The 52,585-nt window shown below is 61.8% G+C and carries 44 protein-coding genes (1 of these 44 running past the window's edge); 16 read left to right on the forward strand and 28 right to left on the reverse strand.

Annotated features, from left to right (window positions below):
- From JFX23_RS06115 to JFX23_RS06125, 3 genes are all read left to right on the forward strand, one after another.
- Window positions 1-220: the 3' end of a DUF4032 domain-containing protein gene (locus tag JFX23_RS06115; protein WP_198776166.1), read on the forward strand. 1,043 nt of this gene lie to the left of the window's left edge; the window shows 220 of its 1,263 coding nt (coding positions 1,044-1,263); the start codon falls outside the window, past its left edge; it ends in the stop codon at window positions 218-220.
- Window positions 221-255: 35 nt separating this feature from the next.
- Window positions 256-1,008, forward strand: a complete 753-nt coding sequence (locus JFX23_RS06120; RefSeq protein ID WP_198776167.1) for a glycerophosphodiester phosphodiesterase family protein — start codon at window positions 256-258, stop codon at window positions 1,006-1,008.
- Between the two features lie 498 nt (window positions 1,009-1,506).
- Window positions 1,507-3,345 (forward strand): phosphoenolpyruvate carboxykinase (GTP), encoded by a 1,839-nt coding sequence (locus JFX23_RS06125; RefSeq protein ID WP_198776168.1) that lies wholly within the window; start codon window positions 1,507-1,509, stop codon window positions 3,343-3,345.
- 307 nt (window positions 3,346-3,652) lie between these two features.
- Here the strand turns inward: JFX23_RS06125 and JFX23_RS06130 are convergent, their stop codons facing one another.
- The 9 genes from JFX23_RS06130 to JFX23_RS06170 form a co-directional block, all read right to left on the reverse strand.
- Entirely contained in the window at window positions 3,653-4,354 is a 702-nt protein-coding gene (locus JFX23_RS06130) for a metal-dependent transcriptional regulator (RefSeq protein WP_233050632.1), read from the reverse strand.
- Between the two features lie 146 nt (window positions 4,355-4,500).
- Window positions 4,501-5,526, reverse strand: coding sequence for a class 1b ribonucleoside-diphosphate reductase subunit beta (gene nrdF / locus JFX23_RS06135; protein WP_198776170.1), 1,026 nt, complete (start codon window positions 5,524-5,526; stop codon window positions 4,501-4,503).
- A 102-nt stretch (window positions 5,527-5,628) separates the two neighbouring features.
- Window positions 5,629-6,132, reverse strand: coding sequence for a class Ib ribonucleoside-diphosphate reductase assembly flavoprotein NrdI (nrdI, locus tag JFX23_RS06140; RefSeq protein ID WP_198776171.1), 504 nt, complete (start codon window positions 6,130-6,132; stop codon window positions 5,629-5,631).
- A 250-nt stretch (window positions 6,133-6,382) separates the two neighbouring features.
- The gene (locus JFX23_RS06145; protein ID WP_198776172.1) at window positions 6,383-7,564 is read right to left on the reverse strand and encodes a hypothetical protein; all 1,182 of its coding nucleotides are present in this window, start codon (window positions 7,562-7,564) and stop codon (window positions 6,383-6,385) included.
- 142 nt (window positions 7,565-7,706) lie between these two features.
- On the reverse strand, window positions 7,707-7,979 hold the full coding sequence (locus JFX23_RS06150; protein WP_198776173.1) for a type II toxin-antitoxin system RelE/ParE family toxin: 273 nt from the start codon (window positions 7,977-7,979) through the stop codon (window positions 7,707-7,709).
- Window positions 7,972-8,226 (reverse strand): type II toxin-antitoxin system RelB/DinJ family antitoxin, encoded by a 255-nt coding sequence (locus JFX23_RS06155; RefSeq protein WP_198776174.1) that lies wholly within the window; start codon window positions 8,224-8,226, stop codon window positions 7,972-7,974. The genes JFX23_RS06150 and JFX23_RS06155 overlap by 8 nt, the downstream gene beginning before the upstream one ends.
- A gap of 581 nt (window positions 8,227-8,807) precedes the next feature.
- Window positions 8,808-9,488: a hypothetical protein gene (locus JFX23_RS06160; RefSeq protein WP_198776175.1), complete on the reverse strand. Its 681-nt coding sequence runs from the start codon at window positions 9,486-9,488 to the stop codon at window positions 8,808-8,810.
- A 246-nt stretch (window positions 9,489-9,734) separates the two neighbouring features.
- Window positions 9,735-10,763 carry a class II fructose-bisphosphate aldolase gene (fbaA, locus tag JFX23_RS06165; protein WP_198776206.1) on the reverse strand — a complete coding sequence of 343 codons (1,029 nt, stop codon included), beginning with the start codon at window positions 10,761-10,763 and terminating at the stop codon, window positions 9,735-9,737.
- Between the two features lie 143 nt (window positions 10,764-10,906).
- Complete coding sequence (locus JFX23_RS06170) at window positions 10,907-11,557, reverse strand: TrmH family RNA methyltransferase (protein WP_233050645.1); 651 nt, start codon at window positions 11,555-11,557, stop codon at window positions 10,907-10,909.
- Between the two features lie 58 nt (window positions 11,558-11,615).
- Here JFX23_RS06170 and JFX23_RS06175 point away from each other — a divergent pair, with 58 nt between their 5' ends.
- The 5 genes from JFX23_RS06175 (at window position 11,616) to pyrE (ending at window position 14,460) form a co-directional block, all read left to right on the forward strand.
- Window positions 11,616-12,116, forward strand: a complete 501-nt coding sequence (locus JFX23_RS06175) for a PH domain-containing protein (protein ID WP_198776177.1) — start codon at window positions 11,616-11,618, stop codon at window positions 12,114-12,116.
- A 139-nt stretch (window positions 12,117-12,255) separates the two neighbouring features.
- On the forward strand, window positions 12,256-12,381 hold the full coding sequence (locus JFX23_RS09520) for a hypothetical protein (RefSeq protein ID WP_269815695.1): 126 nt from the start codon (window positions 12,256-12,258) through the stop codon (window positions 12,379-12,381).
- A gap of 18 nt (window positions 12,382-12,399) precedes the next feature.
- The gene (locus JFX23_RS06180) at window positions 12,400-12,570 is read left to right on the forward strand and encodes a hypothetical protein (protein ID WP_198776178.1); all 171 of its coding nucleotides are present in this window, start codon (window positions 12,400-12,402) and stop codon (window positions 12,568-12,570) included.
- 348 nt (window positions 12,571-12,918) lie between these two features.
- Complete coding sequence (locus JFX23_RS06185; RefSeq protein ID WP_198776179.1) at window positions 12,919-13,743, forward strand: HAD-IIA family hydrolase; 825 nt, start codon at window positions 12,919-12,921, stop codon at window positions 13,741-13,743.
- A gap of 147 nt (window positions 13,744-13,890) precedes the next feature.
- Entirely contained in the window at window positions 13,891-14,460 is a 570-nt protein-coding gene (gene pyrE / locus JFX23_RS06190) for an orotate phosphoribosyltransferase (protein WP_040313555.1), read from the forward strand.
- A 161-nt stretch (window positions 14,461-14,621) separates the two neighbouring features.
- On the opposite strand, the gene JFX23_RS06195 is transcribed toward pyrE, so the two are convergent.
- The 3 genes from JFX23_RS06195 to JFX23_RS06205 all read right to left on the reverse strand — a co-directional run bounded on the left by JFX23_RS06195 (window position 14,622) and on the right by JFX23_RS06205 (window position 18,387).
- Entirely contained in the window at window positions 14,622-15,680 is a 1,059-nt protein-coding gene (locus tag JFX23_RS06195; RefSeq protein WP_198776180.1) for an N-acetylmuramoyl-L-alanine amidase family protein, read from the reverse strand.
- A 660-nt stretch (window positions 15,681-16,340) separates the two neighbouring features.
- A complete protein-coding gene (locus JFX23_RS06200) occupies window positions 16,341-17,456 on the reverse strand; it encodes an N-acetylmuramoyl-L-alanine amidase family protein (protein ID WP_198776181.1) in 1,116 nt (371 codons plus the stop codon).
- Between the two features lie 169 nt (window positions 17,457-17,625).
- On the reverse strand, window positions 17,626-18,387 hold the full coding sequence (locus tag JFX23_RS06205; protein ID WP_198776182.1) for an SDR family NAD(P)-dependent oxidoreductase: 762 nt from the start codon (window positions 18,385-18,387) through the stop codon (window positions 17,626-17,628).
- A gap of 899 nt (window positions 18,388-19,286) precedes the next feature.
- Between JFX23_RS06205 and JFX23_RS06210 the strand changes: the two genes are divergently transcribed.
- Together JFX23_RS06210 and JFX23_RS06215 are read left to right on the forward strand one after the other, a co-directional pair.
- Window positions 19,287-21,416 carry a DUF2339 domain-containing protein gene (locus JFX23_RS06210; protein WP_198776183.1) on the forward strand — a complete coding sequence of 710 codons (2,130 nt, stop codon included), beginning with the start codon at window positions 19,287-19,289 and terminating at the stop codon, window positions 21,414-21,416.
- 492 nt (window positions 21,417-21,908) lie between these two features.
- Window positions 21,909-22,706: an exodeoxyribonuclease III gene (locus tag JFX23_RS06215; protein ID WP_198776184.1), complete on the forward strand. Its 798-nt coding sequence runs from the start codon at window positions 21,909-21,911 to the stop codon at window positions 22,704-22,706.
- 317 nt (window positions 22,707-23,023) lie between these two features.
- Here JFX23_RS06215 and JFX23_RS06220 read toward each other — a convergent pair whose 3' ends face one another.
- The 8 genes from JFX23_RS06220 to JFX23_RS06255 all read right to left on the reverse strand — a co-directional run bounded on the left by JFX23_RS06220 (window position 23,024) and on the right by JFX23_RS06255 (window position 33,492).
- A complete protein-coding gene (locus JFX23_RS06220; RefSeq protein WP_198776185.1) occupies window positions 23,024-23,839 on the reverse strand; it encodes a serine hydrolase domain-containing protein in 816 nt (271 codons plus the stop codon).
- Window positions 23,840-24,204: 365 nt separating this feature from the next.
- A complete protein-coding gene (clpB, locus tag JFX23_RS06225; RefSeq protein WP_233050633.1) occupies window positions 24,205-26,868 on the reverse strand; it encodes an ATP-dependent chaperone ClpB in 2,664 nt (887 codons plus the stop codon).
- Window positions 26,869-27,167: 299 nt separating this feature from the next.
- Window positions 27,168-27,701: a type III secretion system chaperone family protein gene (locus tag JFX23_RS06230; protein WP_198776187.1), complete on the reverse strand. Its 534-nt coding sequence runs from the start codon at window positions 27,699-27,701 to the stop codon at window positions 27,168-27,170.
- 224 nt (window positions 27,702-27,925) lie between these two features.
- Complete coding sequence (locus JFX23_RS06235) at window positions 27,926-28,393, reverse strand: type III secretion system chaperone family protein (protein WP_198776188.1); 468 nt, start codon at window positions 28,391-28,393, stop codon at window positions 27,926-27,928.
- 99 nt (window positions 28,394-28,492) lie between these two features.
- Window positions 28,493-29,356, reverse strand: coding sequence for a hypothetical protein (locus tag JFX23_RS06240; protein ID WP_198776189.1), 864 nt, complete (start codon window positions 29,354-29,356; stop codon window positions 28,493-28,495).
- Between the two features lie 486 nt (window positions 29,357-29,842).
- Entirely contained in the window at window positions 29,843-30,580 is a 738-nt protein-coding gene (locus JFX23_RS06245; RefSeq protein ID WP_198776190.1) for a type 1 glutamine amidotransferase, read from the reverse strand.
- Window positions 30,580-31,914: a Mur ligase family protein gene (locus tag JFX23_RS06250; protein WP_198776191.1), complete on the reverse strand. Its 1,335-nt coding sequence runs from the start codon at window positions 31,912-31,914 to the stop codon at window positions 30,580-30,582. Before JFX23_RS06250 ends, JFX23_RS06245 begins: the two co-directional genes overlap by 1 nt.
- A 357-nt stretch (window positions 31,915-32,271) precedes the next feature.
- Complete coding sequence (locus JFX23_RS06255) at window positions 32,272-33,492, reverse strand: MFS transporter (protein ID WP_198776192.1); 1,221 nt, start codon at window positions 33,490-33,492, stop codon at window positions 32,272-32,274.
- A gap of 317 nt (window positions 33,493-33,809) precedes the next feature.
- On the opposite strand from JFX23_RS06255, the gene JFX23_RS09525 reads away from it, so the two are divergent.
- Window positions 33,810-33,938 (forward strand): hypothetical protein, encoded by a 129-nt coding sequence (locus JFX23_RS09525; protein ID WP_269815696.1) that lies wholly within the window; start codon window positions 33,810-33,812, stop codon window positions 33,936-33,938.
- 530 nt (window positions 33,939-34,468) lie between these two features.
- Here the strand turns inward: JFX23_RS09525 and JFX23_RS06260 are convergent.
- The 4 genes from JFX23_RS06260 to dnaK all read right to left on the reverse strand — a co-directional run bounded on the left by JFX23_RS06260 (window position 34,469) and on the right by dnaK (window position 38,717).
- Window positions 34,469-35,014 carry a heat shock protein transcriptional repressor HspR gene (locus JFX23_RS06260; RefSeq protein WP_198776193.1) on the reverse strand — a complete coding sequence of 182 codons (546 nt, stop codon included), beginning with the start codon at window positions 35,012-35,014 and terminating at the stop codon, window positions 34,469-34,471.
- Between the two features lie 3 nt (window positions 35,015-35,017).
- Entirely contained in the window at window positions 35,018-36,052 is a 1,035-nt protein-coding gene (locus JFX23_RS06265) for a DnaJ C-terminal domain-containing protein (protein WP_198776194.1), read from the reverse strand.
- A gap of 71 nt (window positions 36,053-36,123) precedes the next feature.
- Window positions 36,124-36,870: a nucleotide exchange factor GrpE gene (locus JFX23_RS06270; protein ID WP_198776195.1), complete on the reverse strand. Its 747-nt coding sequence runs from the start codon at window positions 36,868-36,870 to the stop codon at window positions 36,124-36,126.
- Entirely contained in the window at window positions 36,867-38,717 is a 1,851-nt protein-coding gene (dnaK, locus tag JFX23_RS06275) for a molecular chaperone DnaK (protein ID WP_198776196.1), read from the reverse strand. Before dnaK ends, JFX23_RS06270 begins: the two co-directional genes overlap by 4 nt.
- A gap of 536 nt (window positions 38,718-39,253) precedes the next feature.
- On the opposite strand from dnaK, the gene JFX23_RS06280 reads away from it, so the two are divergent.
- Both JFX23_RS06280 and JFX23_RS06285 read left to right on the forward strand, forming a co-directional pair.
- Window positions 39,254-39,694, forward strand: a complete 441-nt coding sequence (locus tag JFX23_RS06280; protein WP_198776197.1) for an Abi family protein — start codon at window positions 39,254-39,256, stop codon at window positions 39,692-39,694.
- 111 nt (window positions 39,695-39,805) lie between these two features.
- Entirely contained in the window at window positions 39,806-40,975 is a 1,170-nt protein-coding gene (locus tag JFX23_RS06285; protein WP_198776198.1) for a class I SAM-dependent methyltransferase, read from the forward strand.
- Window positions 40,976-41,012: 37 nt separating this feature from the next.
- On the opposite strand, the gene JFX23_RS06290 is transcribed toward JFX23_RS06285, so the two are convergent.
- Complete coding sequence (locus JFX23_RS06290) at window positions 41,013-42,350, reverse strand: replication-associated recombination protein A (protein ID WP_198776199.1); 1,338 nt, start codon at window positions 42,348-42,350, stop codon at window positions 41,013-41,015.
- 280 nt (window positions 42,351-42,630) lie between these two features.
- Here JFX23_RS06290 and JFX23_RS06295 point away from each other — a divergent pair, with 280 nt between their 5' ends.
- Window positions 42,631-43,149 (forward strand): GtrA family protein, encoded by a 519-nt coding sequence (locus JFX23_RS06295; RefSeq protein ID WP_198776200.1) that lies wholly within the window; start codon window positions 42,631-42,633, stop codon window positions 43,147-43,149.
- Between the two features lie 36 nt (window positions 43,150-43,185).
- Here the strand turns inward: JFX23_RS06295 and pulA are convergent, their stop codons facing one another.
- The gene (pulA, locus tag JFX23_RS06300; protein WP_198776207.1) at window positions 43,186-47,157 is read right to left on the reverse strand and encodes a pullulanase-type alpha-1,6-glucosidase; all 3,972 of its coding nucleotides are present in this window, start codon (window positions 47,155-47,157) and stop codon (window positions 43,186-43,188) included.
- Between the two features lie 244 nt (window positions 47,158-47,401).
- Here pulA and JFX23_RS06305 point away from each other — a divergent pair, with 244 nt between their 5' ends.
- Entirely contained in the window at window positions 47,402-48,040 is a 639-nt protein-coding gene (locus JFX23_RS06305) for a DNA-3-methyladenine glycosylase (RefSeq protein ID WP_198776201.1), read from the forward strand.
- On the opposite strand, the gene JFX23_RS06310 is transcribed toward JFX23_RS06305, so the two are convergent.
- A complete protein-coding gene (locus JFX23_RS06310) occupies window positions 48,010-48,987 on the reverse strand; it encodes an FAD:protein FMN transferase (RefSeq protein ID WP_198776202.1) in 978 nt (325 codons plus the stop codon). The two genes, JFX23_RS06305 and JFX23_RS06310, sit on opposite strands and share 31 nt — an antisense overlap.
- Before the next feature lie 92 nt (window positions 48,988-49,079).
- A complete protein-coding gene (locus JFX23_RS06315) occupies window positions 49,080-49,382 on the reverse strand; it encodes a hypothetical protein (RefSeq protein ID WP_005962409.1) in 303 nt (100 codons plus the stop codon).
- Window positions 49,383-49,862: 480 nt separating this feature from the next.
- On the opposite strand from JFX23_RS06315, the gene JFX23_RS06320 reads away from it, so the two are divergent.
- On the forward strand, window positions 49,863-52,181 hold the full coding sequence (locus JFX23_RS06320; RefSeq protein ID WP_198776203.1) for an alpha-L-fucosidase: 2,319 nt from the start codon (window positions 49,863-49,865) through the stop codon (window positions 52,179-52,181).
- Window positions 52,182-52,585 lie beyond the last annotated feature (404 nt).

Consider the following 52,585-nt stretch of genomic DNA (forward strand, 5'->3'; position numbering starts at 1 on the left):
CGAGTTCGCGGGCAAGCTCGAACCGGCTCAGATCTACCACGAGTTCTTGGAGCACCGCTGGTATCTTGCCGAGAGCGCAGGCCATGACATTTCCCTGGATGAGGCGATCGCCTCGTACGTGGAGAATGTTCTTGCGGCGAAGCGCGATGAAGCTCTTTACATCATTTCGGAATCGGATGCTGAGAATCCCACCCCGGTCGCAAACCCCGATCTGTGGTGAGAGACTTTTCTTCAGTCGTCTGGAAGGAATGTGGAATGACCGCACTGCCCCGTGTGTTTGCGCACCGCGGTGCCAGCTCGCTCGCACCGGAGAACACGATTGCCGCTTTCTCGAAGGCGATGGAGGTCGGAGCCCGCTGGTTCGAGTTCGACGTCGACATCATTGCAGATGGGACCCTCATCGTCATTCATGACAATCGTTTGGATCGCACAACTAACGGCAAGGGCGGATATTACACGCACTCCTTCTCCGATATCCGCAGGCTTGACGCCGGTGCGTGGTTCTCCGACACCTACCGTTTCGAAAGGATTCCCGAGGCCGCGGACGCCATCTCCTTTGGCAACAAGCAACACATGGGAATGAACTTGGAGATCAAACCCTGCCAGGGCGGAACGCAATTGCGTGAGCGTCTCATCGAGGCCCTGGCGGTCGCGGTTGATTCTGTCCACGATAAGGATCGTTTCATCGTTTCCTCTTTCGACCACGAGCTTCTCGCAGCCTTCCATGAGGCTCGTCCGCAGATTTCGCTCGCTTGGCTCCTTGACTCCGAGAAGCAGTCAACTCTGGGCTGGCAAGAGGGCGCGTCGGCTCTCGGCTGCTCGGCGGTCCACCCCGATGCGAAGGGCCTGACGAAGGAGGAGGCCTGGAAGATCCGCGATTGCGGTTTCGATTGCAATGTGTGGACTGTGAACGACCTTGAGCAGGCGAAAGAACTCGCCTCCTGGGGCGTGACCGGTGTCTTCACCGACTACCCGCAGCTCTTCCCCGCTGAGGCGCTCGCCCTGTGAAGCCCACGCCCACTGGGCGGAGGCTTGAAGCAGACTAGGGGCTTGAAGCCGACTGGGACGCAACCCGGCGGAATTGGGCTGAGCCCACATCCTTTGAAGCCCAGACCCGCTGGAGCGCTCGTTGAGCTGCTCGCCTTGTGTTGCCGCATCGAGGGATGAAGAGTCCCGACTCGAATCGCTCGGGTCCATTTCATCATTAGCCCGTTCTCTTCTCTCGTTCTTTCTCTTTGAAGTCTTCCTCCCGCGCGCTCCTCTTTCCTTTCAGCGATGCACCCCGCACAACGAGCCCAGTGATTCTCTCCCTTAAGGTCTTTGCCCCGCGCCTTGTTTGTCTCCTCTAAGACCTTTGTTCCTTGCAGCGTCCTGCACCGTCTTTCTGCACGTATTCCTCCCACCCCTTCACGAAACTTTGCCCCTTCGTAATTGCAACTACGTCATGCCGTAGTTAGGCTTTCTTGTGAGACGCACGAGCAGCGTGCCGCTAACCAGGAAGGAACCATGAACCTCACAAGGATTCAGCGCCACCTCGACGAAAGCGGGGTCACCAACCCCGCCATCCGCTCATTCGTCGAAGAATGGGCGCAGCTCACCACGCCCGAAAGCATCGAGATCATCAGCGCCGAGGACGACGCCCGTCTCATCGCCGAAGCCCTCGACGCCGAGGAGATCTTCCCCGCGGGCCCCGGACGCTATTACACCCGCTCCCACCCCAAGGACACCGCCCGTTCAGAAGGACGTACCGTCGTCGCCACCGCCGACCCGGCGGACAAGGGCCTCTACAACAATTGGCGTCCCTCTAAGGAAGTGCTCGCCGCCCAACGCGAGCGCGTCGCGGGAGCCCTTGCCGGGAAGACCATGTACGTCATTCCTTATCTCATGGCCGTTCCGGGCTCTCCGCTTGCTCCTTTCGCAGCCGGAGTTCAACTGACCGACAATCGCGTCGTTGTCATGCAGATGATCCGCATGGCCCGCGTCGGACTGCACCTCTTCGACGATCTCGCCGATCCGTCTTTCTTCGTCCGCTCGGTCCACGTGACAGGAGACCTGGACGCCCTCGGCCAGGGAACAGATGAGGATCAGCGCCTCTTCGCAACAATCGCCGACCAGCGCCTCATCATCCACTACGGATCTTCATATGGGGGCAACGCCCTCCTCGGCAAGATCGCTCATAGCCTGCGCCAGTCCGCCTACGACGGATGGAAGTCCGGGAAGTTCCTCGCCGAGCAGTTCATGCTCCTCGGCATCGTCGATAAGCAGACGGGCCGCACTTATCATGTCTGCGGTGGATTCCCTTCGGCCTCCGGTAAGACGAACCTCGCGATGACCCTGCCGCCCGACGCCCTCGGTGAGCGCTACCGCGTGGAATTCTACGGCGACGACATCACCTGGCTTTGGGTCGGCGAGGACGGGCGCCTTTACGGGATGAACTCGGAGAACGGCGTTTTCGGGGTCGCGAAGGACACGAACGAGGCGACGAATCCCGCGGCCTTGTCGGCAATTCAGGACAACAGCGGCGTCCTGTTCACAAACGTCGCCTACAACGAGCGGACTCAGGAAGTGTGGTGGGAGGGGCGAACCCCAGAACCTCCGAGCGACCTCGAGGGCTGGCTCGATTGGACGGGCAAGGCGATCAGCGAGCGCAGTGAAGAGGACAAGGGGCTGGCGTGGGCACACCCGAACAGCCGCTTCGCGACCGCCCTCGACAATGTCACGACCGTAGCCCCGGACGCATCCTCCCCAATGGGCGTTCCGATCGACGCCGTCATCTTCGGCGGGCGCACTCGAGACCGAGAGCCCCTTATCCGCGCCATGAAAGATCTGGCGGAAGGGGTGTATGACGGCCTCACTCTCGGTGCAGAAGCAACTTTTGCCGCTGAAGGCGTTGAAGGACAGCTGCGTTACGACCCCATGTCGATGCGCCCCTTCATGTCCTATTCGGAAGGGGACTACGCCGCGCATTGGCTCAAGATCCTCGGCAATGTCACCCACGCTCCGATCTTCGCGCATGTCAACTGGTTCCAACGCGACCCTGAGGACGGACACTTCCTTTGGCCCGGATACCGCGATAACCTCCGCGCGCTCCTGTGGCTCATGGACTACCAGGAGGGGCGCGTCCAGGGAAGAAGAACACCCGTTGGCGTTGTTCCTAACGCTGATGAACTCAATCGGGAGGGGCTTGCCATTTCGGATGAGGACCTTGCTCGCCTGCTCACGATCGACGTTGAACGGTGGAGGCAGGAAATGGGCTTCAGGCGTGAGCATCTTGCTCAATTCACGAATCTGCCCGAAGAGATCGAGGCAGTTCATGAACGAATTGAAACTGAACTGAGGAACTGACCGGTCAGTCTCCACGGTATCCCGATCCAGCGGGTGGGCGGCTCAGCACGGACGGCCGTCCACCCGCTTCACCGTGTCATCGTTGTGATGTACTTCCGTTTTTCGTTTTGGAGTTGACGCTGCGAGCACCTGCTCTGCTTTCCTCGCCTCTGAGTTCATCTTGGCGCTCGCGCGATCCGTGACACCCCGTTTTTCAATCCGCATCGCAGCAGAATTGCCTTTCACGACTCGTGGCAGGCTCGTCTGAATCGCTTACAGCATTGCACATCCGCTCCGTTTCGCTTCTGTACCGCAGTCGGCGCCAGTTCTACGCCTTCTGGCTCTCAATAGTTCCAACCCAAATGGAGCGGGCGGCTGGCAATCCGAAAGACAACTCCTCGTCGGTTCCTTGAAGCTTGAGGGCAACAGCTTCCGAATAGGGCGATGCTTCACACAGGATCACCTCGGCTCCATATACGATCCCCTGCTCTGCGAGGAAGCGGACGAGCTCGGGATCGTCGTCGGCGATCCTTTCAATGCGCAGCACCTCGCCTTTCGAGGACGAGCGGGCGAACTCGGCAAGGGAGTGCGCACCGAGGGCGGGCAGGGAACCATCGGCGCGTGGAATCGGGTCGCCGTGCGGGTCCCGCTCGGGCTCGCCCAGGTGGGCATCAATCCGTTCAATGAGAAGGTCAGAAACGGCGTGCTCAAGGACCTCTGCTTCCTCGTGCACCTGATCTGCTCGATATCCCAGGGTCTCAACGAGGAAAGCTTCGATGAGGCGATGCCGACGCACCATTGCGATGGCAATGGCAAGCCCTTTATCCGTCAAGGCGACAGCGCCGTAGGGAGCATGGGCGAGGAAACCCTGGTCTGAGAGTTTACGGATCGCATCCGAGGCCGTCGATAGGCGCACCCCTACTTTGGCGGCGATGGTTGACGCTGTGACCGGTTCATCCGACCACTCCCCCAGCGTCCACACCGCCTTGAGGTAGTTCTGACTGCTCGCCGACAAGTGAGAGGAGACCATGCCCACAGGGTATCAACGCCCCCTTGTATATCCTGAGTCCGAGCACTGTTCACACAGCCTTTCAGCCTCCATGCTGTCGACTCTCTGCCCTTCTCGCCGACAGCGGGCATGAGACAGTCCTGGGAGGCCTCCACCTGTCCCGGGTTCTAGAACTCCCAGTCTTCGTCGCTCGTTTCCTCGGCTGTGCCGATGACATAGGAGGAGCCCGAGCCGGAGAAGAAGTCGTGGTTCTCGTCGGCACCGGGAGCTAAAGCGGCGAGGATCTCGGCTTTGACTTCCGTTTCCTCGGGAGCGAATCGTGCGGGGTATCCGAGGTTCATGAGCGCTTTGTTCGCGTTGTAGCGCACGAAGACGGCGACATCGTCCATCAGTCCGAGTGGATCGTAGAGCGCACCCGAATACTGCATTTCGAGCTCGTAGAGTTCCTCGAGGAGGGTGTAGGTGAAGTCGCGCATCTGTTTGTGTTTCTCTTCGGAACGCATCTCGAGGCCGCGCTGGTACTTGTAGCCCGAGTAGTAGCCGTGAACGGCTTTATCCCGCAGGATGAGGCGAATCATGTCGGCGGTGTTCATGAGTTTTGCCCGCACGGAGAAGTGGAGGGGGAGGTAGAAGCCCGCGTAGAGGAGCAGGGAGGACAAGAGGGTTGCGGAGACTTTGCGTTTGAGGGGGTCGTCTCCGTAATAGTGGCGCAGCACGGTTTTTGCTCTTCTTTGCAGCAGGTCGTTGTCGACTGCCCACTCGTAGGCGGCGTCAATTTCTTCACTGGAGCACAGGGTGGAGAAGATGGAGGAGTAGGAGCGTGCGTGGACGGCCTGCATGAAGGCGATGTTCGTGTAGACCGCTTCCTCATGTTCGGTTCGAGCGTCTTGGATCTGGCTGATTTCACCGACCGTCGCTTGAACGGTGTCGAGCATTGTCAGACCGGTGAAGACGCGCATAGTGAGGGTGCGTTCTTCCTGAGTCATCGCATGCCAGGAGGGAAGATCATTGGACAGTGGCACTTTCTCGGGGAGCCAGAAGTTGGATGTGAGCCGGTTCCACACCTCGTGGTCTTTCGGGTCATCGACACGATTCCAGTTGATGGGTCTGATGCGCGCCTCAGGGTCGCGTCGATAGCGGGGCGGCGTGATGGAGCGCTCGGTGATGGGAGTGCGGGGTGTTGATGTGGTCATGATGTCTTTCGTTACGTCGTTTTCGGGATCGTTCGTTCAGGGGCATTCATCGATGGGCATTCATCGACGAAGGTTCATTGGCGGAGGTACATTGGCGGGTGTTCATCTGCGGAGGTACATTGGCGGGGCGTTTGAGGTGTCATCGGCTTCGATTTCAGCCCAGAAGCGTTGGAGGCCAGCGTTCACGCGTTCAACATCGCGATCTGAACCGAGCAGTTCGAAACGATAGAGCTCTGGGACGTGGCATTTGGCGGCGATGATTGGCCCTGCGATGCAGTAGTGTTCTCCGAAATTGGTGTTGCCGCTTGTGATGACGCCGCGCAGTAGTGCACGGTTGTGGGGGTCGTTGAGGAAGATCGCCACTTGTTTGGGGATTGCTTGAGTTTTGTCCCCTCCCCCGTATGAGGGGACGATGAGGACATATGGACGGTTGACGCGCAGGCGTCCCTCGAGGCGCGGACGCAGGGGGATTCTCACTGCGGGGCGATCGAGCTTGTCAACGAAGCGTTTGGTGTTCTCTGAGACGGAGGAGAAGTAGACGAGGTCGGGGGATTCGTCGTAGCTGAGTTCGCGCACCGGGAGTTCAGCCCGCTTCGGTGATGTCATGAGGTTCTTTCGTCGTCCCAATCGGCGAGCGGTGAGTCCGGGTCGCCGCGCGGCGCTGAGATCGCACGCGCAGGCATCATTAAACCTCAATAAAGTTCGGCATGCCAAACTTTTTAGTTTGCCACCTCGAATCTTGGGGGCTTTGGGAAAGAAGAATGGAGGGATCCCCTACATAAGGGGACCCCTCCACTGAATCTCACAAAGCCTCGCGCTCCTCACAGCGCCTTACACTTCGACCTCTGTCGCTCTTTCACTCCTTGTCTTGGTGGCGACGACGCAGATAGCTCGACAGGGAGATCTCCGCGACCGAATCCACGAGCAGCAGAGCACCGATGAAGCCACCGCACTTGAGCCAGCGCGAGCGCGGCGCTTCACCACGAGCCGCCAGAGTGAGCAGAGCTGTTCCGACGATCGCCTCAGCGGAGGCGAGAGCGCGAACGAGCCCCGGCTTTTCCACAGCGACCGACTGGTAGGTGCTCCACAGGGGCTGTGCGCGCGATTCCGGGTCGCTCAACATGATGTCCACGCTCCGCCCGATCGCATTGGACACGCCTCGCGCAAAGTGGACTTTCGCGCCCTCGACCTCGGAAGCGGGAAGGGTCCCGAGGAGGAAATCAGCAAGCCCAGCGGGCAGACCCAGGGCCTTGACGACTCGCCGGACCGCGTCCTCGCCGAAAGACGTGGTGGATTCGATGAGGGCATCGAGGTCAGCGCCGGGCATGGCCTTCGCGATCGCTTCCAGGTCGGGGCGGTCGCTGACGAAGTCGAGGATCTCCTGGTCGAGTTCTCCAGAGGACTCGTGCGCACCCGCGATGAGGAGGGTCTTCATGCCCCAGTTGTGCGTGATGACGTGCTCGAGGTGATCATCGGTCACGAGGAAAACCTGGAACTCCTCGTCCTGGCGCGAAAGGGTGACCAGCGGAAGGTCACCGAAGTTCCACCCGGCCTTCTCCGGGGGGAGCTCGGCGAGCAGGGCGCGACGCCCTTCGGCAAGTTCGACACTGACGAGGTCGATGCCTTCCAGTGCGGCGAGAAGTGGGACCGAGGAAGCGGGGGTTCGCCCGATCTCAACGATCCTGGAGGAGGGCTCCTCCACATCAAGGTCGTCTTCATCCCAGTTGTCCGAAAGGGGGGATTCGCCCTCGGGGAGGTGATCGGCGGTCGCCGAGCCGATGCGCACCTCGCATTCGAAAAGGGCGGCGAGGGTTTCAGCGAGTTCTTCACTCGTCGGACCGGGCGCGACCTTCTTGTCTTTCACAAGTGCGACGTGCCCGTCGGTGAGCGCGACGTTCACGCCGAGAAGCTGCGGTGAGGAGGGGAACCACTCAAGTTGAGCGAGGACTCCCTGCTCGCGCAGTGCTGTCGCGACGAGGGCGGGGTCGATGTCCCGACCGATGATCATGCCTTCGATTCGAGTCCAGTCCTGTTCCATTCCGATTCACCCTTCTTCGTTGAGGTACTTCTAATCTCACCACGTTTGACGCCTTTTGTCCCTATGCCGATTTAAGCTTTGCGTCCGCTTTTGGTGAATCTTCCTTCCGTGGAGCTGAATGCGGATCGGGCGAGATCCAGGGCTACAGCAGTTCATCATGGCTTCCCGTGCGCGCGAGGACCAAAACGCCATCCTTGTTAAACGAGTAAAGGAGAAGCCAATCCGCTTGGATGTGCAACTCACGATAGGCGCTGAGGTTGCCGACGAGCTGGTGATCGCGGTGTTGCCGTAACCAATCGGTCTTGCGCTCTGCGACAGCGCGGATCGCGGTCTTGAGAGCACCCATGTCGTAATGCTTGCGTTTGAGGCGTTTGACGTCTCTGAGGAAGGCGGGCCGATAGAGGATCTCACGCATTGTCGATGATCGCGATCATTTCATCAAGGTCACCCACTGCGAGGGCAGGCTCGGCCTCGGCTTCACGCAACGCCCGCTCGTAGGGGAGAGCCCCTGGTTGGAAGGGGAGGCGCTGCTCGCGGACAACCTGTGTGAGAAACATGTTAATCGCCGTCGGCATGGGGATTCCCATGCGGTCCAGTGCCTCAGTTGCTTCTTGTTTCAGTTTTCGACTCGTTCGCACCTGAATACGAGTATCGAGCTTCATCAGATCTCCTTCGACACATAATGTGAGCCAATCGTACTCCATATGACACTATTGTCGCGATCGAACGTTACTGCACGCGCCTCTCGGATTCGAGTGGTATACCCTCAATATCCACTGTGCCTGACCATTCCTTACTCTTCCCTCACCACAACCCCCGGCACAGTCCCATGTCGTCAAGGGCGACGGCTGCTTCGAGGATTTCTGCGCACTCCGCACATGCTGCGCACACCGGGTAGCGTAGGTGTGTACGACATCGTCCCTTGAGTCGATGATCGAGTCGAGTTTGTGTCGTACGACAGTCGCCTTTCCCTCTCAGAAGAGCCACACGCAGTCTTCGTCTCCTCTGAGCAATCGTGGCGGATTCGAGGCGGAGTCTGTGTGTCAGCACCGTCATCACTGTTGAATCGACGCACCTACACGCCGTCGACCAACAAGGTTGCCGACCTCAACCAGCCCTGCCAGAACAAGTTGGCAAAGACAAGATCAAAGACCTTCCACCAAACCCGGGGATTAACCCCCTCGAGAAAGTGTCAAGTCCCGGAGTTATTCACATGCGTGAAGCAGGCATCCCCGCTCCCCTGTCACTCGAGTTCGGTGCCACCCCATTCGACGGCGGTGAATCCTTTTCGCAAAGGCGGAGCGGCGAACTCCTGCGGCATGGTCTTTGTCGAAGCATCTGCCTTGGAGAACACCATGAACACCCGGATGAAGGTATCAGGCACCTCCTCGCGCCCCTGCTCGTCGGTGAAGGAATAGCGCACCGCCGGAGCGTACTGATTCGTAGCGAAAGTGACCAGGGAATACGCGTTCTCCTGCATTCTCGGCGCCCAGAAGGTAATGAAATCCGCCGCCTCGCGATCACTCAGCCCCTGAGTAGCCAATGTGCGCTCCAAGAAAGACACGACTTCATCCCTCGCGACGACACTACCTTCCTTCTGCGACCAGGCGACCTTCACGCGCCCCTCCCAGAACAAGGAGGGGTATTCGCGCCCCCGCGCATCCCTGAGGGTGCCGTCGTGGTGAGCCGAAACCGACCACTCGCCCTGCGTCGCTCCGTCCTCTGCAAAAGGCGCTAGGACCGGGTACGAGGACGTCAACACGCCGTCAATGCTGATGCCCACCCGGAGCTGAAGATCATCCTGCGGATACAAGTAGAGCACCGGCTTATACGCGACCGGCTCCTCTTTCTCGGAAGCGCACGCCCCCAAGCCGAGGACACTCAAACCAAGAATGACGGCGATGAGAACGCGAAGACCTCTCATGAAACCCCCCGAAAACCCATCCGAAACGAATGATTGACGATTCGCCCGAAGCTTTGCGAAACACGAACCCCAAACCTTGGTGTCCCCTCGTTGGATCGCCACAAGAGCACGGGAGGAAAACGGGGTGGGGCCCGAAGGGAATCCCCCGGGCCCCACCCCATCAGATCCAGCTGACATCATCAGCCAAGACCTTCAGTCACGCGAGACTAATCAATGTCACGCGATACCGTTCAGCGGATCGACGACTCAGGCCATCTTCGTGCCGACCGAGCCGAGGCGCTGGCAGGCCTCGACAACGCGGGCAGCCATGCCGGCCTCGGCCGACTTGCCCCACGAGCGCGGGTCGTACATCTTCTTGTTGCCGACCTCGCCGTCAATCTTCAGCACACCGTCGTAGTTGCGGAACATGTGCTCCACGACGGGACGGGTGAAGGCGTACTGGGTGTCAGTGTCGACGTTCATCTTGATGACGCCGTTAGCGACCGCGAGGGCGATCTCATCGGCGGTGGAGCCGGAGCCGCCGTGCATGACCAGGTCGAAGGGACGGTTATCCTTCCAACCGATCTTCGCGGCGACCTCTTCCTGGATGGTGCCGAGGATCTCCGGGCGCAGCTTCACGTGGCCGGGCTTGTACACGCCGTGCACATTGCCGAAGGTGAGGGCGGTCAGGTAGCGGCCCTTCTCACCCATGCCGAGAGCCTCAACGGTCTTGAGGGCATCCTCGGTGGTGGTGTAGAGCTTCTCGTTGATCTCCCCGACAACACCATCTTCTTCGCCGCCGACGACACCGATCTCAACCTCGAGGATCGTGTTCGCCTTCACGGAGAGCTCAAGCATCTCCTTGGCGATTTCAAGGTTCTCATCGAGCGGCACGGCCGAACCGTCCCACATGTGGGACTGGAAGGTCGGGAGGCCACCCTTGGCGACCTGCTCGGCCTCGATCTCCATGAGGGGACGGATCCACGAGTCGATGTTCTGCTTGGCGCAGTGGTCCGTGTGCAGGGCGATGGTGACACCGTAGTTCTTCGCAACCTCAGTTGCGTAGGCGGCGAGAGCGAGGGAGCCGGTGACGCGGTTCTTGATCGTCGAGCCAGAGGCGTATTCGGCGCCGCCGACGGAGATCTGGATGATGCCATCGGACTCGGCCTCAGCGAAGCCCTGGATTGCTGCGGTAACGGTCTGCGAAGAGGTGATGTTGATCGCGGGGTAGGCGAACTTGCCTGCCTTCGCACGATTCAGCATTTCGGCGTAGACCTCAGGGGTTGCGATGGGCACAGGAGCCTCCTTATCAAATGACAGTTTCGTCACTGTCAATCCTCCCACATTCGACGAAGCTGGCGCGAGGAAGGAAGTCCCGACTACGTGCACATTTGACACTCGACCCCTGCAAGAGTGGCCAGCTCGGGAGCCCTACAGACTCACTCCTGTTCAGCGCTCAATGTCCGAGCGTGCTCCCACATGACGATCGCCGCCGCATGCCCCACATTCATCGAACGAGTCGAACCACGCTGCGAGATCTTCACCACACACTCACACAAGTCGATCATCTCCTCGCTGAGCCCATTCGACTCCTCCCCGAACACCAGGCACGCCCTACGCGGCAACTCAGTCGACTCCAAAGGAAGGGAACCTGGCACATTGTCCACACCCACGAGGACGAGGCCGCGACTCGTACACGAATCCGCGAGCGCCTGCGCACTATCCACATGGTCAACCTCGAGGTAGCGGTCCGTGACCATCGCTCCGCGACGATTCCAGCGGCGACGACCGACAATGTGCACGCGAGCGGCCCCCAGGGCGTTCGCGGTGCGCACAATCGACCCGATGTTGAAGTCATGCCCGAGGTTCTCGATCGCCACCTCGAAAGGCAAAGAACGTCGCTTGAGGTCCTCCCGGATCGCGTCCATCGTCCAGTAGCGGTAGCGGTCCTCCACGTTTCGCCGATCGCCGAGGGCGAGGAGCTCCGGGTCGTATCGAGGGTCCTCGGGCACTGGCCCCTCCCAGGGGCCCACTCCACAAGATGGCCCGCCCTCGTTCATGGGACCTAAGGGGATGGTCTCGTCACTCATATCGCTCACCGCGCCCACGATAGTGCCAATGGACGGGAGAAAATGACAGGATGGGGGCATGGCTCAGCTCCTGTCCAAGGACGAAATCATCGTCCGTCATATGCGAACCCACATTAAAGCGGTCCTCGGCAATATCATCGCCGAGATCCTCCTCCTGGCCGGTGGCATCCTCGCCACCGTCTACATGCCGCCAGAATGGGAGCCTTTCAGTCTCGCTTTCGTGTGGGCGATCGTCCTCGTCGCGACACTCCCCCTGTTCCTCGTGCCCGTTCTTCGTTGGGCGTCCTCCACTTACACGCTCACTTCGAAGCGTGTCATCACCCGCCATGGCATCCTCAACCGTCGTGGCCATGATCTTCCACTGTCGCGCATTTCTGATGTCGCCAGTGAGCGTGACCTCGTCGATCGGCTCTTCGGGTGCGGGACCCTCACCCTGCAAACCTCCTCCGACGACCCGCTGGTCCTGCATGACATTCCGAAGATCGACTATGTGCAGCTCGAGGTTTCTAACCTCTTGTTCAACGATGTGCAAGGCGCGGTGGATGCCGACCCCGAGTAGGCCTGACTGAAACACGAGTAGGACTAACTGAAGCACGTGAAGCAAAAGGCGGGCCCGCTGGTGTCTCAGTGTCACGAGCTCATCAGTTCTGCGTGAGAAGCTCATCAGTTCTGCCGAATGGGCGAGTCGCCTCGGAACCGTGAGTTCCTTCCTCATGGCGGGAACACAGATCGCTTCCAGCTCATCGCCTGGAGCGATGGGCCCCGGCCTTCTCGGCGCCGAGGCGGGAGGATTCATCGCAGGCGCACTCGAATCAGCGGGCTGATGTGGTTCTGGAGCCTCATTGCCGCTGGAAGCTACGGTGGCATTGAGTGTCGGCGGAGCACTGCCCGTCGGCGGAGCAGTAGTTGCGAGAGAAGGACATGAATCCCTGATTCCGCTACGAATGAGACGGAAGCTCATTGACGAGCCAACCCGTGACCTCGTTGATCTTCTGCGCCTAGAGAATCGTTGATAGCAAATCCCAGGCTCTGAATACCGGTCACCCGATCCTGCGCATTCATTCCTTCACAATCGGAGAAGAGCTGTGAGGATCAGGCGGACACCACGCTCGTGGACACGCGAAGAAGCAGGGCTCGCCCACGTCTTCGACTTGTGCCGAAATCCCAGATAACCATTCGCAGTGACAAGACCGACGAGTGTGACTTCACAGCCACGAGATTCACCACCGCGCCATGAGGTTCACTGACCCGTCCTCGTCCCCGACAATGCCCCGTCCTCGTCCCCGAAAAGACATGACGAATGCCCGTGTTTTCACCCACGAGCCGGTGACCGCGCATGCCCCGAGGCCTACGATGGAGATATGACGATAATGAACAACGCGCCCAAGCCCCTCGCTGAGATGCCTCCCGTGGCAGCCTGGCTGTCGGACATGGACGGCGTCCTCGTGAAGGAGAATCGCGCACTACCAGGAGCAAACGAGTTCCTTGACGCGCTTCGCCGCACGAACACTCCTTTCCTCGTTCTCACGAACAACTCTATCTTCACGAACCGGGACCTTTCCGCGCGCCTGGCGAACTCCGGCCTCGACGTTCCTGAAGAGAGCATCTGGACCTCCGCGAACGCAACCGCCGCTTTCCTCGCCCAACAGTCCCCCAGATCTACCGCCTACGTCATTGGCGAGGCCGGCCTGACCACCGCCCTTCACGGCGCGGGCTACGTCATGACCGAGCAGGACCCTGAATACGTTGTCCTCGGTGAGACCCGAACCTACGACTTCAACTCCCTGACCCGCGCGATCCGACTGATCGAAGGCGGAGCGAAGTTCATCGCGACGAACCCCGACGTGACCGGCCCTTCGGATGAGGGAACATTGCCTGCGACCGGTTCAATCGCGGCAATGATCACCGCGGCCACCGGCAAACGCCCCTACTTCGTCGGCAAACCGAACCCGGTGATGATCCGCGCCGGGCTCAACAAGATCGGCGCGCACTCCGAGCACACCGCAATGGTCGGTGACCGTATGGACACGGACATTCAGGCCGGAGTGGAAGCGGGCCTGCGCACCCACCTCGTCTTGTCCGGGTCCACGTCTCGCGAACAGATCAAGGACTACCCCTACCGCCCCTTCGGCGTCCACGAAGGGATCGGGGAGCTCGTTGAACTGGTCAAAGCGCACGTCGGCTGAGCGCACGTCGACTGAGCGCCCGCCTGCGCCGGGCGGGTCTGTGTTTGACTCGTTACGGAGTTCGGCTAGCGTGGATCCACCCTGCCTGGGTCGGGTGGATCTGCTCGTAGCCTCCACCCGGTGCATGCGCCCGCTAGGCTGGGAGCCATGACGAACGACTCTCATAAGGCACGCCTGTCCGCCCTCGTGAAGGACCTCGCGGTCATCCACGAAAAGGTCACCCTCGCCTCAGGACGCGAATCCGATTTCTACGTCGACATGCGCCGGGCGACCCTCCACCATGAGGCCGCTCCTCTCATCGGCCACGTCATGCTCGACCTTCTCGAAGAGGCAGGTTTCGCGCCCGGCGAAGACTACGTCGCCGTTGGTGGGCTCACAATGGGTGCAGACCCGGTTGCCGCAGCGATGCTGCACGCCGCCGCTTCACGCGGACTCAACCTCGATGCCTTCGTGGTGCGCAAGGCCGCGAAGGACCACGGGATGAAGCGCCGCATTGAAGGCCCGGACGTGAAAGGCAAGCGCGTCGTCGTCCTCGAAGACACCTCCACGACCGGCGGCTCCCCCCTTGAAGCCGCGAAAGCCCTCCAAGAAGCTGGGGCCGAGGTCGTTGCCGTCGCAGTCATCGTCGATCGTTCCACCGGAGCGAAAGAACGCATTGAAGCCGAGGGATTCCCCTACTTCCACGCGCTCGGCCTCGAGGATCTCGATCTGGCGTGAGACTGGTTTTCGACCTGGGGTGAGTCTGGCTCTCAAGTGTGAGTCCGGCTCCCAGGCGGAGGCAAGCCTGACTCTCAAGCCTGAGTCTGGCTCCAGGGGGATTTCTGAGCACAAAGGTCCTCGGCCCGCATAAAACGGGCCGAGGAGCTGCACTCAGACGCTTAGCCGACCCACTTGCCGTCGAGCATAAAAGTATGCGGCTGACCATCGATCACCTGTGTCGTACCCGCGAGCATCACACCCGATCCGGGCTGCAGGTAGTACCAGGAGTATCTCCACTGAATCCACCCGGTTCTCTTCACACCCGAGAGGTCATAGAAGCGCCATCCATCGGAGTGTTGAACCCATCCGGTCGCCATCTCACCAGTGGGCTGAAGGTAGTAGTCGGCCCCGTCAACCGTGATGGAGCCCGTCTGCATCACGCCGGTTTGCGGATCCAGGTAGTACCACATACCACGGTCTGAAACCCAACCGCGCACTCCGGCACCCGAAGCTGAATAGAAATGCCACCTATGAGCGTGGTGCACCCATCCGGTTGCCATCACACCATTGGGGTGAAGATAGTACTCTGCGCCGCCAGACATGATGGGTCCGGTGATCATTTCACCAGAGTCAGGATCCAAGTAGTACCAGATCCCCTCCTCGGTATGCCATCCTCCTAGGCGCTGCCCTGTCGCCGCTAGGCGGTACCAGCTCCCGTCCTCCTTGTACCAGCCTGTGCGGATGAAGCCAGAAGCGTCGAAGCAATACACATCGGCATCAATGGTGGCCCAGCGAGAGGTCAGGAATGTGCCATCCTGATTCCGGTACTTCCAACGCCCGTTGTCGACAACCCAGGTTCCATCCTCGACTTCCATCGGGTGTTGCGCGCTGCCCTGCTGCGGCCCAGCCTGCACTTCTTCTCCGACTACAGCATCATCAGCTACATCGTCATTAGCGGGGTTCGCGTTTTCCGGGCCGTTGACTGGAGCGAACGAGGATCTCGGCGCGTACTTGGCCTGGTGATCAGAAGACTGGGTAAGGTCCTCAGTCACTTCATCATCAGGATCCACAAGAGAGAACTTGCCTGAGGGTTCAAGGGAGCTTTGCGTCCATTCACCCTCTGGTGTTGAAGAATCCGCTGAAGGCGAGGCCATCGCCGTTCCAGCAAAAGAGGTCAGGGAGAATAGGGCAGTGCAGAGAACGGCGCCGGTAAAGGCGGAGTTCGGGAGGAGTTTCATCTACAGTCCTAGGGTCCTTATCGTTGGAGATGCGTGAATTACCTGCCCGACTGTACCAGTATTGAAAGATCTCACGCTGTGTAAGTGAGCCGAGCCTCACTGCCATTAATGGCACTCAATTAACAATGTCGACACTTCGATTTGAGACAGGTTCTCGTCCTCGCCGTTTCAGAAGGTTCCTCGAAGGCGACATTTATAAAGACTCGTGAGTGGCAGCACATAGGAGATTGAGGGCACTCTATACCACTTACACAAGCGACCCGCCACCGGCGATCATCCATTCCTTTAGGGGTTCACCCCTGACTCGTCGATACCCTAATACGCCACCCCAAGGACGAGCAGGTGATTCGGGATTGTGAAAATACGTGCCATTGGACGCAGAGTCACATCACCCAAATGTTGAGGATGACCATTGCAAAATTACACCACCCCAAGAAAGAAGCCCTCGCACAGAATTACTCCACCTCCGGGAAAGAGCCGACGTTAATCCTCACCCTGGAGCTACACGGGGATTGTTCATCGCGCGCGACACGCACCGTGACCACTATTCTTCTCCCGGCGACTGCGCCTCCTTGTATAAGGGTGGCGGCACCATAGCGAAGATATGGTGCCGCCAGCCAAAGGCTCTGACGAAAACGATGATCCGCGCTGCCGCAACCCCTAGTAGAGCCAGGCTCCTGAAGGGCTGAAGTAGTACCAGGTACCACCGATTTTCACCCAGCCGGTCGCCATCGCACCACCGGAATGGAAGTAGTACCAGGAACCGCCAAGCCACACCCACCCGGTCGCCATCGCACCACCGGAATGGAAGTAGTACCAGGAACCGCCAATCCACGCCCACCCGGTCGCCATCGCACCATTACCATGGAAGTAGTACCAGTTACCACCAATCCACGCCCACCCGGTGACCATCGCACCATTGGAGCCGAGGTAATACCACGTTCCGTCATACTCCTGGTGCCACCCGATGTGCATTCGAGTTGTTCCTTCTTGGAAGAAGTACCACTTGCCCCAGATGAGATGCCATCCTCTCGCGAGACTGGCATCGCCTGTCGTCCAGTACCAATATCCATCAACAAAGTGCCAGCCGGTGTAGGCGTTCCAGTTGTTATCGGTGAAGATCCAGTCGTGCACCGATTGGATCCATCGCCCTGTGCCATCCGCTGAGGGCACGCCGTTGGGATAGCTGTAATACGTATTGATGGCGTCCTGAGGAACGTTCACCGCAACAGTGGTCTCCGGATGCGGCTCCAAATCAATGATCTGCGCCTCTTGCCAGTAGAACATCGTTCCTGGGTAGTAGATCAGCGCTGAGCTCGTTGAAAACCAGTTGCCGTCGAGCGTGATGTCCTTTCTAAAGTCAATGGCCAAGCGGTATTGCCCCGAGGGGATTCCAGTCATTGTGACGTGCCCCGTAGACGGGTTGATCTTCTTCGAAGGGTGAGGAGCGCCCGGATACGAATGAACCGGGATGAGACTCGCATAGGCGTTTGCGAGCCACTGAGGATTCGTCCCCGCTGGGAGCTTCACCGTGACGCTCAACGTTCTAGTGGCCCTGCTGTCTTGCGCATCGGGCGATACGATCTCCTGCGGTGTCAGCGAAGGATCCTCAGATTGCACTGATTGCGCATCTAACTGATCCTCCCCGTCCACAGGCAGCATCTGCCCACCCGGCGTTGCGTTCGCCTGACTGGGAATAACCATGGCGACGACGACGAACAACAATATGGCGACTCGAAGGAGCGAGCGCCCAAACGAACGAGTAACAGCAGACATGACCACTCCTCACGCAAAAGCAGATCCCTTTATCACAGTACGCACTTACCAAGCAACTTACTAGATGCATCTCACATCCAGGAATGCGAAGAGTGTGTACCTTCGTGCTGTACACTCCGCGACGAACAGCTCGGAAGCGTCCAGTAGTACCTGTGAGGAGCGGAAACGGTTACATATGCGGGACGGTTCGCATGACGCGGCGCGTCGCCCAGCGCGGAGCGATTTTCATCGCTGCCATCGCAACCTTGAAAACCGGAGTCGGGGTGATGATGACCCTGGCACGGCGCACCGCGTCGAGAGCCTCTGCGCAGACCTGCTCGGGTGTTGCCATTGCCGATGCGGGCGCATGGGATACGTCGACGCCCGCGTTTTCAAAGAAAGCAGTCTTCACCGGTCCCGGACACACAACCGTGGCAGTGACGCCCGTACCTCGAAGCTCCTCCGACAAACCCTCAGTGAAAGCCACAACCCAGGCCTTGTGCGCCGAGTAGGTGCCCGCCCCCGTCCTCGATGCGACCGAAGCGACATTGAGGATCGCACCTCGTCCGCGAGCGCGCATCGCCCGAGCCGCATGGTGGCTGAGAATCATGACAGCGCGAACCATCACATCTAATCCGCCCAGCTCAGCAGCAAGATCATTGTCCGGGAAGGGCTTGCCGAGTCCGAAACCCGCGTTGTTCACGAGCAATCCGACCGGGGCTGTTTCTTGGTCGATGCGCGCCGCAACACGCTCGCAGTCTTCAAGCTTCGACAGGTCAGCGACGATCACTTCGGCTTTGACGTTCGCGATCTGGCGGAGACTATCAGCGAGCGCGTTGAGCAGCTTCTCTCGTCTCGCAACGAGGACGAGGTCGTGGCCTGCAGCGGCGAGTTGCCAGCAAAACTCCTCGCCGAGGCCGGAGGTCGCACCAGTGACAAGAGCAGTTCCCATGCAAGAAGGGTACGTCGCAGACCCCTTATGCGCCCTCCGATATGCGCCGACAGTTCCCATGCGAGAAGGGTGCGTCTCTCGCGGTTTTAGGACGCAACAAGGTCCTCTTGGCGAAGGATGGAAAAGCAGCGAAACACGTGAAATAGTAGGGGCGGATCTCAACAGGCTAAGAATTGGAACGCCAAGTGGAGTGGCGAGTGGAGTACCAAGTGGAGTTCCGGCCGGGGAAGCGAGTGGGACATGCAGGCTAGCGCGTTTGCAATCCACAGGCTGCGGCTATCCACAATTCTGGGACAGTGGTTTCCCTTCGATACAGCACGCCGACTACATTGACACGAGGAGATCCTGACACCAGGTGATCTGCAAATGGAAGGGGAAAGGCAATGGCCAATGGCGAGGACACCTCTCCCGAGAGGATTCAATCGCTTGAAGAACGGGTCGAAGCTCTTGTGACCCGAGTCGACGCCCTGCTGTGCCATCTGGAAGGCTCAGGAGCTACACTCTCGATTCCCAGCAGCGCGCGAGTTGATGTCCCATCCTCTGCTTCTCACTGCGCGATGAGCCATGCTGTTCCTCAGCCTTCATTCCAAGCTCCAATTACCCCACAGCCCTCAGCTTCGATTCACACTCAGGCTCCTGTTGCGGCCACTCCAGCTCAAGTCCCAATCCCCTCGACTCCGCTTCAAGCCCAGGCTCCACTTCCGGCCACTCCAGCTCAAGTCCCAATCCCCTCGACTCCGCTTCAAGCCCAGGCTCCACTTCCGGCCACCGCGCCGACTCTGGCTCCTGCGCCGGTCCGCACTCAATCTCCCCCTGTCCCACAATCTCCAGTAGCTCCTCGGGGACAGGGATCGCACCTCCCCAAGGGCCAAGTACCTCCGGCCGTCAAGGGCACGATGATGCCTTCACTGAAGGATGCGAGTTCCTCGCGCCTCATCGTCCTCCTCCTCTCAGGCCTCGCCGCGCTCCTCGTCATCCTTGCGGCAACCAGTTTGATCGCCCTCCTCTGGGACTCCATTCCGAACTGGGTGAAGGTCTTGACTCTTGGACTCGTTGCGATTGCTATGACCGCATCGGGAGCTCTTTGGCACAAACGGGAAGCGCACCCCAGCATTCCGCCGGCAACTCTGACGGGAATTGGCACCGGACTCGGTTATCTCACAGGAATTGGAGCGGCACTTCTCGAGGTTCTGCCGCCAATCGGGGCATTCCTCGTGCTGCTCGTCTGGACGATCGCAACCACCGCTTTGGCAACCCTCAGCAAGATGCCCTTCACCCTGATCGCAACCGCGATCGGCGGCGTTTTGACCCTATCCCTCCTGTACTCGCATGCACTCGGGCACCCCTCCCAGGCTCTCCTCGTCGAGGGGCTCATCCTCGCCTATTCCGCAGCTTGCCTCGTATCCTCGACGATCGCGTCCCGTCCACTCCACGGTGCTTTCAAGCGGTGGACCATTGCTTCTTCAGCGGCTGCCACCGTACCCGCGTTGCTCTTCGTTCCGGTCGAAGCCTCCTCCAAGCAGTCCTCCCTTGGCACATACATCATGAGCATCGCGTTGGCCGTCCTCGCCCTTGTAACCGTCGCCTTCCTCGTGCGCGAACCTGAACAGCGCGAATGGCAATGGGTATGGACCCTCGCCCCGCTCGTCGTCATCATCTCCTACCTTTCACTGACGAGCATTGCGGCAACTGAAGAAGAACGACTCTTCCTCTCCCTCGTTCATTTCCTTCTCTGCCTTGGTCTTATCGGCTTTGCCGCTACACCTAAACTCTCCGGCCCCGTCAAGGGGTTCGCCGAATACGCGCTGCTCGCCCCGCCGATCTTCTTTCCCCTCCTCGACGAGGTCGGTGTCGTGACCATCACGACCGCTTCCTACAAGACGCTAGTGGACTGCGCGGCTTGGTTCGTGATTCTTGCCTGCGCAGCACTTGCCACTCAACAGCGTTCTTCCTCTTTCCTCGTGATTCTCCCGATTGTCGCGCTCTATCGGAGCTTCGACTTCACGATGGAGACCTTCTCCGTAATCTTCATCATCCTCACCCTACTCATTGCGACGGTCCTCATCGACCGCGCCCTTAAAGCTCTCCCATGGCAGCGCGCCTTCGCCATGTGGCTCGGCATCTTCGGCCTCATCTTCAAGGTTCCTTGGGAGATCGTGTCTCAGATCCCCAAACACAGCACCTACAGGAATGCCCTCGAAGTCTCCGTCATCTTCCTTGTCTTCCTCGTGGTTGCTCTTCTCTTGATCCTCGGATTGGCGACCCCGAACATCGGTCCGGCCGATCTGTGGATGGGGCGACGACTCATCTTCTCCTCCACAGCTGGAGACAGTGCTGCGACTTCACGCACCACGAGCTTCTCCCCAGCTTCTCCTGCGCCCATGTCGGCGGCTCCTGCCACAGGATTCGGGCAACCTCCAGGGATGCCGAGACGCGAATCCGGGGGAGTTTTCGCTCCACTCAGCGTACTGATGACTCTGTTCTTCGTTTCGAGCGTGACATACATACTGCCTTTGATGCTTCTTAGCTCCGTCTGGAATTTCCTTTTCGGACTGCCCTCAGCATCCTCCACTCCGCTTGACCTTGTGGTTTCCCTCGGCATGCTGATTCTCGCGCTCGCCTTCGTCCTAGCGATGAAGTCCTACGCCACCCACTCGCTCTACGGGATCCTCATCCCCTTAGTCCTTGTCTCTGTCGTCTGGCAAGCATTCAATGTGATTCGAGCCCTCGACAATGCGCCGTGGGTCGCGACTCTCATGGTTCTGCTTGTTGGCGCTGCAGCCATCGTGTTGGGCTTCAGGTGGAAAGCACCGAATATGCGGCTCACTTCTCTGGTGATCGTCATCATTGCGGTCTTCAAACTCTCACTCATTGACACGGGCTTCAACGATTCGATTTCACGAGTCCTCTCCCTGCTCATTGCTGGCCTGATCTGTTTCGCCCTTTCCGTCCTCTATTCGAAGCTCAGCGCTAAGGCTCGGGCGAAAGAGACTCTCCCCTCGGAATATTTCGTCGCGCCAGGTTCTTAGGCCGTAGCGAGCGCTGCGATCCCACCAGGTGCGGCGAACATGCCGACTGCTGCGGGCATGCCAGGCGGAGCCGCAGTACCAGGCGCTGTGAGCATCCCGGATGCTGCGGCAGTAGTTGGCGCTGCGGCATGCCGGGCGCTGCGGCAGTAGTTGGCGCTGTGGTCCCACTAGGTGCAGCGCGCATGCCGAGTGCTGCAGCCGTACCAGGTGCAATGAATGCGCCCGCTCCCGTTCCTTCGTCCAAGACTGCGAATACGCCTTGGTCCACCTGCACCGGGCGCCACACCTGCACTGTGTCCTGTACCCCCTCCAACCACCTTGAACACATCGGCACCCGTACTCGCCCCAGGTACTTCGAACACACCAGGAGCCACACCCGCGCAAGGTTCTACACCCACGCAAGGCGCACACCCACGCAAGGCGAAGTTCCCCAAAGATAATGCGAGCTTTCCCGGCGCGCCAATAGATAGTGAGGGTCGATAGGGTTGAGGGATGAAGTTCGCAACCTGGAACGTTAACTCGATCCGTACTCGCGTCGACCGTGTCATTGCCTTCCTCGAACGCTCCGAGGTCGATGTGCTCGCAATGCAGGAAATCAAGTGCACACCCGAACAGTTCCCGATTGAGCCCTTCACCGCCGCCGGGTACGAAGTCGCAATCCACGGCCTCAATCAGTGGAATGGCGTGGCCATTGCCTCGCGACTGCCGATCGTGAAAGTCCAGGATCATTTCGCAGATCAACCAGGATTCGGCGAACCCAAAGTCGTGGAAGCGCGCGCCCTCGGCGTCACACTTCGAGGCGAGAACGAAAAGGAAACCTGCATCTGGAGCCTGTACGTGCCCAATGGGCGCGAACTTGACCACCCGCACTACGCGTACAAGCTCGACTGGTTGCGCAAGCTTCGAAGCGACGCGCAATCCTGGCTCGCCGCCGACCCGAAAGCCCGCATCGCAATGGTGGGCGATTGGAACGTCGCCCCTTTCGACGAGGACGTCTGGGATATGAGCGCATTCGATGGAGCGACCCACGTCTCCGAACCCGAACGACAAGCCTTCTTCGCCTTCGCTGAAGACGGGTGGACTGAAGTGACTCGTGATCGCGTCACGAACTACACCTTCTGGGACTACCAGCGCCTGCGTTTCCCGAAGAACGAGGGAATGCGCATCGACTTCGTGTACGCCTCCCCCGCCCTCGCTCCCTCAGTTTCTGCCGCGCAGATCGACCGTAACGAACGCAAAGGCAAGGGAGCTTCCGATCACGTTCCTGTGATCATCATCCTCAAGGATTGACCGCGATCCAAGGGCTGTGATTGTTGAGGCAAATTCAAGGCCAAGAAATGCACCCCGCCCCTGGACATGCGCCCGCGCCACCATGGCTGAAGGTGTCGATGGTCTTCAGCGCCCCCGCCCCTGGATATGGGTCCGCACCCTTGGACATGCGCCCCACCCTCGTCGAATCATCGATCAGAACTCCGGTTCCCACGTCAAACATGCCTGCGCGCCCGATCTTCAAACAGGCCCTCGACCTCGGCCAGGCCCGGCCCGGCCCAACCCAGGACATACGCCCCGTCCTCGTTCATGTACGAGGCTCGACGCAGGGCTCTTCCTTAGCGAAGGATGAGGGCGAGGAGCTCTTCGTTCATAGCGCTCCAATGCTCCTTATGCCAGGCACCGAATTTCTCTGTTCCGAGGAACGCGCAGGTCGCGCCATGTGTGCGGTCAACCCAGAGGAATGAGCCCGAGACTCCGAAATGCCCGACGGTGCCCGCGGGGAAGCTCGGCCCGGTCCAATGGGGGTTCTTGTTCCCCCTGATCTCGATGCCCAGTCCCCAGGGGCACGGAGCGTGACGCCCGTAGCCGGGCACCACGCCGGCGAGCTCCAGGAATTGAGGAGTCATGGCCTCTTGCGCGAGCTCGGGCGAAATCAGGGTCGGTTCCAGCATTTCGCGGCCGAGGATCAGCAAGTCTTCGACAGATGCCACGCCCGCCCACGCGGGTGAGTCCACGAGTTCGGCGGTCGTCATTCCCAGGGGTTCGAACACCGCTTCTTCGATCCAACGCTCGATCGGAGAACCGCTCGCCTCCTCGAGCACCTCTCCAAGGACCTCGAATCCCGCATTCGAATACACCCGGCGTTTAGCGACGCTGAACTGGGGTTCGCGCGATTCGTAGGGCAGGCCCGAGGCGTGTGCGAGCAGATGCCGGATTGTCGAGCCTTCCGGCCCAGCCGGATCATCGAGTGAGCACAATCCGCGTTCAACGGCCACCAGAGCCGACCATGCGGTACACAGTTTCGTCACCGACGCCAAAGGGTAGCGCTTCGAAAGATCTCCCTGCTCGTGAATGATTTTACCTCCAGCCCACAGGGCGAGTGCGTGAGGGAAGGGAATATCGATTGAGAGCGCCACTGTGGCTCCTTCCATGGGGCGTTGGCTCCATTCACGATAGCCGAGCGACCCGGCGAGTCCACGACAGGCGCCCCCGTGCCCGACGCTCCTGCCCGACAGATCCCGCACCCTTGTCCATCAGGGCCCCACGCTCGCCTGACCACGCACCCCCTGCCCACCACGCTCCCCCTCGCAAAAGGAGGCGATCACGACAAGTGGAGGGGATATAACCCCTCCACACACCGCCAAACCCTCCACACACAATCAAGGAACGAGAAAGGGGCCCAGCCGGGCGCGGATGACGCGCCTGACTGGGCCCGAGAGCACTACCCATCGGCCTCACTCAGCCCAAGGACTCCCCATCAGCCTCATTCAGCCCGAGCACTGCTCATCAGCCTCGCTCAGCCCAAACACTCTTCTTCAACCTCGCCCAGAGCAGCCTCCTCGGCAGCCTCGGCGGACTCGAAGACCTTCATGCACAGGCTATCGAGCTCGTCCGAAACATCGACGCGCACGGTCCTCCCATCCGCGATCTCCCCCGCGAGGAGCATCTTCGCGAGCCTGTCGCCGATCTCTTTTTGGATGACTCGACGCAGCGGACGCGCGCCGTAAGCCGGGTCGTAGCCGATCCGGGTGAGCCAACCGCGTGCGGGTTCGGAAACGAGCAGTCCGATCCTGCGGTCTTCGAGACGACGAGCAAGGTCGGCGACCATGAGGTCGACGATCCCGGACAGATCATCCGCAGACAAGGGGTCGAACATGACTGTCTCATCGAGTCGGTTGAGGAACTCCGGTTTGAAGGAGCGGCGCACGGCCTCCATCACGGCCCCTCGCCTCTCTTCCTCGTTCATCGTCTGATCCGCGAGGAACTGGGAGCCGAGATTCGAAGTGAGGATGAGGATCGTGTTCCTGAAGTCCACGGTGCGCCCCTGCCCATCGGTCAGTCGCCCATCGTCGAGGACCTGGAGGAGCACATCGAAAACCTCGGGGTCCGCCTTTTCAACCTCGTCCAGGAGGATCGCACAGTACGGACGACGCCGAACGGCCTCCGTGAGTTGGCCGCCCTGCTCATAGCCGACGTATCCCGGAGGGGCGCCGACGAGGCGAGCGACCGAGTGCTTCTCGGAGTACTCGGACATGTCGATGCGGACCATGGCCCGCTCATCGTCGAAGAGGAACTCCGCGAGAGCCTTCGCCAGTTCCGTCTTACCGACGCCGGTCGGACCGAGGAAGAGGAAGGAACCGGTCGGACGATTCGGGTCGGCGATTCCGGCGCGCGAACGACGCACAGCATCCGAAACCGCCTGAACCGCCTTCTTCTGGCCGATGAGTCGTTTCCCGATCTCCTCTTCCATGCGCAAGAGCTTGTCGGTCTCCGTTTGGAGGAGCTTACCCGTGGGGATCCCCGTCCAGGATTCGACGACCTCCGCGATCTCCGTCGGACCGACTTTCTCGGCGATCATCGGCTCAGCGGAATCCGTGTCAGCTTGTTCGGACGCGGCCTCGGCCTCGCTGATCTGGCGTTCAACCGCGGGGATCTCGCCGTTTTGGAGGCGCCCCGCCTCCTCCCAGCGGTTCTCACGGATCGCGAGTTCAAGCTGAGTGCGAAGCTCGTCAAGTTGGACGCGCAGCTCGCCGACGCGGTTGTGCCCGGCTTTTTCCGCCTCCCAACGGCCGGTGAGAGCCGTCAGGGTTTCCTGCTTGTCGGCAAGATCAGCGCGAAGCTTGTCGAGGCGCTCCTGCGTGGACTCGTCCTCGTGCTCGGGATCGGATTCTTCGAGGTAGGACTCTTCCATGCGCAGACGGTCGACCGCGCGGCGCAGCTCGTCGATCTCAACGGGGCTCGAATCGAGTTCCATGCGGAGCCTAGATGCTGCCTCGTCAATGAGGTCAATCGCCTTGTCGGGCAGTTGACGCCCGGTGATATAGCGGTCGGACAGGCTGGCAGCGGCGACGAGGGCGCCATCGGAGATCGTCACCTTGTGGTGGGCCTCGTACTTCGGGGCGATGCCGCGAAGGATCGCGACCGTGTCTTCAACGCTCGGTTCACCCACGAAGACCTGCTGGAAGCGCCGCTCGAGGGCGGGGTCTTTCTCAATGTTCTCCCGGTACTCGTCGAGGGTGGTGGCGCCGACCATGCGGAGCTCTCCTCGGGCGAGCATCGGCTTGAGCATGTTCCCCGCATCCATCGCCCCCTCGGAGCCGGCGCCTGCGCCGACGACCGTGTGGAGTTCGTCAATGAAGGTGATGATCTGCCCGTCAGAGCGCTGGATCTCCGCGAGGACTGCTTTGAGGCGCTCTTCGAATTCGCCCCGGTACTTCGCGCCGGCAACCATTGCGGGCAGGTCGAGGGCGATGAGGATCTTGTCCCGGAGGGATTCAGGGACGTCGCCTGCGACGATGCGCTGCGCGAGACCTTCCACGACTGCGGTCTTGCCGACACCGGGCTCGCCGATGAGAACAGGGTTGTTCTTCGTGCGGCGGCTCAGGACCTGGACGACTCGGCGAATCTCCGCATCACGGCCGATCACGGGGTCGAGCTTACCCTCGCGCGCCACCTCCGTCAGGTCGCGGCCGTACTTCTTGAGAGCCTCGAAAGAACCCTCGGGGTCGGCGGAGGTGATTGCTTCGGGGCGAAGACGTGCGAGGGCTTCGCTGAGCGCCTCCGGGGTTGCGCCTGCGCTTGAGAGGATCCTCCCGGCCTCGTCCTTCGAAGCGGCGAGGGCGATGAGGAGGTGCTCGGTCGACACGTAGGCGTCCCCGCCTTTGTCTGCGAGGCTGCGCGCCTGGTTCACGACATCAAGGAGGGCGCGTGCGGTCTGAGCTTGGGATGTGCTCGCTCCACTCGCCGAAGGGAGGGTGACGAGGGCGTTGCGGGTCCTCGCTCCGATTGCGCTTCGGTCTGCGCCGACGGCGTCAACGAGTGCGGTGGCGATGCCTTCCTTTTGTTCGAGGAGGGCTTCGAGCAGGTGAATTGGCATCACCTGGGGGTTGCCTGCGGCTTGGGCGGATTGGAGCGCGGAGGCGATCGCCTCCTGCGCCTTCGTGGTGAATTCCGTGGTCATGTGTCCTCCTTCGACGCGTGGCGTCGAGATGTGCTTAGCGGCCGAGAAGTCCTCGATCACGCTCTGCACTTCTCAACGCCCCCATAGTTGAGTCTATTCCACTCAACTTTGTGGCTCGTGTCTAGGGACCTTGTACCGGACCTCGGAACCACGTATGAAAACGGCTCGTACCACACCGCCACGGAGCAAAGGACCTTGAGCCGAAATCAGGTACGAGAAAGGCGGGGCAGCGAAAGAATCGCCACCCCGCCTCACCGATAGGACAGACCTTCCCTCAGGGATCAAAACTCCCTCAAGGATCAGGACTCCGAGGAGTCTCGGCCCTCATCATCCGATTCGGGCACACCAAGATGCTCGTTCAGTTCATCGAAGAACTCAAGGGTCGTTCCCAAAGCACAGCGGCACTGGGTGTAAAGCTGCTGATCAGTCATGCCCATCTCAACATCGAGATTCAACTCGGCGAGAGACTCAAGTTCCCCATTGACCTCGCGGAGGGCGCATGTTGGCCATAGATGGGTACGATGCCATTCCTCAATCCGGAACATGACCTCTTCGCGCTGGTCCTCACGCGGCGTTCCCTTCCAGAAACCCACGACGGACAAGACATCATGATGAGCGCCGACCATGCGGAAGTAGAAGTTGTGCCCGTTCCAGCGGCTCGCAATGTCCCCATCATCGTCAAGACTCCACTTCCACCCGAAAGAATCGAAGAGTAGGCCGAGGCGCTCAATGGTGACCGGGCGAACCGTGAAGTCGGTGAAGGTCGGGGCCTTGGGTTCCTCCTCAGAAGAGGCTGCTTCTCCCTCAGGGGCCTCGGGCTGCTGCTCCCCCACAGGGGCAGAGGAGTGCTCCGCGCCCATTGGGGCCTCGGGGTGTTGCTCCCCCACAGGGGCAGAGGAGTGCCCCGCGCCTATTGGGGCCGTGGGCTGCTGCTCCCCCACAGGGGCAGGGGAATGCTCCGCGCCCATTGGGGTCGCGGGCTGCTCGCGATGCTCATCGTCATCGCGTGAACGATCTCCTTCGCCAAAGCGATCGGAGAGCCAGGAGAAGATACCCATCAGAGTCCGAGCCTTTCGATCATTTTGTCAAAGAAATCTGTTGTCGTCGCGATCCCGCAATTGATCTGCTGCAAAAGCTGCGCGTCCGTCGCCCCGTACTCCCAGTGCACAGAGTTCTCCGCCTGAACGCGGATCTGACCGTCGTCTGTGATGCGGTATTCGCACTTGGGCCAGAACTTCCTCAGGTGCCAATCCATGAGGAAAGCACGAACCTCTTCCAAGCGATCAATCGAGATCTCGCGGTTCAAAACGCCGTAGACCTGGAAAACGTCCTTCTCGGGGCTGAGGAAGCGGAAGTAGAAGGTATGGAGATTCCACATTCCCCCCAGGTCTCCCTCGTTGTCGACAAACCAGCGCCAGCCTTGTGAGTCGAAGATTTTCTTCACGCGATCCTGCGTGATAGGGGTCGGATTCTGTTCCAGAACAGGATCCGACTGGGGTACGTCAACACCCGACACGTCGCTCATGAGCCCTCCGATCAGTTTTTCTAAGCATAGCGAGGCGGGCAGGTATTTCCGACCTGCCCAACCGGAGCAGAGCCTGAAGCTCCCACTCCGATCTCATCCTCAATAGCGTGCAAGTGCTGTCAGAATCACTTTCCTCTTCTGGTTCACCACGATGAGCCAGACGATACCTCCGACGGTGAGGAAGAGGCTGAGAACACCGACTCCCGTTCCCCAAGCGAAGCCGGAGAAGCCCGCGTTCATAATCGAATCCGCGTCAAGGCCCGAGAACGCCAGGAGATTGGAACTGCCCGATCCCACGCACTCGAGAACGTAATCACCCCGTTCGAGTTTCTGAGCAAAGAAGGTGTCATTTCCGACGAGCTCCATCCGATGCGTGCCGCCGCTGCCCTCGAGTGAGCAGGAAGTGACATTGCCGGCCTGACTGACAACCATGAGCGCACCGGAGTCGTCAACTGTGACCGTGTCTCCAGAGGCGACGGGGCTCATCCGGTCCATCATCGAAGTGAAGTCAATCCCACCGAGGATCCCTCCAACGAAAGCCAAGGGCGCGACGATCACGGCGCTGAGGATCCCGAAGACAATCAGGAGGATCGGGCCCACGCGACTGGGAACCTTGAGCACAGGGGCACCCGCATTCGGGAAGTAGCCGTTCTGGTGCGGGGCGGGTACAGCAGAGGGAAATTGCTGGCCATAGGAGGACCCCATTGCGCGCACGGCATCATCAGCGAGGAAGCGAAGGGGCAGGTCCGCACCCGACTGGGTTGCCTGAGAAGCGTTGTGTTCTGCGCCCTGATAGGTGTCGTGAGGCTGATGGGTGCCATAAGAGGGACCTTGCTCGGCCGGGATCTGGCCGTACTGGGGCCATGGAGTCGATGCCTGCGATGGGGCTTGCGAAGGTGTTCCCTGTGAGTGTTCAGACGAGCGCTGTCCGTATCGAGGCTCGTCATTCATCTGTGATGCCATGGTTCCTCCACATCGTGTTCAGTATCTTCAGGTTATCGAATAGCGCTGCCCAAGACCGCAGGACTTTCCCCTACTCCCCCCTGATTCCCCTCAGGGCGAAGCCCCACGCCAGCAGGCGAAGCCCCACGCCAGCACCACGAGGCGTGTTTATCCCCGAATCGACGAAGGCGAGCCGCTTGCCCCCTTCGTCATCGCCGAGAGCGAGCCCACGTGGCGTGCTGGCTTGCTTGGATACGTGTCGCCCGAGGGAACGCGGGTGGTGTGCGTGCTGGGCGGGCAGCACGAACGCTGCACGAGCCAGCTGAGGGAGCGCGGGTGAGGCGGTCATGCCGAGGACTTGCACGACAGCGACAACGATCCACCCGATGGAGCGCGTTCGGTGAACGAGCCACTAGGAGCGCAGATCGCGCATGATCCGCACACAGGAACGCAGAAACTGTAGGAGCCTTGTTGCGAGCGAGCAGCTCGAGAGCACGAGAGGACCTCTCAGACTCCGAGCGTCCCGAGGCGCTCGGCGCGAAGCGCGCCAACTCCCGGCACCTCCAAGGGCTCCAGCTCGAGGCCCGTCGCACGCGAAATCAGCAGGTCCGCAAGCTCAGGATTACGCGCAAGGCAAGGGCCATGCATATAGGTCGCAATAATCGATCCTTGAACAACCCCGTCGTAGGCGACGGGCGCAGGCTCGCAGCCTTCGGGGGTGCCATTTCCTGTGCCCTTCACAACGCGACCAAGGGGCTTCGCCTCCGGGCCGAGAACGGTTCCTCCGCCGTGGTTTTCAAAACCCGTCAATGTCTCTGTCAGGCCCTCGAGTATCGGCTCACTCACGAGTTCACCGATAGAACGCGAACCTTGAGGGTCGGTCGTAATATCCAAGACCCCAAGGCCTGCGACGCGTTGATCGCGCGCATCTCGATACCAATGGCCCAAGACCTGCAAGGAAGCGCAGATCGCAAGCAGGGGGCACCCCGCATCGAGGGCACGCAAGAGGCCAGGGTCTTCGCGCAACTTCCGCGCTGCAAGAGACTGGGCGGTGTCCTCGCCACCCCCAAGAGCGTAGATATCAAGGCTTTCGGGGATCGCGTCGAGCAGGCCGACCTTGACGACTTCGGCTGCGATGCCGCGCCGACGCGCCCGCTCCTTGAGCACGATCGCATTGCCCGTATCTCCGTAGGTGCCCAGGACCTCGGGCATGAGGACCCCGATCCGCAGGGTGGATTCGCTCATCACTTCCTCGCCTCCCTGGCATCGAGGATCGTCTTGAAATCTCGCAGAGCCGTGTAGTTGAGGAGCATCTCGACTCGTCCGGGCTCGCATGCGGCAAGCGCCTCCATCGGTGTTTTCACGAAGCTCGTGTGGATGTTCGCATATTCGAGGCGCACCGCCAGGTCGGCGCCGCGTTCACCGCAGGCCACGACACGAATAGGCTCCCCGTCCTCGTCGCTCGTTCGGGCGAGGGCGCCAAAGTCGACATCCCAGAGCCAGGACAGGTCCTGTCCATCAGGGATCTGGCCATTGACCCCGATGACGACCTGCTTCACCTCCGGGTCGATCATCGTCATCGTTTCCTGCCAACCCGCGGGGTTCTTCGCCAGCATAATGCGAGCCTGACGCCCATCGACCTCGTAAATGGAATACCGGCCCGCGACCTCGTGAACAGAGCAGATCGCATCGGCGGCGGCCTGCGGGGAGACTCCCAGGACCGCAGCGGCCGCGACCGCCTGCGCGGCGTTGGAAAGATTCGCTCGACCGGGCAGGGCAAGTGCAAGCTCGACACTCACTCCATCAGGACCATTGAGGCGAGCCTTCGGGGTGGAAGCGGAAAGATCAATGTCGTCGAGCCACCAGTCGGGGCGGGGGCGCTCGCACAACTCCGGCAGGGCGCCACCAGACTGGGCAGGGACGAGACGCCAGGTACCGTTCTCCCACAGCACTCGTCCGCCGCGAGGATAGGCGATGGAATCCGCGCCCCAACCCGCTCCCGCCGCAACCCACACGACCTTGGAAGAGGAGCAGGCCGCCGACACGATGAGCGGATCATCGCAGTTCGCGATGATGATGGCGTTCGGATGCTCTTCGACGGCCTGACGCAGGCGCAGCTCCACCGAGGAGATCTCGCCGACGCGATCAAGCTGGTCGCGAGACAGGTTGAGCAGGACAAGGACCTCGGGGTTCACCTCGCCCGCGACTGCGGGAAGATGCATCTCATCGACTTCAAGGGCCGCGAAGGGCGCGCGCGGGGCGTTCATCAAAGCGGTGATGACGCCGGAGGCCATATTGTCGCCGTTCGTGTTCGAAGCGACAGGACCGCGGGTTTCGAGGGCGGCGCGCACCATCCGGGTCGTCGTGGACTTCCCGTTCGTCCCGGAGACGATGACCGTATCCATTGGGGCGGCCAAATCGGCCATGATCCTCGGTGAGACGCGCATCGCGACCTCTCCGCCGATCATCCCTCCCGATCCTCGACCGAGGGCTCGGGAGGCCGCTCTCGCCGTTCGCCCTGCGGCGACAGCGAGTGCACTCCTCGGGGAGAGTCGAGGTCCAGGTCTTTGCGAAGTCATGCGGTAACACTAGCGCGAGCCGCAGCCCGTGACCGCAATGGCGCAGGTGAGAGCTACGGGCAAGCCCCCATATTCTGCGCGGCGGAGGCATTGCGAGCATTCAGCGTGAAAATGCGAGAAGTCGATGCTGCTCTGCCAGGCTTGCAAGAGAAGTTGCGCGACGGAAGGAGCTCGTTCCGCCCGGGGCTGATCCGCAGCTTGGCGAGCAGCAGATCAGGAATCCTTGCGCCGCCGGGCAAAGCGGTTTCCCGCGAACCGACACGCCAACCAGGCGACTCACCTCCGATTACACCCGACTCCAACAGCACACAAGGGCAGTGCGACACAGCAAAACCAGTCACAGATCAGGTGACCCCGTCAGGAGTCGCAACTCCCTATGGGTCGGCAGAGAGAAGAACGAGCAGCAACCAACACACCGTACAAGGCGAACAGCGAGGCGCAGCCGAAAAAGAGCGCTTGTATGGTGACACGCACTAAGAGCATTCCCCAGACCGCGTAAGAAATGAAGATCGCACCATACGAAATCAACGAGAGAAGACTGAAATACGCTGGCTCGTCCGACTCTTTTGCACGCGAAATGATTTGATCGGTCAGGAAGGGGGCGATTAACGAACCAGCCAACCCTAACATGAAGAACGCCAGGAAATAGGAGCACAACGATACTTGAGCCAGAAGAATAAAAGCGAATGCCAAAAGCAGAAGAACACCAGGATGAAACACCTTCACCTTCGACATTCTCGGAACCCTATAGAGACAGGCCGCACCCAGGGTGCCGCCCACCACAAACAATGCGACAGCAATACTGAAATTAATTGAGCCAAATCCATTCGCCGCAAAACTGCTCGGCAAAACGACATTTAAAACACCCGATAGAACCAACTCGATTATCACTATCTGCAGAATCGGAGTAATCGTCGAAAAACTGCCAAACAGACGACGAATCACCGGTCCAATCTCCAACTTCTCACGAACCGAAGAGACGTCCGCCGCACCGATTTCACAGAACGTCATCTTGAAGTATAGGCAGGTGGCAAGAGACGCTGTGAACAACAGGAGAGCGACCGCATTCTTCGACAGGTACGCCAGAGCAAATCCACCTGAAAGCGCCGCCAAGGCTAGCGACAAGTTGAGCGCCACCTGCATCAAAGCAAGGGCACTCAGATAGTTGTTATCCTGCGACAGACGGCGCAAAATCAGTGCCGAAGCGGGGATGAAGACCCCATCACTCAACGCAAATATTCCTAGCGCACCAAGCACAACATACGAGGGCGCTCGGAATTGCGCAGTAATGAGAATCAGTGAGAACGCTAGAAGCCGACCAAGGAGTCCAACATGAGCAGCACCTATCGGATTGCAGTGATGACTGACCATAGGAGAGAGCAGCAGCCCAAGAAGCCGGAGCAACGAGATGAAGGTCAATACAAGAGAAGCTGTCTCACCATTGAGATCGGAGAATAACAGCCAGCTGAGGCACACGAACAGAAATTGATCTACTGAAGTAACGGCGAGCCCGAAGGCGACCCACTTCCTAATCAACCGTCGCGCCACAACCTTCTCCCCACAGACGTTCCAATCCACACCACTGAAACTCAAATCCCGCCATTTTCCGTCTTTTAACTGGCCCCGACGCCCACTCCCCTCCTCCCTCCCTCCCAAAAAATCACGGAACAGCGAGGAATATTCGCACCCTCAGAGCCTCCGCAACTGTTTCAGCACACGATGCTGACGTCACACGTCGCAGCATTTCACGCTTGCAAGTCATCGAAACTGCAAATGGCTCCCTCAAACATGACACTCGCCGTCCGCCTGCGGGAATGCGCATAAGGTGCACCAGCGCCAAGGCGGGGCGGAATTTCCTGCTTCCACGTGTAAGAGTAACGCACAAGGATGAGGCGATGATCGTCATCTCCAGCTTCGAGATCATCGGTGTCTTGTTTGCCGAATACGCTTCCAAGGATGCGGATGGAGAGCCTCTGAGCCCAGTCCTATTGGGTGTCGCCCCAGAGCTAACACCCTTCACCTAAGAGCCACGAGCCACGAGCCACGAGCCACGAGCCACGAGCCACGAGCCACGAGCCACGAGCCAATGGTGCGCGTGCGGGGAGTGTTTCCGGATCGCGATCTCGAAGACGATAGTGCGAAGCGAGAAGCTATCGACACCTAGTCCGCTTAGTGAGGTCAACGTTCCTTACATCGTTGAAGGGTGGGATGACGAGGGTTGAATGACATGGGCACTCGATCGGGGTTGAAGATCTGTTTCCCCTTGGAGGGGTAATGGGCCAGCCACTGAACCAACACTGATCGCAACAGTGACACGTCAGCGGGGCACTCTGATCGGGCACGCGGATCACGATGGGGTTTCGATCTGCGGGGTCACAAGAGCATTCGGGGAAGCCGCAACGGTGCTCCCCTTATCAAGTCCGATCCGTCAACGAACACCACCCATCCTCGCCTGAGCAGAGTCCCCACCCTGACTTGAGCAGAGTCCAGTGGGCCCTCCCCCCGGGGGGTCAGAGAGTATAACTGCCAACAGCTAGCCGACCAACGCCAACAGCTAGTCGATGACCGCGACGCTTCCTTCGATCACTCGCACGCCTGCGGGTCCGGCTTCAATCACTGCGCGCACGCGCTGTTCAGGACGAAAGTGGAAAGGCGGGCGGAAAGGCCTCCAAAGAGCGAGTTCCCCTCTCCCACTCGAAGAACGCCTCGGAGCCCAGCTCCGCTCACCACGCCTCACCGGCAAGACTTCACCGCTGGGCGTCGCAGCGAAGACCCGGTCGCGCCGTTCCATGAGCTCCGCCAATCGCTCTTTCAGGGCAAGGTTCTCCTCCTCGAGACGTTCGACTGAGCGCTCAAGTTCGAGAATCCTCTGGATCCCCGCGAGGTTGATCCCCTCCTCCTGGCTCATGCGTTGAACATCGCGCAGACGCTGAATATCGCGCTTAGAGTAGCGCCGCCCTCGGCCCTTCGCCCTCGCAGGGATGACGAGGCCGAGGCGGTCGTACTGGCGCAGCGTCTGCGGGTGCATGCCCGCAAGCTCGGCCGCGACCGAAATGACGAAGGTCAAAGCCTCCTCAGCCCCGTTTCCCTGCGCCGCCATCGTCTAGGCCTTCGCCTTCGCGAGGAGCTCCGCCCTCGGGTCCGAGTCCTCAAGAGTCGCGATAAAGCCTTCGAGCGCTGCCTTTTGAGTGTCGGAAAGGTCTTTGGGGACGGCGACTCGCACCTCGATGAGGAGGTCACCCTTCGTCTTCGAGGTTTCGACGCCGCGGCCCCGGACACGAAGGACAGCGCCCGATTGGGTTCCGGCGGGAACCTTCACCGTGACAGAAGAACCATCGAGGAGGGGAACCTCAATCTTCGCTCCGAGGGTCGCTTCGGCGAAGGTCACGGGCAAGACGATGCGCAGATTGTCGTGGTCTCGAGTGAACACGGGATGGGTGCCCACGTGGATCGTGATGACGAGATCGCCCGGTGCTCCGCCGTTGACGCCGGGACGGCCTTTCTTGCGCAGACGGATCTTTTGGCCATCCTTCACACCCTTGGGCAGACGAACCTTCTGCTTGGAACCGTCGATCGACATGATGACCTCGGTTCCGGCGAGGGCTTCGCGGAAAGTGATGCTCGTTGAAGCGTGACGATCCTCGCCCTTACGAGGACGTGGCGTCTGCGCGCCCGCGAAGGGGGAGCCTGCAAAGCCGCTTCGACCGGGATCGAAGCCTCCCCCTCCGAACCCCTGAGCTCCGGCGAAAGACTGGCCCGCTCCGAAGAGCCCACCGAGAATGTCACCGAAATCGGCTCCGCCGCCGAAGTTCACGCGAGTGCCCCCACCCGTGAAAGCACCACCGAAAAGGTCGGAAAGGTCGGGGCCTCCAGCGCCACCCGCGCTGAAACGAGCCCCGCCGCTGGCCATGGAACGAATAGCGTCGTATTTGCGACGCTGTTCCTTATTCGACAGCACCGAATAGGCTTCGCCGATCTCTTTGAAGCGCGTTTCGGCCTTCTCGTCGCCGGGGTTCTTGTCCGGATGCCACGTGCGGGCAAGCTTGCGGTAGGCCTTCTTAATGGCCGCGTCGTCAGCGTCCTTCGAGACGCCGAGGACCTTGTAGAAGTCCTTGTTGAACCATTCTTGTTCACTCACCGCACGTCACCTCCTTCTCGGTTTTTGCCCGGGCGTTCCGGGCGTTCGCGGGCGGGTAATTATTGGGGTGGTCACTCAGGGTTGTCCACCATGACCTTGGCCGCGCGCAGGACCCTCTCAGCGCGGCGGTAGCCGGGCTGGAGGACCTTCGCAATGATGGGGCGGTCGACCTCGGGATTCGTGTTCGCGAGGAGTGCCTCGTGGAACGCGGGATCGAAGTCCTCATCTTCTTGGCCGAAACGCTCCAGAGAGAAACGCTGGCCGAGAACAGATTCGAGCTTGCTCGCGATGGAAGCGAAGGGGCCGTCATCGAGGTCGCCGTGAGCGCGCGCGGCATCAATGTCATCAAGGACGCCGATGAGCGCTTCAAGGACCTCAGATTGACCGGATTCTCGGTGTCCGGACGCCGCTTCCTTAGAGCGGCGCACGTAGTTCGAGTACTCCTGATTGAGGTTGTACAGATCCGCATGCGCGCGAGCGAGCTGATCTTCCAATTCGGCGATCTTCGCGAGGGCCTTTGCAAGGTCCGAGTCTCCGAGTTCTTCTTCGAAGGCACTCATATCGAGCTCTTCGCCCGGAGTGCTCACGCTTGAGGTGTCGGCCTCGGCGCTGGCGACAGAGCCGGTGGAGGCTGACTCAGCGGCCTGCGGCTCGTCGCTCAGGGCTGAGGACTCGGCGGCGGGTTCAGCGTTCGGCGCGGCGGGCTCGGCGCTCGTGGCGCCCTCGCCCTGGCCCGCAGGGGCCGACGTCATCTCGTCGGCCCCTGCAGCCTCGTCCTTCGAATCGGGCTCTTCGCCCAGGTTCTGAGGATCGATCACTTGGACTCGTCCTCATCCACGATCTCCGCGTCGATGACATCGTCATCGCCCGCCGAGGACGCCTCAGCCTGCTCGCCCTTCGCCTCAGCGGCCTGCTGGGCGGCGTAGACCTCTTCGCCGATCTTCATGGCCGAGGCGTTGAGCGTGTCGAGCGCGGACTTCACGGCCTCGATGTCTTCACCCTTCAGGGCCTCCTTCACGGCGTCGACATCAGCCTGGACTGCAGTGCGCGTACCCTCAGTCACCTTGTCCGCTTCATCCTTGAGGAGCTTTTCGATCGAGTAGACGACCTGCTCAGCCTGGTTGCGGGTGTCAGCCTCCTCGCGGCGCTTCTTGTCCTCAGCGGCGTGCTCCTCCGCCTCCTTCACCATGCGGTCGATGTCCTCCTTGGGCAGGGCCGAGCCGCCTGTGATGGTGACGGACTGCTCCTTGCCGGTGCCGCGGTCCTTCGCCGAGACGTGAACAATGCCGTTCGCGTCAATGTCGAAGGTGACCTCGATCTGCGGGACGCCTCGGGGGGCCGGGGCGATGCCGGACAGCTCGAAGGTACCCAGGAGCTTGTTGTCATGGGCGAACTCGCGCTCACCCTGGTAGACCTGGATGAGTACGGAGGGCTGGCCGTCCTCTGCGGTCGAGAAGACCTCGGAGGCCTTCGTCGGGATCGCGGTGTTGCGGTCGATGAGCTTGGTCATGATGCCACCCTTGGTCTCAATGCCAAGAGAGAGCGGAGTGACGTCGATGAGGAGGACGTCCTTACGGTCACCCTGGATGACGCCAGCCTGGAGGGCAGCACCAATGGCGACGACCTCATCGGGGTTCACGCCCTTGTTCGGTTCGCGACCACCGGTGAGCTCCTTGACGACCTCGGTCACGGCCGGCATACGGGTCGAGCCGCCGACGAGGACGACGTGGTCGATTTCGGATGTGGAGATCGAGGCGTCGCGGATGACGTCCTTGAAGGGCTTCTTCGTGCGCTCGAGCAGGTCGGAGGTCATTTCTTCGAACTTCGCGCGGGTGAGGGTCTCATCGAGGTGAATCGGACCATCGGCCGTCATCGACAGGTACTGCAGAGAGATGTTCGTCGAGGTCGAGGAGGAGAGTTCCTTCTTCGCCTGCTCGGCGGCCTCCTTCAGGCGCTGCAAAGCGACGGCGTCCTTCGACAGGTCGGCACCGGTCTTGGCCTTGACCTGGGCGATGAGCCAGTCGACGATGCGCTGATCCCAGTCATCGCCACCGAGTCGGTTATCGCCAGCGGTGGCGCGAACCTGAATGGTGGAGAAGCCATCCTCGTCCTTGCCGATCTCGAGGAGGGACACGTCGAAGGTGCCGCCACCAAGGTCGAACACGAGGATGAGCTCGTCTTCCTTGCCCTTTTCGAGGCCGTAGGCGAGGGCCGCGGCCGTCGGCTCGTTGACGATGCGCTGGACGTTAAGGCCCGCGATCTGACCGGCATCCTTCGTGGCCTGGCGCTGGGCGTCGTTGAAGTAGGCGGGGACGGTAATGACCGCATCGGTGACGGGCTCGCCGAGGAAGGCCTCTGCATCGGCCTTGAGCTTGGAGAGGATGCGGGCCGAGATCTCCTGGGCCGTGTATTCCTTGTCGTCGATGGTGATCTTCCAGTCGGTGCCCATATGACGCTTGACGGAGGAGATCGTGCGGGCGACGTTCGTGACGGCCTGGCGCTTGGCGATTCCGCCGACGAGAACCTCGCCGGTCTTGGAGAAGGCGACAACGGAGGGCGTGGTGCGCACACCTTCCGCGTTGGCGATGATGGTGGGTTCGCCGCCTTCAAGGACGGCGATTGCAGAGTTCGTGGTGCCGAGGTCAATGCCGACTGCTCGTGCCATGGTGTTTCCTTCCTTCCGGTCGGAGCGAGTGTCCCGACCTAGGGTTTCTGACGTTCTACAGACTCACTTGAGTCCCTTGGGCTCAACTTTAGAACAGGAGAATCGCGGGCGCAACACGACGCGACTCACATTGAGTCACATGTACTCAACTCTCGTGTCGGCGCACACAACGGCCCAACAACGTCATAGACGCATCACGGATCACCGCCAGAACACGCTCCGCTCGACGCCCAGCAGCGGCTGACTCGTGCGGAGCACGCCGTCGTACGCCCCGACTGGATCGCGCCGTTATCCGCCTGCAACGACACGGTCTATCCGCGTGACCATTCGTGCACCCCCTCCACCTCCTTGAGTAGGCACGTCCGTCACGAGCAATGACAACACCCGGGGCGCCCACAGCCCACATGACATCACCCACACCTTCACTGCAGTCGTCCAAGGCAACGAACGCCGTCTTATCGTCGTTCCATCAGACACCGCCCCCCGCTGTTGCTTCGCCATCACGGGGAGCGGTTTTCTTTCTGTATCGTGGGGAGATGACCGCGCCATCGTTCCCCAAACACTCTCGCACTGACGCTGAGTTGTTGGATCTGATGATCGCTCGCGGACTGCTCATTATTGACCGTTCACGCGCCCTGCAAGACCTCCAGACCTACGGCTATCACCGTCTCGGCGGTTACAGATACCCCTTCCGCCTTCTTCCGACAAGTGAACAGGATCCTCGTCAGCGCAAGTACCGTTCCGATGATTTCATCAAGGGCGCCGCGCACGAGGGCATGCTTAAGGACAGGGTCCGTTCCTCCGGCCCTCGACCAGACGATCGCCCCCAACGAGACGCGCACATCCAGCAGACGCGTTGTTCGACGCATCCAGGACGAAGCGTGTTTCGCACTGGTCGCACCGAAGTCGGTGGACGGCTCAAGGCGCTGAGCCTTGGCACCGGGCGGGGCGTCGTTGCCTCTCCCAGCGTCAGATAACCCCAACGACAGTAGTCGATACGTCTCTTTCGATTTCGATTTTCCTGATCATCCCTTCGATCATCGGACGAGCCACGTGCATCTGTGGCGGCCTCATGAGACGATCGGGCCATGCAGTGCGAACACTGGGACCGGGGCGCATGCCGCTCCTGCCGTTACCTCGACGTCCCCTACGGCGAACAAGTCGCCGCCAAGTCTGAAACGGCGGCCGAGGCCCTCGCCCTCGTCCCCACCGCCGCGGGCGTCCATTGGCTCTCACCGAGGCGATCCGCGCCCACGGCATTCCGCACCAGTGCGAAACTCGTCGTCGGTGGGACCCGTCGGCGCCCCACCCTCGGCATCCTCGGGCCGGATCGGCGCGGCGTCGACCTTCCGGGCTGGCCCATCCAGCATCCTGCGATCAACCGGGCCACGCCCGCACTCAAGCGCTTCATCCGCTCGCTCGACCTCATCCCCTACGATGTTCCGACCAAGAACGGGGAGCTCAAGTACATCCTCCTCACCGTCGGAGCCGATGACGCACTCATGTGCCGCTTCGTACTGCGCACCCGCGACCGCGTCACCGACATCCGCCTCGCCCTGCCCGACCTCGTAGCCCTCGTCCCGAACCTCGCCCTCGTCACGGCGAATATCCACCCCGCTCATGAGGCGCTCATCGAGGGCCCCGATGAGATCATCCTGTCCAAGCGCCGGATGCTGCCGATCCGCGCGGGCGACCTCGATCTCGCCCTCGGGCCGGGCTCCTTCATCCAGACGAACGCCGCCGTGGCCGGCGATCTGTACCGCCAGGCCGCCGACTGGGCGGCTCTCCCCCTCGCATCGGGCGATGCGCCGCAGACACTGTGGGACCTGTACTGCGGCATTGGAGGGTTCGCCCTTCACGCCGCGAACGCTGGCATCCCCCGAGTCACCGGCGTCGAGGTGTCGGAACGGGCGATCGCCTCTGCGATCCGCTCGGCATCACAGGCGGGACTGTCCCGCACCGCTGCGCGCTTCATCGCAGCGGATGCAACCGCGTGGGCTGCTCAGCAAGACCCCGCCACGGCGCCCGACGTCCTCATCGTCAATCCGCCCAGGCGCGGGATCGGGGACGCCCTCGCCCAGTGGGTCAACGAGCACGCAGGCGAGCGCGTCATCTACTCGTCGTGCAATCCGACAAGCCTCGCCCGGGATCTGGAGGCCATGCCCGCCTACCGGTGCGTCGAAGCGCGCCTATTCGACATGTTCCACCATACCGACCACGTCGAGGTCGCGGTGCTGTTGCGCCGCACCCCCTCCTGAGCCGTGCGGCCGCTGCGCGTCGGCCCCGACCGCCCCTTCATGAGTCGCGCTCTTTGAGTCGGCGCATGCGCTCCCACTGTGCGAGGCCGTCGCGCACCGCATGCTCATACCCGTTGTCCGTCGGCTCGTAGAGGCGGCGCCGCGCGACGCCGTCGGGGAAGTAATCCGCGCCCGAGAAGCCGTCCTCAAGGTCGGGATCGTATTGGTATCCCGCACCGTACCCGAGGTCCTTCATAAGGCGGGTCGGCGCGTTGAGGATGTGCGCGGGCGGCATGAGCGACCCGGTCTCCTTCGCCAGTTTCCACGCCCTGTTGAATCCCCGGTACACGCTGATTGACTTGGGTGCACTCGCCAGATAGACGACGGCCTGGGCGATGGCGATCTCCCCCTCGGGGGAGCCGAGCCTCTCATAGGACTCCCAGGCGGACAGCGCCACGGACAGCGCATTCGGATCCGCCATGCCCACATCCTCACAGGCGAAACGGATGAGTCGGCGCGCCACGTACAAGGGGTCCTCACCTCCCAGCAGCATTCGCGACAGCCAATAGAGGGAGGCGTCCGGGTCCGATCCCCGCATCGACTTGTGGAGCGCCGAAATGAGGTTGTAATGCTCGTCGCTCGACTTGTCGTACAGGGGCGCCCGCGAGGCGACCAGATGGGCGAGGCCCTCCGCGTCGAGGGGTTCGCCCCTCGGTCCCAGTGCATCGACCTGTTCGACGAGGCCGAGCAGGTAGCGCCCATCCCCGTCACTCATGGCGATCATGGCGGCGCGTGCTCCCTCGGTCAGCGGCAGTGGCCGTCCGATGAGGCCCTCCGCCCTGTCCATGAGCTCTGCGAGAGCGGCGCCGTCGAGGCGGTGGAGCACCATGACGTGGCAGCGCGACAAGAGCGCGCCGACGAGTTCGAAGGAGGGGTTCTCGGTGGTCGCGCCGACGAGGACGACCGTGCCGTCCTCGACATAGGGCAGGAAAGAATCCTGTTGGGCGCGGTTGAAGCGGTGGATTTCGTCGACGAAGAGCAGCGTGCCCTGACCGATCTGCCTGCGCTTGGAGGCAGCAGCAAAGACCCCGCGCAGGTCCGCCACCCCAGAGAAGGTGGCGGAGACCTGTTCGAAGACGAGGCCGGTCTTGCCGGCGAGCAGTCGGGCGATCGTCGTCTTGCCGCATCCGGGCGGCCCCCACAAGATGATCGACGAGATCCGCCCCGCGTGAACCATTCGCCCGAGCGGGGCGTCGGCTGAAAGCAGGTGGTCCTGCCCGACGACCTCGTCGAGGCTGCGCGGACGCAACCGGTCCGCGAGGGGACGGGTCGTGTCGTCGAATCCGCCGTCCTCAGCCGCCGAATCGAAAAGGGAGGGACCCTCCGGAATCGTCATGGCGCCCGCACCTCCGCCAAGAACGGCGGTCGGGTCGCGCGCCGCATCATCCGAATGCGCACACGGCGGCGCAATCCCTGGTGGTGCGCGAGGGCGCCTCGATACATGCGTCCATCTTATGCGTGGGATCTGCGAGCCGCACGCGACGGCGGGCGCCCGCATTGAGGCGTCATCGGACGATCGCGGGACGGCCGCCGAGGGGCGCCCATCCTCGAAATGTCACAGCTCGTCCATAGGTCCGCCACACGGCGGCGACAGCGCAGCACGGTTACCTGAAGACATGACCATGATGCGACGCTCTGCCTCTCCCGCTCCGCTACTCGCCCGGGAGACCGGCCTCATGAGGCGTTTGGGCACCCAGGTCCGCTACATCGCGTCGTCTCTGTCCTCCACCGGAGTCGACTACCTCATGCTCCTCATCCTCAATGCGACGATCGGCGGCCTCTTCGCCCCTGTCATCATTGCGAGAACCGCATCCTGCACGATGAACTACCTCATCAACCGGCGTGTCTTCAGGGCGCGCGGCGGCCTCATCGCGACCGCGGCGCGCTACTACGCATGGGGGGCGGTGATCATGCTGCTCGCCTACGCCTCACTCACGACCCTCACGAACACGGGAGTGCCCCTGTGGGCCGCATCGATCGGGGCGAACTCGTCCCTCTTCGCACTCAACTACCTCGGCCAGTCCTACCTGGTCTTCGGCACCGTCGAGGCGCTGCGCTGCGATGCTTCCCGCCTCGGCTCGCGCGTCGCCGGTCTGCTCGCCTCCGGGCGCGCGCGCCTCGCGGCCGCGGCATGAAGCGGGCGGCGGCGAGGACGGCGCCCCGCCCTCGCTCTAGGCCCGCCTGCGGGAGGCGAACACGCCCCCGGCGACGGCCGCGGCACCGGCGATGGCGAGGACGAGGAGAAGCCCGCCGGCCCCGGTGATCGGCAGCGCGCCCACGATGCCGGCACGAGGAGAGGCCGGTGCATCGGATGCGGCGTCGCGTCCCGTCACGGAGACGACGAGTTCGCTCGTCACCACCCGCCCGTCGGCGAATGAGACGGTCACGGGGATCCGGACTGCGGTCGTCGCATGATCGGCCGGCACCGTCCAGCGGATGACGCCCGTGGTCGCATCGATCACCGCATCACGCGGAGCCGACTCCCCCAGGGTGAACGATGTCCCCTCGGGCAGGGTGACGGCCTTGCCCGACTCGTCGCGCACGATCGGAGTCGCACTCGCCTCGTCGCCCGCCGTCACTGCGACCGGCTCGTAGGAGACGCCGAGGGGCGCGATGGGTCCGGGGGCATTCGCCTCGTCGACGAGGACGGCGACGGTTCTGGCGGGAACCGTCACGGTGCCCGTCGCATCGTCCCAGGTCGTCGTCTTCACCACGGGGTCGGAGCCGGAGGCCTGGACGGGGCTGAGGACGAAGTGGCGGCCCGCCTGCCCGTCGACTGCCTGTGTGAGCGGCTCCTTCGAGGCGTTGAAGACGACGAGGACGCCGTTGAGATTCGGATCGACGCTCGTCACCGCCCGATTCCCTGCGTCCGTGGACGCACCGCTTGGGGCGTTGTCGTCAATGAGCATGAGGAAAGTGCCCGGCGCCTGGTCGGGACCGGAGTTCGGGAAGGAAACCTTCTCCTTGATGAGCCGGGTGGATCCGAGTGAGAACAACGGTGTCGACTTGCGCAGGCGCAGAAGGTCCAGGGCTTGCGCCTTCGCTGCAGCGATATCATCCGCGCCGGGTTTGAGGGAGGGGTCCTCCAACAGCGGCCTCATGATCGGCCAGTGCTCCTGATTCGTCGACGCGACTGGCAGGCCGTGTCCGAAACCGTTGTCGCTGCCCGTCCAGTCGATGGCATTGAAGTGGTCGCCCGAGTTGTAGGAGTCCCGGTCGAGCGACTTCGAGCGGAGCCTTTCAGTGCCCGCCGCCCAGAACGAGGGGGATTGTCCGAGGGCGACGGTCGCCAGCGACACCGTGTTCATGCGGATCCGGTCGCTCATCGGCGTCGACGAGGGCAGTTTGTAGGTCAGCAGATCGAAGAGCGTCTCATTGTCGTGGGCGTCCACGTAATTGACGCTCTCCGCGGGATCTGAGGCATAGCCCGCGGACAGGGAGTTGTAGTCGATCTGGCTGCCGAGTTTCACGCTCCCGTCGTAAGTCGTCAGCGCGTAATCCTTGAGATTGCCGGCCACGCCGAGTTTCACCAGGTCGGTCCGGTGCATGAGGTCGGCGAGCTGTTCCTCGGCGCCCCTCGTGTCCAAGCCGTTGGGATCGGTGACCGCGCCGGAGCCGAAGCCCTGGAAGACCCGGTGGTCCGCGTCGAAGGGGCCGCCGCCGTGGACTGCGTCGCGCAGCCGGTCATTGAATGCGCCGATCTGCGTGCCGTCGAGCTGTCCCTGGGTCGCCTGCGTGAACAGGGCGTTGTTTGCGACTTCGCCGAAGTTCCATCCCTCGCCGTACAGGTAGAGGCTCGATCCGTCGACACCGTCCCTTTCGAGGGTGAGTTCGGCGAGCGCCTCCTTCGCCCGGATCATAGTGTCGCGGGAATGGTGACCCATGAGGTCGAAGCGGAACCCGTCGACCCGGTAGGCGCGCGCCCACAGGACGAGGGAATCGATCATGAGGTCTTCGCTCATGAGGTTCTCGGTCGCAATATTGGAGCAGCATGTGGAGGTGGTGATCGCTCCGGTCGCATCGAGGCGGTGGTAGTAGCCCGGGACGATCCGGTCGAGCACTGCCTTGGGGTCCTGCCCCGCTGCGGCCGTATGGTTGTAGACCTCGTCGAGGACGACCTGCAGGCCGACGGAGTGCAGAGCGCCGACCATGTCCCGGAACTCCGCGATCCTTGCCCCTCCGTCCTGGTGACCGTCGGCCGCATAGGAGCCCTCCGGGGTCATCCAGTGGAACGGGTCGTATCCCCAGTTGAAGGCGTCTCGATCCGCGACCGCCGCGACCGCCGCCTGCTGGTCCTCGGCCGCGGGACCCGCATCCGGGATCGTCGGAATCGCTTGATCCGCACGTCTCTCGGGGATGGTGGAGATGTCGAAGGTCGGCAGCAGGTGAACGGTGTCGATGCCCGCTTCGGCGAGTTCCGCAAGCGCCCTCATGCCCGTCGAGTCCGAGACGGTGAATGCCCCGTAGGTGCCGCGCAGCGCGGCGGGCACGGACTCGTCTTTCGCGGAGAAGTCGCGGACGTGCAGTTCATAGATCGCCCGAGAGGCGTCATTGTGGACCCGAGGGGACGGGGTACGGGCCCACTGCTCGGGCATGATCGCCGGGTTCATGAGGTCGATGGCGACCGACCTCGTCGAGTCGGCGGTCAGGGCGATCGAATAGGGGTCGGTGACGGTGTTCGTCTCCACCTTCCCGGTCGCCGGGACGTAGACCTCCACCTCCCACAGGTACTGCGCACCCGCGGTGATGGCCCCGTCCGCATTGTCCACGACCCAGCGCCCGTCGGGGCCCAGGCGTGCGGGTGTGCGGCGGGCGTCCTCGTCGATCTGGGGAACGGAGCCGGTGTCATCGCCACTGTTCCAACTCAGCAGCGTCACACTCTTCGCGGTCGGCGCCCACAGCGCGAAGGAGGGCCTGGACCCCGTCCACGTCACGCCGAGTTCCGCAGTGCGTGCATCGTCGGAGTACAGGGCGTCGAGGACGGGCGCGATCTGCACTCCGGTGAATGCGAAGGGGGCGGAGTGAGCGGTGGCGAGAACGCGGACCTGGCCGGTGAGGGCCCGCTTCACGGCGTCGACGCCGAAGCCGTCCGGGATGCGCAGTCCGATGTAGCCCTTGAGGTTCGGTCGGAGGTCGGTCGCCTCCTTCGGCAGGTCTGCGGTAATTGTCAGCGGCGTCGATTCTCCTCCCGCGACTGCTCCGTCGATGATCTCCGCACCGCCGTTGCCCGCGGTGACGAGGGAGAAGCCGATACCGGCTTCTCCCGAGACCACCTGATCTGCGGTCACGCCCTTGGGGAGCATCGACGTCGGCCATGCGAGCGTTGTCGCATCTACCCAGTAGACGGCTTGTTGTCCGGTTCCCATGAGGGGAGCGTCGGCGACGTCGATGTCGAGGAGGTGCGTTGCCATGGTGTAGGTGAATGTCACTGTCTTGTCGGATGTCACAGAGAAGGAGTAGTTCGGACCGTCTTCGACCCCGTCGACGCCGTAGTTCTCCGTCCAGGAGCGGTTATGGGCGACTTTGACGAGGTAGTTGCCCATAGGCAGCTTATTCGTTGAGTAGGTCCATGTCCCGTCCCCATTGGGCGCCATGAGTGGTGCGAGGCAGTCGGGCGCCCAATTGCCGCCGTTGTCCCCTCGCGTGCACCCCAGTGGCGCTTGGAGAGTTCCGGAGAGTGTGATGACAGGGCCGTCCGCGGTATTCCACACCCGATGGGTTGCGGGGTCGTAGAAGAAAGTGACGGGACCGGCCTCGTCCAGCGAGTAGGTGATGTTGTCTCCGCCGGGGACTCCGTTGGCGCCGTAGCTCTCGTCCCACGTCCCGCCGATCGCGACCTTGTACTGCCATTGGCCTCGCGGCAGGTCGAAGGTTGCGGTGTAGATGCCCGTCTCGGGATCTTTGATGAGGGCGGCCCTGTCGCATTCGGGTTGCCATTCGCCCGAGCACCCCATGGCGGGGTTGTGGGAGCCTGGGATGGTGACGAGGGCGTCGCCGTCTCCGTCGTAAGCGCCTGTGAGGGCGTTCGTCAGGGTCACCGTCGTCGGTGCGACGGTCGGGGCGGCGACGGTCGGGGCGGCGGCACCGGGGATCAGGAGTCCGGCGCTGACGAGGGCGGCTAGGAGAAGCCGCAGGCGGGTCATTATTCGCGGGGCGTGTGAGGGACTCACGAAGACTCCTTCGTCTTGTGCAGCAAGTTACTGAAACTGCATATCACAACGTACTCCGTGCCACCCCTCACGTAAAGACCCCGGTCCATTCGCTGGACCGGCACCACGCGCGATCAGGGGCGGACACAACTCGTCGTCCATACGCTGCGCGGCGCTTGGACCGCGACTCGTACGCCCCGCGGTATCCGAAGCGGAACGGCATCGGTAGACTCTCCTCATGACTCGGACGCCGCGCTTCTCATTGGACGGGATCGTCGAGCGCGACGCACTCGCAGCCGCCCCCTTCCTCCTCGGCGCAACCCTGAGCGTTCTCGGCCCGACCACGGCCGTGTCCGTCCGCCTTACCGAGGTCGAGGCCTACCTGGGCGAGCACGACCCCGGATCGCACGCCTTCCGCGGGCGTACCGCTCGGAACTCGTCAATGTTCGAAGCCGGGGGCCGCATCTACGTCTACTCCATTTACGGCATGCACCATTGCGCGAACATCGTATGCGGGCCCGCCGGGTCGGCCTCGGCGGTCCTCTTACGCGCCGGAGAGGTCACCCGGGGGGTCGAGGCGGCCAGGGCCCGCAGGCCGAGGGCCCAGCGCGACACCGACCTCGCGCGAGGACCGGCGAGGCTGTGCACCGCCCTCGGACTGACTCGCGAGGACGACGGGGCGCTGCTGGGCGAGGCAGGCGGCCGCGCCCGCCTCGTCCTGCCGGAGGAACCGGTCGCGCCGGCCATGATCCGCCGGGGCCCGAGGACGGGCGTCACCGGCCCCGGCGGGGACGGCGACGCCTACCCGTGGCGCTTCTGGATCGACGGCGACCCGACGGTCTCCGCCTACCGGGCCGCCCCTCGACGGACTTCATGAGCCGGACCGGCGCGCGGGGTCCAACCCGCACCAGCCGACGCTTGCACGCCCGAGTCTCCCATGACGACCCATTCCCATTCGGCGCTCACCCCGCGACGGTGCGCCCACCGGCGAAGCGCCTCCTCGTTGACGCACTCCGTCCCGGCGATGAGGATCGCAGTCGACAGGACCTCCGCCATGACTCCGCTCGCGCACAAAACGCTCGCCTGGCGCCGCGCCGACGTCGGCGCGGCGCCCGTCCTCGGGTCGACAATCCGATGGGATGGCGGGCAGGACGCTCCGCCTGGAATCCCGGACGTCGACAGTGCCCCTCCTCGCAGGGGCACCGACCCCGCCCAGTCGTCCGCTCCCCCGACGGTGTCGCGCAATCCGATCCGCCAGGGCGCGCCGCTCGTCCTCGTCCCCCATGCGGCGAGCGATGAGGTTCCAGCGGAGACGAGGACTCCCCCGGCTCCCATGTCGACCGCGAGGTCGCGCAGACGGTCCGCCGTCTCCCCCTTCGCTACTCCGCCGAGGTCGACCCTGGGGTGCGCGCTGTCGCTGCTCGCAATGAGGCGCCACTGGCCGATGTCATTGCGCTCGAGGCGCGACGGCGAGCACGCCCGGAGGGCTCTCGCCCGTTCCCGTTCGTCCGGCGCGAGCGTCGCAGGGTCTCCCGACCCGAGTGCGCGCCCGCCGCCCGCACCCTCCCACAGTGCAGCGAAGGCGCCGATGAGCGGTGTGAACACTCCGCCGGTCGCCTCCGACAGGGCGAGGGCATCGACAAGGAGGCGATCCGTCGACGCGTCGACATCCGTCCACCCCTGTGAGGCGTTGAGTCGCGATACATCGGAGGAATCACGGAAGACGGACCAGAGCTGCTCATGGGCGTCGACGAGGGAGCAGGCGGCCTCGGTGATTGCCCGCAGGTCCCCGCCGTGGCCGACGAGGTCGAATCGGGTGCCCATCGCGGGGAAGGAAACCCTCCAGGTTGGCAAGCCGCTGACGCTGAAATCGACCGTCGCGCCCCATCCCGTGGCACTGAGCGACGACGGGAGTCTCACCGATCCGCCCCGCCGAGGTCCTTGTCCAACCCCTCATCCCGCATCGAGTCGGACAGTCCGGGGATGTCGACCCGGTTTGCCGCAGCATCATTGTCAACCCCCTGGGCTGCGGAAATGGCACGGATCGCGGCCTGCATGAACTGGGAGTGCGCGACGGTCGCACCGGAAATCACGTCGACCGCATTCGGGTCGTCCGTTTCCGTCAGTCGCCGGGAGTATTCCTCGAAGGAGTCCACTGCCGCCTGCGCCCTGGCGTAGTACTCCTCGTTGAAGACCTCCCCCGCGGAGTTCAGCTCCACACTCGAAAGATACGGGGAAGAACAAGTCAGAGAGAGTGAGGGACCGGGGCGGTGGGTACGAAGGGAGCAAGTCAGGCAGTCCCAGGACTCGTTCGTGAAGAGCAGAGGGCGCGCGGACATAAGGAAGCAAGAACGCGTGGGCAGCAGAGTTCGACGACGAGCGCCGAGGTCGAATGGACACAACTTCGAGATCCGAGGCGCAAAATCAAGACTTCAGACACAAAAGCGGGACTTCAGACACAAGGGTCGACCTTTAGAGAGTCACATCAGAAAACTTTGCATATTTGTCAATCCAGACTCGAAATGTACACATTTCCATCAGAAAAACCACTTCCTTTACCAATACTTTCCAAACCCTGAGTGAGCTGCACACAAACTCCCCTACCATCGGAAGGGGAAAATGATTCTTATTCGCCTTTTCTGCTACCCTATTAGGGCCTCCAGAAGCCGGAGCATTCCCATCAATTCAACGGAGACTTGATGTTGAACATACGAAAAGTGATCGGCACAGCCCTGGCCGGTCTTGTCACCCTGGGAATGGCGGGCACTGCAATCGCCGACCCCACTCCCGACCAGACATACGCAATCCCCGCCGCAATCCCGGCCTCGGACGTCGAGAAAGTCGCCACCTGGCAGGACATGAAGTTCGCCATGTTCATCCACTGGGGCGTCTACTCGCACTACGCAGGCTGGTACAAGGGGCAAAAGCAAGAAGTCGGCTACCCCGAGCAGATCAAGGCATGGGGGCACCAACAAACCTGGGATAGTCGCATCCCCTTGTCGGGAATCCCCCGCGAGGAGTACCTCGCTACCGCCCAAACCTTCGATGCTCCCAACTTCGATCCCACCGCCTGGTGTCAGCAAGCCAAAGACACCGGCATGAGAATGCTGCTCATCACCTCCAAACACCATGACGGCTTCGCCATGTGGGATACGGCGACAACCGACTACAACTTCACCAAGCAGTCCCCCTCCCACCGCGATCCCATCCTGGAACTATCACAGGCCTGCAGTCAGGTCGGTATCAAGTTCGGTCTCTACTTCTCCAACATCGACTGGGAGAAACAGCCCGAGAATCCGTGGAGGAATGACAACACCCTCAACGAAGAGGGCTACATGGAGTACGTCCATGCCCAGCTCCAAGAACTACTCGGCGGCAAGTACGGCGAGATTGCCGAGCTCTGGTACGACATGGGTAAGCCCAACCCCGAGCAATCCGACAAGATGCGCCAATGGGCGCACGAGCTGCAGCCGAACATCATGATCAACTCGCGTGTGGGCAATGATCGCGCCGACTTCGAAGTCGGCTGGGACAATGAGCTTCAAAGCGAACAGACCCAGGGCCCCTGGGAGTCCGCCGTCTCCATCTTCCCCAAGTGCTGGGGCTACTGCGAGTGGGACAACGTCAACGCGCAGTACCTAGACACCGGGTACCCGGACTACCCCGAGTGGGATCATGTCACTAATGTCGATAACCAGACCTGGCTGCGTACAGACCCGAACGGAGTGGCCAAGAAGACTCGTGAGACGCTGAGGAACCTCTTCGACACTGCCGCACTCGGAGGCCAGCTCCTCTTCAACGTCGGCCCGAAGTTCGATGGCTCCTACAACCAGTGGGACGCCTCCGTCCTCAAGGCCATTGGTGAGTGGAACACCACTCACCCTGGTGTTCTCACGAACTCACGTCCCACCTACTTCCCCATCGAAGAATGGGGCAAGACCATGGTTGACGACTCCCATATCTACTTGGGCGTCGAGAAGTGGGAAGAGGGCAAGACCATCACTCTCAGGGGCGCAGGCGCCAACTCGATCGAGTCCGTCACCCTGGATGGTACCGATCAGGCCCTTTCCTACACTGTTGAGGGCAATGACCTTGCCATCACGCTGCCCGCCACACCCGACGACCTCCTGCCCGTCATCGCGGTGAAGACCACCACGGCTCCCGTTTACGTGCCCGTGGGCCTGACCACCGTCACACAAGCAGAGGCCACAATCGGAAGCGAACACCTCGAGATGTTCAAGGCGCCGACTCCGAAGACTGGTGAAACTCAGGTCATCGCCTCACTCACCTCTGGGGACAAGCGCGCCGAAGGCGTCTCGCTCCGCTTCGACACAACAGGCTTCACTGACGGCTACGCCAAGTACAAGGTCACCGTCGGCGATCAGAAGATCGGAGGGTTGACAACTGCGGATCTTACTGCGGGCGTTGGTCCCTTCACCCTCGAGGCGGGACGCACCTACCGGGCGACCCTGTCCTACGACGACCCCTACTACGCATTGAAAGGCTTCGGGAAGGGAACGAAAGTCACCTCAGTCACGGTCAGCGCACAAACCGTGAAGGAGCCTGCGTCGATCAGCTTGGATCTCCTTTCCGTCACCCCGGGCGAGAAGGCTACTGTCACCGGGAAGAACTTCACGCCTGGTGCCACCATTCTGCTCACCTTGCACTCGGATCCGGTCGACCTCGGGACCGCGAAGGTGGCTGCGGATGGAACCTTCACCGCTGAGGTCACCATCCCCTCGGATACGCCCATTGGCGACCACCAGCTGATCGCCCTCGACGCTGCGAGCGGCGAGTCCGTCAGTATCCCGCTGGCCGTGGCGGCGCCCGCTCCGTCCAATCCGCCCGCTGCCGAGCCAGGTCCCCAATCAGGGACCCAGCCCTCCAACGACGGGTCCTCTTCCACAGGTCTCCTCGCCCGCACGGGTTCGAGCGCACTGCCGGTCCTCTTCGGGGCCGCACTGGCCGCAGGAGCTGGAACCCTCTTGCTGCTGCGCAAGCGCACAGCCCGCTCCTGAGCACGAGCTCCCGTTCGGGGCCGCCGCACCACCTCACAGTGGGCGGCGGCCCCGAGCCTTGTCCATTTCACTCAAAGAGTTGGTCGAATGCATCGTTGAGTGAGCCAAGCCACGTGAGGATTCGCAGCGCATTGCGAGCAGCGTGACCTCAGGCGCATCTTCGCTATAGCCCTTCACAGCTACGAAAACAGTGTTACCGTCGTTTTATCAGACACCGCTCCCCGCTGTTGCTCAGCCATCACGGGGGCGGTTTTCTTTCTGTCATCGGAAAAGACATGGGTTAAAGGACACCTCGTGTTGGTCTGACTGGGACTTTTCGTTGTGCTGGTGCGGGAAGGTCTGGGTTTTAGTTGGTGGCGGCCAACTATGAGGGTGGACAGAATGTGTTGGTCTGATCGGGGTTT

This window comes from Schaalia cardiffensis, from assembly GCF_016405145.1.
In the GTDB taxonomy this organism is placed as follows: domain Bacteria; phylum Actinomycetota; class Actinomycetes; order Actinomycetales; family Actinomycetaceae; genus Pauljensenia; species Pauljensenia cardiffensis.

What these genes read in the sequence shown, in the direction of transcription:
- JFX23_RS06130 (WP_233050632.1), bottom strand. Translation starts at nt 4,354, where the DNA reads ATGGTCTCCTCTCACTTGTCGGCGAGCAGTCAGAACTACCTCAAGGCG.
- JFX23_RS06210 (WP_198776183.1), top strand. Translation starts at nt 19,287, where the DNA reads ATGCCTTCACTGAAGGATGCGAGTTCCTCGCGCCTCATCGTCCTCCTC.
- JFX23_RS06320 (WP_198776203.1), top strand. Translation starts at nt 49,863, where the DNA reads ATGTTGAACATACGAAAAGTGATCGGCACAGCCCTGGCCGGTCTTGTC.
- JFX23_RS06150 (WP_198776173.1), bottom strand. Translation starts at nt 7,979, where the DNA reads ATGCGTGAGATCCTCTATCGGCCCGCCTTCCTCAGAGACGTCAAACGC.
- JFX23_RS06245 (WP_198776190.1), bottom strand. Translation starts at nt 30,580, where the DNA reads ATGAGCGAATCCACCCTGCGGATCGGGGTCCTCATGCCCGAGGTCCTG.
- clpB (WP_233050633.1), bottom strand. Translation starts at nt 26,868, where the DNA reads ATGACCACGGAATTCACCACGAAGGCGCAGGAGGCGATCGCCTCCGCG.
- JFX23_RS09525 (WP_269815696.1), top strand. Translation starts at nt 33,810, where the DNA reads ATGATCGTCATCTCCAGCTTCGAGATCATCGGTGTCTTGTTTGCCGAA.
- pyrE (WP_040313555.1), top strand. Translation starts at nt 13,891, where the DNA reads ATGACGAACGACTCTCATAAGGCACGCCTGTCCGCCCTCGTGAAGGAC.
- JFX23_RS06250 (WP_198776191.1), bottom strand. Translation starts at nt 31,914, where the DNA reads ATGACTTCGCAAAGACCTGGACCTCGACTCTCCCCGAGGAGTGCACTC.
- nrdI (WP_198776171.1), bottom strand. Translation starts at nt 6,132, where the DNA reads ATGACATCACCGAAGCGGGCTGAACTCCCGGTGCGCGAACTCAGCTAC.
- dnaK (WP_198776196.1), bottom strand. Translation starts at nt 38,717, where the DNA reads ATGGCACGAGCAGTCGGCATTGACCTCGGCACCACGAACTCTGCAATC.
- JFX23_RS06185 (WP_198776179.1), top strand. Translation starts at nt 12,919, where the DNA reads ATGACGATAATGAACAACGCGCCCAAGCCCCTCGCTGAGATGCCTCCC.
- JFX23_RS06215 (WP_198776184.1), top strand. Translation starts at nt 21,909, where the DNA reads ATGAAGTTCGCAACCTGGAACGTTAACTCGATCCGTACTCGCGTCGAC.
- JFX23_RS06145 (WP_198776172.1), bottom strand. Translation starts at nt 7,564, where the DNA reads ATGGAACAGGACTGGACTCGAATCGAAGGCATGATCATCGGTCGGGAC.
- JFX23_RS06175 (WP_198776177.1), top strand. Translation starts at nt 11,616, where the DNA reads ATGGCTCAGCTCCTGTCCAAGGACGAAATCATCGTCCGTCATATGCGA.
- JFX23_RS06310 (WP_198776202.1), bottom strand. Translation starts at nt 48,987, where the DNA reads ATGGGCACCCGATTCGACCTCGTCGGCCACGGCGGGGACCTGCGGGCA.
- JFX23_RS06235 (WP_198776188.1), bottom strand. Translation starts at nt 28,393, where the DNA reads ATGAGCGACGTGTCGGGTGTTGACGTACCCCAGTCGGATCCTGTTCTG.
- JFX23_RS06205 (WP_198776182.1), bottom strand. Translation starts at nt 18,387, where the DNA reads ATGGGAACTGCTCTTGTCACTGGTGCGACCTCCGGCCTCGGCGAGGAG.
- JFX23_RS06120 (WP_198776167.1), top strand. Translation starts at nt 256, where the DNA reads ATGACCGCACTGCCCCGTGTGTTTGCGCACCGCGGTGCCAGCTCGCTC.
- JFX23_RS06200 (WP_198776181.1), bottom strand. Translation starts at nt 17,456, where the DNA reads ATGTCTGCTGTTACTCGTTCGTTTGGGCGCTCGCTCCTTCGAGTCGCC.
- JFX23_RS06305 (WP_198776201.1), top strand. Translation starts at nt 47,402, where the DNA reads ATGACTCGGACGCCGCGCTTCTCATTGGACGGGATCGTCGAGCGCGAC.
- JFX23_RS06125 (WP_198776168.1), top strand. Translation starts at nt 1,507, where the DNA reads ATGAACCTCACAAGGATTCAGCGCCACCTCGACGAAAGCGGGGTCACC.
- JFX23_RS06280 (WP_198776197.1), top strand. Translation starts at nt 39,254, where the DNA reads ATGACCGCGCCATCGTTCCCCAAACACTCTCGCACTGACGCTGAGTTG.
- JFX23_RS06260 (WP_198776193.1), bottom strand. Translation starts at nt 35,014, where the DNA reads ATGGCGGCGCAGGGAAACGGGGCTGAGGAGGCTTTGACCTTCGTCATT.
- JFX23_RS06195 (WP_198776180.1), bottom strand. Translation starts at nt 15,680, where the DNA reads ATGAAACTCCTCCCGAACTCCGCCTTTACCGGCGCCGTTCTCTGCACT.
- JFX23_RS06285 (WP_198776198.1), top strand. Translation starts at nt 39,806, where the DNA reads ATGCAGTGCGAACACTGGGACCGGGGCGCATGCCGCTCCTGCCGTTAC.
- JFX23_RS06160 (WP_198776175.1), bottom strand. Translation starts at nt 9,488, where the DNA reads ATGAGAGGTCTTCGCGTTCTCATCGCCGTCATTCTTGGTTTGAGTGTC.
- JFX23_RS06220 (WP_198776185.1), bottom strand. Translation starts at nt 23,839, where the DNA reads ATGGAAGGAGCCACAGTGGCGCTCTCAATCGATATTCCCTTCCCTCAC.
- JFX23_RS06155 (WP_198776174.1), bottom strand. Translation starts at nt 8,226, where the DNA reads ATGAAGCTCGATACTCGTATTCAGGTGCGAACGAGTCGAAAACTGAAA.
- pulA (WP_198776207.1), bottom strand. Translation starts at nt 47,157, where the DNA reads ATGACCCGCCTGCGGCTTCTCCTAGCCGCCCTCGTCAGCGCCGGACTC.
- nrdF (WP_198776170.1), bottom strand. Translation starts at nt 5,526, where the DNA reads ATGACCACATCAACACCCCGCACTCCCATCACCGAGCGCTCCATCACG.
- JFX23_RS06290 (WP_198776199.1), bottom strand. Translation starts at nt 42,350, where the DNA reads ATGACGATTCCGGAGGGTCCCTCCCTTTTCGATTCGGCGGCTGAGGAC.
- JFX23_RS06170 (WP_233050645.1), bottom strand. Translation starts at nt 11,557, where the DNA reads ATGAGTGACGAGACCATCCCCTTAGGTCCCATGAACGAGGGCGGGCCA.
- JFX23_RS06295 (WP_198776200.1), top strand. Translation starts at nt 42,631, where the DNA reads ATGACCATGATGCGACGCTCTGCCTCTCCCGCTCCGCTACTCGCCCGG.
- JFX23_RS06240 (WP_198776189.1), bottom strand. Translation starts at nt 29,356, where the DNA reads ATGGCATCACAGATGAATGACGAGCCTCGATACGGACAGCGCTCGTCT.